Origin of the sequence: Agaribacterium sp. ZY112 (assembly GCF_041346925.1) — a bacterium.
Classification (GTDB): domain Bacteria; phylum Pseudomonadota; class Gammaproteobacteria; order Pseudomonadales; family Cellvibrionaceae; genus Agaribacterium.
The window spans coordinates 4171716-4228563 of the sequence record NZ_CP166840.1 but is presented as its reverse complement, the minus strand read 5'-3'; the positions used below and the strand labels follow the sequence as shown (position 1 = coordinate 4228563).

The following is a 56848-nucleotide window of genomic DNA, read 5'->3' as shown; positions in this document are numbered from 1 at the left end:
ATTCGTACTTTTCGCTCTCAAGTAGGAAGTCTTACTGAACTTGAACTTGAAAAAGCACTGAAAAATTTACGTTCCGGTCAAGATGCTGAGCAAGTGCTTGAACGCTTTGCTGCAAGCTTGAGTAATAAGTTTATGCACGGCCCCAGTGCCGTAATGAAAAAAGCAGCAGGTGATGAAGATCTCGCTTTTTTACGCCATATTAAAAAATTATTTTCTTTAGTTGATGTCGACGACTGACATCTGAGTACTCAATATTATGAAACAGAGCATATTAGATAAGCTTTCTTTGTTAGCTGAGCGCTATCAAGAAGTTGGCCACCTTCTCGGTGATGCCGATGTGATTGCGGATCAAAACCGTTTTCGCGAGCTAGGCAAAGAATACGCGGAGCTTGAGCCGGTGGTACAAGCTTTTGAAGCTTATCAGCAGCTATTAGACAACATCGAAGAGGCAAAGCTACTTGCTGCCGACGATGATGCCGATATGCGAGCAATGGCGCAGGAAGAATTAAAAGAAAGTGAAGCGCAGTTAGAGCCTATTGAATTAAATCTGCAAAAATTATTACTACCTAAGGACCCAAGCGATGATAAGAACGTGTTTCTTGAAATACGTGCGGGGACCGGAGGTGATGAGGCTGCGATTTTCTCTGGTGATTTATTTCGCATGTACAGTCGTTACGCTGAGTCACGTGGTTGGCGTATAGAGTTAATTAGTGAAAGCCTAGGTGATCATGGTGGTTATAAAGAAATTATTACCCGTGTTGTAGGGCAGGGCGCTTATTCTCAGCTTAAATTTGAAAGTGGCGCTCATAGAGTGCAGCGTGTTCCGGAAACGGAAAGCCAAGGCCGCATTCACACTTCGGCGTGTACCGTTGCCATTATGCCTGAGGCAGATGAGCTTGATGCCATTGAAATTAATAAGGCAGATTTAAAAGTGGATACCTTCCGCGCTTCCGGAGCAGGTGGTCAGCACGTTAACAAAACCGATTCCGCAATTCGTTTAACCCACATCCCAACAGGCGTGGTTGTTGAGTGTCAGGATGAGCGTTCACAGCATAAAAACCGTGCAAAAGCGATGGCTTTATTAGCCTCTCGCTTAACTCAGGCTCAAGAGGAAAGAGCTGCAGCCTCTCATAGTGATCAGCGTAAATCTTTGGTTGGTAGTGGCGATCGCTCTGAGCGTATTCGCACCTACAACTACCCTCAAGGTCGAGTAACAGATCACCGTATTAACCTTACTTTATATAAGCTGGCAGAAATTATGGAAGGCCGCTTGGGTGAGGTTATTCAACCCTTGGTGAATGAGCATCAGGCCGATCAGCTTGCAGCTTTAAGTGAGTAACATGATCAGTATTGCTTGCTGTCTTAAACGCGCAGCTGAACTAACAGAAAGTGATACGGCGCGTTTGGATGTCGAGTTATTATTGGCCAAGTGCTTAAATAAAAATCGCAGTTATTTATTTACATGGCCCGAACGAGAATTGGATGAACAGCAAACACAAGCATTCTCTAGCTTATTTGAGCGTCGCCTTAACGGGGAACCAATTGCCTATATATTGGGCCAACAGGACTTTTGGTCTTTAGATTTAAAGGTTAGCCCTGCGACTTTAATTCCTAGACCTGAAACCGAGTTGTTGGTTGAGTTAGCCCTAGATCGAGGCTTTAATGATGCGCGTATATTAGATTTGGGAACGGGTACAGGAGCAGTGGCTTTAGCCTTGGCTAGTGAGTTCACTGCAGCTCATGTTGAGGCGGTTGATTATAGTGCGGATGCCGTCGCTCTTGCCGCAGAAAATGCGAAAGCCTTGGGTTTGGAGCGTGTATTGGTATCGCAGAGCGACTGGTACAGCAATGTGAGTGGTTGTTTTGATCTGATCGTGTCTAACCCTCCTTATATAGATGCAGGGGATAGGCATTTATCACAAGGCGATGTTCGTTTTGAGCCCTTAAGTGCTTTGGTGAGTGAGAACTCTGGCCTCGCCGATTTAGAAAAAATTATTTCGGGAGCGCCTACGTTTTTATTTGAATCAGCCTGGTTGCTGGTAGAGCACGGCTGGCAGCAAGCCGAATTCGTTCGCTTGCTGTTTTTAAAATATGGCTTTAAGCAGGTTGCTAGCCATAGAGATTTGGCTGGGCATGAGCGAATTACACTTGGCCAATTTATCTGATTGTTTCTTGCTTATCTAAATCTTGATAATTAGTAGCCATCAACTTTATCTATTTTAAATTCATTAATATATTCATTGAGTTTATGGCCGCTACTAGTTAGTGCTTGGGTAGCTTCTACCGTGGTATTGGCTCGTGTTGCCGCCATCTCTGAGTCATCTCGAACGGCTACTATTCTTTCGCTGATTTCGTTGGACACTGAAGCCTGTTCTTCTGCCGCTGTAGCGATTTGAACCGCCATTTGAGTGATTTTATCCAGCTCCTCTTTCATGATTTCTACAGTCGCAGCGCTGTCGACCACCACGCTTACGGCTTTGCTGCCTTCTTCTTGCAAGCTTTGCATGTTCGATGTTGCTGCTTGGGCGCCTTGTTGTAAGCTTTCAATTTGAGCGCGAATTTGCTCAGTGCTTTCTTGTGTTTGCTTGGCAAGACTGCGAACTTCATCAGCAACAACGGCAAAGCCTCGGCCTTGTTCGCCTGCGCGTGCAGCTTCAATGGCCGCGTTTAATGCCAGTAGATTGGTTTGCTCGGCGATACCTTGAATTACATTCAGTATGTTGCTGATCAGGGTGCTTTCTTCATGCAATTTATTAACGACGTCACTTGTCGAACCTAGCTCTTGGGTTAGGCGCTCCATCATCGAGCGGCTTAATGATGCGTTATCCGCATTTTTAACCGAAATGTCTCCTGCATTTTGTACTGCTTTTGAGGTGTTTTTAGTCATCTCGTTTATTTGTTCGATGGTTGTGGTCATTTCTGTAACCGCAACGCTTATGCTGTCTGTTGCGCCAAGTTGATTGTCACTCAGAGCGAGGCTTTGATTCATCGAGTCGGCCACATCTGAGCTGATGTCGTTCATAACTTGGGCCTGTGTTTGTACCCCTTGCAAAGTGCTGTTGAAACTGGAAACAAGTTGGTTAAATGTTTGACTTAACTCAGCTAGCTCATCTTTACCATTCTCATCTAAGTGAGTGCGCATATCCTTATCTTTGGCCAGTTGTTTCATTGAATAAACAAGCCTTTTTAATGGCTTGTTTATGCTGTAGCCGATAAAGTAGGACATCGTGGCGATTAAGCCAAAGACCCCTAGTGTGAGTAGCAGGGTGCTGATTAAACTGGTGGATGCGGCTCCCAATTCTTTGTCTTTTTCTGCCATAAGCTCATCTAGTACTTCTTCAATGGTTCCTTGGTAAGCGCTAAAAACCTCTTTTGTAAGGTAAGACCAGTCTAGGCCTTTTAAGTCTATACGCTGGTTGATTAAACGATCACCGCTTGCACGGACTTCCGTGATGAACTTTTCAGCTTTTTGAAAGTTGTTATTGTTATTTAATCTCTGCTCATAGATGTTCCTGGCTTTGGGGCTAGCAAAGGCGTTAAATAAATCTAAAAACTCTCTTTCTTTAGTTTGTACTCGGAATATTTGTGCGTATACATAAGGTTCCAGTCCTTTTTCATTGTAAGCAGCAGCAAAGATAAAACTATTTGCTGCTGCTGATTCGGCGCTGGCAACAACAAGGTTATAAAACGCATTAGACATTAGGCCAAGTGTTTTATTTTCTGAGGCGATAATAACTACTTCGCTTAGGGAAACGACGAGTAATCTAATCAGTCGGCGCATTTCGTATATGGTGTGAACATCGTAGCCAAAGGCAGCTTTATTGGATGTGTCAACATGGCTTTTTTTGTCTGCGGCGGCACGGACATGGTGATACTTTGAAAGTACGTTTTGTAATACCTCGATACGATTGTTGAGAGAGGGGAATAAGGCTAGGCGGGTTTGATTTTTTTCTATGAATGTTAGGTATTGCTCGATATATCTGTCACTTGTATTTCGAAGCGACATCATCTTGGCGCGTGCTGCTGAAGCTTTCTCTTCTGAGCTGTCGATATAGAGACGGGTGTATAAGGACTCTTCAATGGAAGCATTGATAAGCGGTGATGCATTTTTTACATAAAGTAGTACCGTGTCTAAGGCTTCCATGCTCTTTTTCTGCTGCCAGGCGTCACTCATTCGTTCAAAAGAGAAGAGGAAGATCGCGGCCAGTGGTACGAGTGTCAGAATTAAGATTCGGGTGCGGATTTTTATTTGATTCAAAACCTGCATAAGTCTTTGCTCTCTTGTGTGTATGCGCCTTGCTTCATATGTCGGTTCGACAGCCCTTGTACCGCCTTGTTTTGTGGTGGTATAGGCTTCGCCCCCCCGTTAATAGTGGTGTTTTTTTTAGTCTAGTTGCAAAGCGGGCTTCGCGCCATTGAGAGGGCGGCGCTGCATTTAAGCGGGTTTGATCTGCGGTTTAGAGGACGCGAGGGCGCCCTCTGGAGGGTATTGAGTTATTGTAGAGGGAGTTAGAGTTTTTCACCTTCTTCATTGAGCTCCGTGATGGGGTAGCCAAGCTGTTGAAGCTTAGTGAATACGCTTTCTTTATCACCTACAACGACAATTATCATATTGTTGATGCGCAAATGCTTTTGAGCCAGTTCGTCGATACGCTCTTTGCTGATATTGTTGATAATTTGTTTTTGTGTATCGACATAGGTGCTATCGAGCCCATAGCGTTGCATAGTTGCTAGAAAGCCCGACTTTTGTCTATTGCTTTCATATTTTAACGCGTCACCTTGGGCAACTGAGCTTTTCATAAAGCGCATTTCGTCATCATGAATGCCTTGCTCGCGCATCAGCTCAAGTTCTTTCATTATTTCACTGATAGCAAGTGTGGTGCCGTCTTGCTTTACTGAAGTTGATACAGTAAAGCGCCCGGGTAATTCGCTGGCTTGGAACCAGCTGCGAGCACCATAGGTAATGGCTTTATCTTCGCGTAAGTTTAGGTTGATGCGGCTGTTAAAGGCACCCCCAAGTGGGAAGTTCATTAAGTAGCGTTCAAAGTATTCACCTGTTGGGTCATAGAGCAAATCACTTAAATAACCAATTCGTATTTCACTTTGAGCTGCGCCTGTTTTATTCACAAAAAACAACTGGGTGTGGTCATAGCTTGGTGTTTTGGGCAGGGTGGGCTTGGATGGTTCTTTGCCCTGCCAGTTGAATAAAAAGTCTAGTTTTTTAAGTGCGCTTTGTTGATCGATATCACCGACAATGACAAGTTCTGCATCTTTAGGGCTAAAGTGTTGTTGGTAGAACTGACGGCTGTCATCAACTGTAATATTGGGTAGGGTATTGACTAGGTCGGTTTCAGGAGCCCCTGAAAAATGGCTTGGGCCGAATATTTGTCGACGATATACCAGTTCGGCAATGCCGCTTGCTTGAGTGGTTGTTGCTTTAGCACTTTCAATTTGTTGTTGTTGCAGGCGAGCAAAATCTTCTTCTAGAAAGGCCGGTTTAAAGAGTTTTTCTTTTAATAGCTCTAGAGTGCGGTCTAAGTTTTTACTGAGGCTGCTTACATAAATATTAAAGCGCTGGCTGCTGGGCTGAAAGTGAATAGAGCTGCCAATAAGCGCAAGCTCATCGGCAATGGCTTTCTCGCTGTAATTCTCAGTGCTGGTATTTAGCATAAAAGTGCTGATACCGGCCAAGCCGCGTTGCTCCATGTTGAGGCTGTCGAGGATAAAGCCGCCGCGTAAACTTAGCTGAATATTGATCAGTGGAAGGTCGTGGCTTTCGCTACCGATAATATGAATGCCGTTGTCACTTTTGGTGCGCCAGTTCTTAGGTACGCTTACTAATTTGGCGGGGCCAGCTTGGGGTTGAATACTGCGATCAAAATTATCTTTTGCTTTTTTGTAGCTTAAGCCGCTGTAGTCAGTGTGCGGATATGGGTTGTTACCCGAGCTAGGAATTTGGTAGTTGTCAGCTTGCGCCGGTAAGCCATCCGGGCTTGCTAATATACTTAGGATCAGAGCCGGTTGGTCTTTTATGTACTTGCGATAGACTCGCATAATATCGTCTTTGCTTAAGCTGAGATGGGCTTCAAGCTCCGTGTTGAAGTAGGCTGGATCGTTGGCAAAGGTATTGTAATAAGCGAGTTGGCTGACCTTGCCAGATACCGTCTCAAGGCCGTGTACAAATGAGCTTTCATAAGCTGCTTTGTATTTAGCCAGGTCATTATCACTTGGGCCGTTTTGCTCGAAGTTATCGAGGGCGGTGCGTAGCTCTTGTTCGAATTCACTTAGGTTTGCTCCTGGAAAGGGCAGTACAAACATAAAGAACTGGCCGGCGAGCTCACTGCTCATTTGCGAGGCTGACGCCTCTAGGGCTTTTCGGCTAGCAATCAAGTTCTGATATAAATAGCTGCTTTTACCGCCGCCAAGAATCGATGCTAGGCATTGCAGGGCGGCGGCATCCGGATGAAACTTCTCAACGGTCGGGAAGCTCATGGTGACAGCCGGAAAGCGGATTTTGTCGTCGTAATAGCTGAGGTAGCGGTCTTGTTCAAGGCTAAAGCCCATTGCTTCTGCGTCTTTAACTTCAGGTCCTTTGGCTATGCCGCCAAAATATTTTTCTACTAAGGCCATAACCTCGTCTGAGTTTACATCTCCGCCGATAGTGAGGGTTGCGTTATTTGGGCCATACCAGCGCAAGAAAAAGTTGCGCAAGTCTTCGGCAGTGACGCGGTCTAGGTCTTCAATATCGCCTATTGTGAGCCAGCTATAAGGGTGGCCATAGGGGTAAAGTCCTTTATTGATAAGCTCAAAGGCTCGGCCATAGGCGCGATTGTCGTAGTTTTGTTGTTTTTCGTTCTTAACCGTTGAGCGTTGAACTTCGAATTTCTCTTGGGTGATGCCCTCAAGAAAAAAGCCCATGCGGTCAGCTTCTAACCAAAGCATGGTCTCTAGATAGTTAGAGGGCACGGTTTCAAAGTAGTTGGTTCGGTCTTGGTTGGTGGTGCCATTCATCGTGCCGCCAGCTTCGGTGACGATTTTGAAGTGCTCTTCATCGGCAACATTTTCTGAGCCTTGGAACATCATGTGCTCAAAAAGGTGAGCAAATCCGCTTTTCCCAAGCTCTTCCCGTGCGGAGCCAACATGATAAGTGACATCAACATGCACGAGCGGATCACTGTGGTCTTCGTGAATAAGAACTGTCAGGCCATTAGCGAGCACATGGCGCTCGTAGGGGATCTGCAGTTCTTCTTGCGCTTGTTGTGAGGTTTGTTTGGCTTCTTGGCTGCAAGCACTTAAAAATAAAGCTGTCAGGCTTAGAATAAAAAGCGTAGGGCTCAGGGCTTTCATCGTTATATCGTCCGTAGTTGATGAAGGGCTAGAATGGGGTGCAACCCTAGCAAAGCTTGAGCTATTTGTCTGTTTTGCCTCTACTGGCTTGGCTTCTTTATGTTTTTTTTATGCTTTAGCGGTTTTTATTCAGGCTCTGACTATACTGGAGGAAGTACTATATACGGAGCTTGAGTTAAAACGAATGAGCATGCCGCTGCTGATCTGCGATGACTCCAACATGGCGAGGAAACAGGTTGCTAAGTCTCTACCCGAACACTGGGAGGCGGAGGTGACCTTTGCCTGCAATGGTGTGGAGGGTTTAAAGGCTATTCGTGAGGGTAAGGGGGAGATCGTATTTCTCGATCTGACCATGCCTGAAATGGACGGCTATCACGTGCTGGAGTCGGTGCGTGAGGAAAATCTTAAGGCTATGATCATCGTGATTTCTGGGGATATTCAACCCGAAGCTCAAGATCGAGTGAAAAAGCTTGGAGCTTTAGCGTTCATAAAAAAACCCATTAATAAAGATAAGCTTGCAGCGACTTTGCAAGAATATGGTTTGTATTAATTTGCCGTTTAGGTGTACTGGTGTGATCAATATGCGCGAAGCACTTAAAAGGGTATGCTAGGCCGTTATCTTTTAAGTAGTTCAGTGCATGTCTTACCCTAGTTTATTCGCTCAGCGCCTGGCTTCAGGTTCTGGTATTGTCGATCTGATGGCTGATCTCGGCGAGGCGCTAAATGTAAATCCGTCGATGTTATTTCTTGGTGGCGGTAATCCTGCCCGTATTCCTGAGTTTGAGGCTTTGATGGCGCAAGAGCTCAAACAGTTGGCCGGTGATGAAGAGGCTGTGCACCGCTTGTTAGGTGTATATCAAAGCCCTCAGGGTTCAGAGGCCTTAATTTCCGAGCTCAGTGCTTTTTTTCAAGGCTTGGCATGGCCGGTGACGGAGCAGAATATTTGTTTGAGTTCGGGCTCGCAGTCTGCTTTTTTTATGTTATTCAACTTGCTTGCAGGACCGGAGGCGCATGCCGAGGGTAAAAAAATCCTGCTACCTATGCTGCCCGAGTACTTGGGCTACGCTCAACAGGGCTTAGCTGAGCATATGTTTGAGGCGTGTGCGCCGCTTATAGAAGAGCAGCCTGGGCAGCGCTTCAGTTATCATTGTGATTTTGAGGCAGTTGAGTCTCGTTTGGCTGTAGGTGATATTGCTGCTTTGTGTGTCTCTCGCCCTACCAATCCTAGTGGTAATGTTCACTCTGTCCAGACGATGGAGTGCTTAGGTAGGCTTGCAGATAAGTACCAAATCCCATTAATTGTTGACGCCGCTTATGGCGACCCTTTTCCAGGGGTGGTTTATGATGCAGAGCCTATCGCGTGGAAGCCTAATCGTATTTTTGTTTTAAGTTTGAGTAAATTGGGGCTGCCCGGCGTGCGTACAGGTATTGTTGTTGCTGATACGTCGCTGATTGAAAAATTGAGCGCGATCAATACCGTATTAAGCTTAGCTAATGGTAATCTCGGCCCAGCTTTATTCGAATCACTGTTAAAGGCCAAAAAATTAAAACCTTTGTGTAGCGATTTAATACAACCTTTCTATGAGCGTAAGCGTAACTATATGCAAGCGCTTATCGATACTCATTTACAGTCGCTACCGTATCGCTTACATCAGGCGCAGGGTGCTTTTTTTCTTTGGTTGTGGTTAAAAGATTTACCGCTTACTTCGTTTGAGCTTTATGAGCGTTTAAAAAAGCGCTCTTTGTTGGTTATGGATGGCAGTCACTTTTTCTTCGGTTCGCAAGTGCTGGGTTCCCATCAACATGAATGTTTAAGGTTATCTTATTGTGCTGAGGATGCTGTGCTTGAGCAGGCGGTTATTCTATTGGCTGATGAACTTAAGCAGCTCTATGCTGTTTAAGGCTAGGAAAGTGTATAAATCTAAGGAGTGCTCATGGCGCTAAGTGGCAGTGAAATACTTAATAATCCTCGTTTAAATAAAGGCACAGCGTTTACTCCCACAGAGCGAGGCGCGCTTGGTTTAACGGGATTGTTACCGCCTTTTGTTTCCACTCTTGAGCAGCAAGTTCAGCGTGCGTTAGCGAATGTGCGTCGTCAGAGTAGTGATATTGATAGGTATATTTATTTAAGTTCTTTGCAAAAGCGAAATGAGCGTTTATTTTTTCGTTTGTTGATTGATCATATTCAAGAACTCATGCCTTTGGTTTATACCCCAACCGTAGGTCAGGCTTGTGAAGAATTTGCCGCTAACTTTAGAGATACAGCCGGTTTTTATGTGTCGATAGAAGATAAAGGCAGTGTTTCTTCTGTGCTTTCGCATTGGCCAGAAAAAGATGTTCGTCTCATTGTTGTCACCGATGGTGAGCGCATATTGGGTTTGGGAGACCAGGGTGCCAACGGTATGGGCATTCCTATTGGTAAGCTAGCCTTGTATTGCGCTTGTGCGGGGGTGGATCCAGCCCATTGTTTACCCATTATGTTGGACGTAGGCACGGAGAATGAGGTGTATGTGAATGACCCTTTGTATTTGGGCTTGCGTCAGCAGCGTGCCCGAGGCCAAGAATACGATGAGTTTATGGATGAGTTTATTGAGTCTGTTAAGCAGCGCTTCCCTAAAGCTTTATTGCAGTTTGAAGATTTTGCTACGGATAATGCCGTAGCCTTGTTGGAGCGTTATCGCGAACGCTTACTTTGCTTTAATGATGATATTCAGGGTACGGCGGGGGTCGCGGTTGCGGGTCTGATAGCATCTACAAGGTTAACGGGTAAAAAATTAAGCGAACAGAAATTCTTGTTTTTAGGCGCGGGTTCAGCCTCAACAGGTATCGGCGCTTTGTTGGTCAAAGTTCTGGAGCATGAAGGCTTGAGTGAGCAGGAGGCTTTGGATCGGTTATTCTATGTTAATCGCAGTGGTCTTGTTGTTGAAGAACCGGGGCAGGTCTTTGGGGCGCATCTTGCGCCGTTTGTTAAATCGATGCCAGCGATGAGCTTTGGGCAGGCTGTTGATACTATTAAACCTGATGTGCTTATTGGTGCAAGTGGAACGCCTAAAGTATTTACTCAGGATATTATTGAGTTTATGGCGCAGCATAACGAGCACCCAGTTATTTTTGCATTATCGAACCCGACATCTAAGGCTGAGTGTAGTGCTGAAGATGCCTATTTGTGGAGTGGTGGTCGTGCTATTTTTGCCAGTGGTAGCCCATTTGGCCCAGTGCATGTTAACGGAGAGATTAAAGTTCCGGGGCAGGGCAATAATGCTTATATCTTCCCAGGTTTAGGTTTGGGGGCTTTGCATGGAGGTTTAACGCGCATAGATGATGAACTGCTTATTTGTGCTGCTCAGACCTTGGCAAATACAGTAACGGATAAAGAGTTGGCTCAGGGTTGCTTGTACCCGCCTTTACATAATATTCGTAGTGTTAGTGTCGCTATTGCTAGCGCTGTCGCTCAAAAAGCGGAAGAGTTGGGGGATGTGCGCAGGCCTTTGGTGGGGGATTTTGGTGAGCGTTTGCGGGCCTCCCTATACGATCCGCGCTACTAACTGCTCTATCGCCTTTGAAGGTGTTTGTGCCGTATAGACTAAGTGCGGTGCAAATACTGGAAATTCCTGCCTGCCTTTGTTTAGATGCGTTTTTTAATAAAGCGGCCCTCAGATGTCCTTTTCTACTAGCCAATACACAATTGACTTAAATGCGGTTGCAGCCAATTGGTGCAAGTTGAGCTCCTACGCAGGTTCCGCTGAATGTGCTGCGGTGGTTAAAGCCGACGCTTATGGGCTAGGGCTTGAGGCGGTAGCGCAAAAGTTATACCTGCAAGGATGTCGGCATTTTTTTGTTGCCAATATCCTTGAGGCTGAGCAGTTAGCCCTGATTCTACCTGCCGGCTCTGTGCGAATTTATATTTTGACGGGCATCCGCAGTGGAGAGGAGCTGCGCTGCCAGCAGGCTGGCTTGATTCCTGTATTGAACTCTTTGGCCATGCTGAGGCGCTGGCTGGCTTCCTGCGGCCCTACACCTAAGCCTGCTGCATTGAAGGTGGACACTGGCATGGGGCGGCTGGGTTTGGGGGTGCAAGAGTTGGCCGAATTAGTGGCAGAGCCGGGCTTGTTGAAAGCTGCTGGTATTGAGTGGGTTATAAGCCACCTTGCATGTGCTGATGAGCCAGAGCATCCGCAGAATGCACTTCAACTCAAGCGTTTTAATGATATTCGTCAGCAGCTATTAAGCCTCGCCCCCTCTCTGAAGTTTAGTCTTGCTAACTCCGCAGGGGCGCTGCTTGGCTCTGCCTACCATTTTGATTTAATCCGCCCCGGTATTGCTCTATATGGGTCTAATGCTTTTATCGACAGTGACTTACATTTTTCTCCTGTATTGGAGCTTCGCTTGAAGGTATTGCAGTTGCGTCGTATCGAGGAGGCTTGTTACTTGGGCTATGGGGCTAGCTATCAGGCCAGTCCTGGTCAGCTTGTTGCTGTGACTCAAGGAGGTTATGCGGATGGATTATTTCGCTCTCTAGAGTCCGCTGCGCAAGCATGGGTGGGCAACAAACCTTCTGCATTGCTGGGGCGTGTTTCGATGGATAGTTGCTTATTTGATGTCACTAACTGTGCAGAGGCGTTTACCTGCGCTGAACATGAATGGCCTGCTTTAATGTTGGTGGGAGAGCAACAAAGTATAGATGATCTGGCTAAGGCCGCTGGAACCATAGCGTATGAATTACTTACCTCCTTGGGGGAGCGCTTTGCGCGCAAGTACTTAGATGATGAGGAGATAGTTTAGTGGCCGTTTTAAGTGATGGCGTTTGGCGTTTATTACAGCTGCTGGCCGATGCGCAATGGCACAGCGGAGAGGAATTGGGGGATGAGCTTGGTATTAGTCGAGCTGCCATAAGTAAGCGTTTAAAGCAGCTGGAAGAACTAAACCTACCGATAGAGTCTGTGGCAGGTCGTGGCTACCGTCTACTTTCTCCTTTGGATTTACTTTCAAGTGAGGGGGTAAGCGCTTGCTTATCTGAAGAGCCTTTTTTAAAAGGTTTACAGCTTATATTGCACCGACGAATTCCCTCAACCAATGCTGAGCTTATGCGTCTTCAGCGGCAGCGTTCAATTCATGGGTTGGTTTGTGTTGCCGAGCAGCAAAATGCTGGGCGAGGTCGTCGTGGTCGTGTATGGCATAGCCCCTTTGCCCAAAATTTATACCTATCTGTTGGTTGGCACTTTCAGGGGGGGATTGCTGCTCTTGAGGGGTTGAGTCTAGCAGTTGGTGTTGTCTTGTGTGACGCCTTGGTAGAGCTGGGTGTTGAGTCTGCTCAGTTGAAGTGGCCAAACGATGTGCTTGCTTTGGGCAAGAAGCTGGGTGGGGTGCTCATTGAGCTCGCCGGCGATATGGATTCAGAGTGTGTGGTGGTGCTTGGTGTCGGTTTGAATGTGTTAATGAGTGAGGCCGAGGCTATTGATCAGCCATGGCTTGCTTTGCAAGAGTTGGGTTATAGAGGAAGTCGAAATCAATTATTGGCGATAGTTCTCAAGCACCTTTTTCGTTTGCTTGATAGTTATGAGCGGGATGGCTTTGTGGCTTATCGGCAGCGCTGGAATCAATTAGATGCTTTTGCTGGCAGCGTAGTCACCTTAACTTCGCCCTCTAAGGCATATTCGGGGATTATGCGTGGAGTTGATGGCGATGGTGCCGTTCTTATTGAGCAGGATGAAGGTTTGCAGAGGTATATTGGTGGTGAGCTGAGCCTAAGGGTTAGCGAGTGATCTTGGATCTTGATCAGGGTAATACGGCACTTAAGTGGCGAATCACAGATAAAGGGCGGTGCTTGAAAGAGGGTGTTGGTCAACTTGATCTGCTTGCGCGTGATATTGCAGGAATGAGTTTTTCTGCGGTCTATTTGGCTAATGTAGCCGGTATTGAGCGTGAGGCTGAATTAAGGACGCTTTTAGCTGGTTCGCTGTCGGCAATTTATTCTGATGGTGTGTGTGTTGCCAAGGTGGTTGATGGTTTGCACGGCCTTGAGCTTGCTTATGCTGATGTGTCGAGCTTGGGGGTTGATCGCTGGTTGATAATGCTGGCTCTATGGCGAGAGCTGGCCTCAGCATTCACAGTGGTTTCTTGTGGTACAGCAGTTACTGTTGATCGTGTTAATGCTCTCGGGCGGCACGAGGGTGGCATGATCGCGCCGGGTTGGTCTTTGCTTGAGCGTGCAGTAAGCGATGGCATGGCTAATATTGATGTTGGTGTAAACCTTGCCGAGAAGAAACAGGTTTGGGGTGTTAGTACCAGTGAGTGTGTTGGTCTTGGTGTTACTTGCATGTACCAATCTTTTATTACGAGCATTATGTCGGGTTTTAAATCGGATGAATCCGCTATCATCATGTGTGGCGGTGGTGTTGATAGTGTTAAGCACTTGTTGCCAGCGTCAGGGCAATTGCGTTCCAACTTGGTATTAGATGGTTTGGCTCTGCTTCGGCTGGGAGCTGATTGATTGTTGGGTGGCGGGGCTTGTGACTGTAATAGTTGTGGTTTTGGTTCGGCGGTTGTGGCAGGTGGCTTCAGCTTGGGTTAAGGATAAGCTTTATGAGATATATTTTTATAAGCCTTCTATTGGTCAATATTGCGTTGGCTGTATGGGGTTTTAGTGGGGTTGCTGAGACAAAAGTCTCTCCGTCTAGTCCGGGTGTATTAGCGCCAGTACTTAAAACAATGTCGCAGGAAATAGTGCCGCGTAGTGATGCGCCGGACCCGGCTGAGGCATCGCCTGAAATGTGTGAGCTGGTAGGCCCTTTTGATCAGGGAGGGGAGGCAGAAGCCTTTGTTGAGCGCTTGCAGTCGGTTGAAATCGAGGCGGTCATAAAGCAGATAGAGCTTCCTGCTGGGCAGAGTTATTGGGTGCATCTACCACCAGAAGATAGTGAGACGACAGCGTATCGAAAATTGGCAGCTTTACAGGGGCAGGGGATCGAGAGTTACGTTATTGCTCAAGGTGAGTTGAAAAATGCAGTTTCATTGGGGGTGTTTACCTATCCCGAGTTGGCGGATAAGCGAGTCGATACCGCAAAAGCGATGGGTCTTGATGCTCAAGTTACTATTGTTGAAAGAACCCAGATTGAGACATGGGTGTCCATTCGTCCTGAATTCGTTGAAAAAATGAGCGATTTGACATGGTCTCGCATGCTTGAGGGCATGGGGGAGCAAGAAAGAAGACAAAATTTCTGTTTACCTGTTGCATCCTGAAAAATGTTTCTCTAGAATCCGCGTCCTCATTTGAGCAAAGGCCCGAATGAACAGAGAGCTGATGTAGCTCAGTTGGTAGAGCAGCTGACTTGTAATCAGCAGGTCGTAGGTTCGACTCCTATCATCAGCTCCATTTATTTGCAGTAATCGATCAGTCGTTTATTGCCTTGTTTGTGAAGCAAGTAAAATTTCGCAGGGGTTCCCGAGTGGCCAAAGGGATCAGACTGTAAATCTGACGCGCAAGCTTCGGTGGTTCGAATCCACCCCCCTGCACCATATTCAAATTGCCTTAGGGTGATTTAGGACGGTCGGTGTAAGTCGATCTGCTCTTTGTGAGCATGGTGGGATCCTGCGGTCGCACCGCCCGAAAGGGTTTGATAAGCGGGCGTAGTTTAGTGGTAGAACCTCAGCCTTCCAAGCTGATGATGCGGGTTCGATTCCCGCCGCCCGCTCCAGGTCTTGACTCGGCTACGGGTCAGTAGTTTGGCTCTTGTAGCTCAGTTGGTAGAGCACACCCTTGGTAAGGGTGAGGTCAGCGGTTCAAATCCGCTCAAGAGCTCCATTTTTATAGCCATCAGGGGTGTCTCTGGTGGTGTTTTTGTATGTATAGGTCCCAATTGAGGAGACGTTAGCGATGGCTAAGGAAACTTTTGAACGTACGAAACCCCACGTTAACGTGGGTACTATTGGTCACGTTGACCACGGTAAAACAACTCTAACTGCTGCGCTTACTCGTGTTTGTGCTGAAGTTTGGGGTGGTGAAGCGATTGACTTTGCTGGTATCGATAATGCTCCTGAAGAGCGCGAGCGTGGTATCACCATCGCAACTTCGCATGTTGAGTACGATAGCCCGACTCGTCACTACGCCCACGTAGATTGCCCAGGTCACGCCGACTACGTTAAAAACATGATTACTGGTGCTGCTCAGATGGACGGCGCTATCCTTGTTTGTGGTGCGACTGATGGTCCTATGCCTCAGACTCGTGAGCATATCTTGCTTTCACGTCAGGTTGGTGTTCCTTACATCGTAGTATTCCTTAACAAGGCTGACCTTCTTGCTGAAGACTGTGGCGGCGTTGATTCTGAAGAATACGCTGAGATGCTTGAGTTGGTAGACATGGAAATCCGTGATCTTCTATCTACTTATGAGTTCCCTGGTGATGACACGCCTATCATTGCAGGTTCTGCATTGATGGCTCTTAACGGTGAAGATGACAATGAGTTGGGTACTTCTGCTGTTAAGAAGTTGGTTGAGACTCTTGATGAGTACATCCCAGAGCCTGAGCGTGCAATTGATCAGCCTTTCCTAATGCCAATTGAAGACGTATTCTCGATCTCTGGTCGTGGTACTGTTGTTACCGGTCGTGTTGAGCGCGGTATCATCAATGTTGGTAACGAAATTGAAATTATCGGCATCAAAGAAACAACCACTACTACTTGTACTGGTGTTGAGATGTTCCGTAAGTTGCTTGACGAAGGTCGTGCAGGTGAGAACGTTGGTGTTCTTCTTCGTGGTACTAAGCGTGATGAAGTTGAGCGTGGTCAGGTTCTTGCGATCCCTGGTTCAATCACTCCTCACACCAAGTTCGAAGGCGAAGTTTACGTGTTGTCTAAAGATGAGGGTGGTCGTCACACTCCATTCTTCAAAGGCTACCGTCCTCAGTTCTACTTCCGTACTACTGACGTAACTGGTGCTTGTGAGCTTCCAGAAGGTGTTGAAATGGTAATGCCTGGTGACAACATTCAAATGTCTGTTACCTTGATCTGTCCAATCGCGATGGAAGAAGGTTTACGCTTCGCTATCCGTGAGGGTGGTCGTACTGTTGGTGCGGGCGTTGTTGCTAAAATTATTGAATAATATTAGCTCTTGATTCAAAGGGCTGGCTGTCCGCCAGCTTTTTTGTCTACCGGGTTGATCACCCGGTTTGATACAGGCCAGTAGTTCAATTGGTAGAGCGTCGGTCTCCAAAACCGAAAGTTGGGGGTTCGAGTCCCTCCTGGCCTGCCATTATTTCGCATTACAGTCTTCGGGCTGTTTTGTTCGTTTGTGAGTACGTCGTTCATGAGTACTAAAGTCGAAGAAAAACAATACCGCCTTGACCCGTTGAAGTGGTTGGTAGCTGTCGCCCTTGTAATTGGTGGTGCGGTTGCATTCTCATATTTTGAGGAGCAGTATGCCCTGCTAATACGTGTTGTAGCGGTAAGTGCCGTTATTGTATTTGCAGCTTTTGTTGCGGCAAATACAGCAAAGGGTGCTGCATTTTGGTCTTTATTAAAGGCCGCTCAAGTTGAGGTTCGGAAGGTTGTATGGCCTTCGCGTCAAGAAGTGACGCAGACTACATTGATTGTGCTTGTGGTTGTGTTGATTGCGGCGCTAATCCTATGGGGGCTTGATACCATCATAGGTTGGTTAGCTTCGTTAGTAATTGCTTAGGTAAAAGTTCATGGCGAAAAACTGGTACGTCGTACATGCCTACTCTGGCTATGAGAAAAAAGTAGCCGCTGCTCTACTAGAGCGTATTGAGTTGCACGGCATGCAGGATATCTTTGGTGATGTGCTTGTTCCCACTGAAGAGGTGGTTGAGATTCGCGGTGGCCAAAAGCGTAAGTCGGAGCGCAAGTTTTTCCCGGGTTATGTTCTAGTGCAGATGGAGTTGAATGACGACAGCTGGCACTTGGTAAAAGAAACTCCTCGCGTAATGGGTTTTATTGGTGGTAAAGCGGATAAGCCTGCGCCAATTACCCAGAAAGAAGCAGATTTAATTCTGCAGCGTATGGATGACAGTGCAGATAAGCCCAAGCCTAAGACTCTGTTTGAGCCAGGTGAGATGGTTCGTGTTACTGATGGTCCATTCAATGACTTTAATGGTGTTGTTGAAGAAGTAAATTATGAGAAGAATCGCCTGCAAGTGGCTGTTCTGATCTTTGGCCGATCAACTCCGGTGGAATTGGAGTTTGGTCAGGTTGAAAAAGTTTAACCGAGCTTAATCGGTTTTTGATAATCGGGGAGCCTTTGATTTATCAGCCCTCCAGCTGTTAATAGGCAGTTAACCCAAACTAGGAGGCCACATGGCTAAGAAAGTTGAATCATATATCAAGCTGCAAATTGCAGCTGGTAAAGCAAATCCAAGTCCACCGGTAGGTCCTGCTCTAGGTCAGCACGGTGTGAACATCATGGAATTCTGTAAGGCGTTTAACGCTGCTACTCAGAGTCAAGAGCCTGGCGCTCCTGTTCCTGTAGTGATCTCTGTTTACAGTGATCGCAGCTTCACCTTTACAATGAAAACTCCTCCTGCTTCTTACTTGCTGAAAAAAGCAGCTGGTATTAAGAGTGGTAGTGGTCGTCCAAATACTGAGAAGGTGGGCAAAGTTAGCCGTGCTCAGTTAGAAGAAATTGCAACAGCTAAAGATCCAGATCTTACTGCTGCAGATATGGATGCTGCTGTGCGTACCATTGCTGGTTCTGCACGTGCCATGGGTCTTGAGACTGAGGGTGTAATCTAAGATGGCTAAATTAAGCAAACGTCAAAAGTTGATTGCTGAGAAAGTTGAGTTGGGTAAGCAGTACTCAATCGATGAAGCAGTTGCTCTATTAAAAGAATTCTCAACTGTTAAGTTTAGCGAGACAGTTGATGCAGCGATTAATCTAGGTATTGATCCTCGTAAATCTGATCAAGCTGTTCGGGGGGCTTCTAGCTTACCTCACGGTACAGGTAAAGAAGTTCGTGTTGCCGTATTTACCTCTGGTGCTAACGCTGATGCTGCTAAAGAAGCTGGTGCTGATCTGGTTGGCATGGAAGATCTTGCAGCACAAGTTAAAGCTGGTGAGATGAACTTTGATGTTGTTATCGCTGACCCTGCTGCAATGCGTGTTGTTGGTACTTTAGGTCAGGTGCTTGGTCCTCGTGGTCTTATGCCCAATCCTAAAACTGGTACTGTAACTCCTAATGTTGCCGCTGCAGTTAAAAATGCTAAAGCTGGTCAGGTTCGTTTCCGTGCTGACAAAGGTGGTGTTATCCACGGCGGTATTGGCAAGATCAGTTTCGACGTTAACGCGATTAAGGAAAACCTTGAAGCGCTTATCGTCGACTTGAAGAAGGCGAAGCCTGCTTCAGCAAAAGGTATTTACCTTAAGAAGATCAGCTTGAGCACCACTATGGGCCCAGGCTTAGCAATCGACATCGCTTCAATCGAAGCGTAATCGACGGCATCAGAGGAGGCTTCTAGCTGAGCCTCGCGTCACACGACGTGACGCCATTCGTGAAACGAATGCGAGCATCAAAAATCAAGGAGTCCCACGCGACCCCGTTAAGATTTTTTATGCGACTAAAAGCTAAAGCCAGAAGCTTTAGCTTTTTAAAAAAAGAACTTTGTGGTCTGTGTGAATTAAGTTGTATCACGTAGGCCGTTAAAGACCGTAGGCGTTCTGAGAAATGTTTTCCCGTCTTTATGAGATGGGTTTTCAAAGAGCTTAAATCACCAGCCTACGCAAACGGTGTGACCCAATCCAGATTTTTGATGGACTGATCACCGCTTAACTGGCTAGTCAAGCAATGGTGCTTGATTAGCTTAACCTTCAAATCCAGGAGATTTATTAAAATGGCTATTGGACTTGAAGATAAGAAAGCGATTGTTGCTGACGTTAATGAAACAGCCGCCAATGCTTTGTCATTGGTAGTAGCTGATGCTCGTGGTGTTACCGCGGGCGCCATGGATAGCTTGCGTAAGCAAGCCCGTGAGAACGGTGTTCGTCTTCGTGTTGTTCGCAACACTTTGGCGAAACGCGCAATGCAAGGTACTGAATTTGAGTGTGTTGAAGATGCACTTGTTGGTCCAAGCATTTTTGGTTTCTCAATGGAAGATCCAGGTGCAGCTGCGCGTCTTTTCAAAGACTTCGCAAAAGAGCAAGAAAAGTTCGAAGTAAAGGCCCTTTCCGTTGGTGGAAAAGCGTTGGAAGCAAGTCAATTAGACGCGCTAGCATCGTTGCCTACACTTGAGCAAGCTCTTGGTCAGCTAGCTTCTGTCATGATTGCACCAGTTACCAAACTGGTTCGTACCTTCAACGAAGTGCCTACTAAGGTTACTCGTGTTGTTGCTGCGGTTCGCGATCAGAAACAAGACGCTGCATAACCCGCTTTTTTTATTTTTAAATAGTTTTAACCGGAGATTAATATAATGGCTCTGTCAAAAGATGACATTTTGAATGCAATTGCTGAAATGAGCGTAATGGAAGTTGTTGAGCTTGTTGAAGCAATGGAAGAGAAGTTCGGCGTATCTGCCGCTGCTGCTGTTGCTGTTGCTGGTCCTGCTGCTGGCGGCGACGCTCCAGCTGCTGCTGAGCAAACTGAGTTTGACGTAGTTTTGACTGCTGTTGGCGATAAGAAAGTTAACGTAATTAAAGCTGTACGTGAACTTACTGGTCTTGGCTTGAAAGAAGCTAAAGGTCTTGTAGATGGCGTTCCATCTGCAATTAAAGAAGCGGCTTCTAAAGACGACGCTGAAGAAGCTAAAGCTAAGCTAGAAGAAGCAGGTGCTTCTGTAGAGCTTAAGTAATTGCTTCTTAAGGCTTAACTCGCCTTAAAGCGAGGGCTGGTGGATCTTTGGTCTGCCGGCCCTTTCGTGCTTGTGGGAAAGTGATCTATATTGACTTCCTATTAGCAACGGTTTTAGCTCTAAACCCATCATTATTGGTTAGAGCAAGACCAGCCAAGTTGGAATGGCTGGTTGCCCCGCTCAGGGGATCAGCAGTACAGGCTGTTGATGTGAAATGGGGCCGCCGCAAAGCAGTCAGAGCAACTGCTTTGGGCAACTATCCTTAAACAAGCTGAGGAATACCACGCGAATGGCTTACTCGTACACAGAAAAAAAGCGTATCCGTAAGGATTTTGGCAAGCTGCCACATGTCATGGACATCCCGCACTTGCTGTCGATTCAGTTGGACTCTTACCGACAATTCGCACAGGCTGCAAAGCCGGCGGGCGAAAGAAAAGACATCGGTCTGCAAGCCGCCTTCAAATCAGTATTCCCAATAGCTTCGTATTCGGGCAGTGCTGCTCTTGAATACGTAAGCTACAACCTCGGCAAGCCCGTGTTTGACGAGAAAGAGTGTATGTTGCGTGGTGCAACGTTTGCTGTACCTCTTCGCGTGAAAGTTCGCTTGATTATTTACGATAAAGAATCGTCGACTAAAGCGATCAAAGATATTAAAGAGCAAGAAGTTTACATGGGCGAGATTCCGCTCATGACTGATCATGGTACCTTCATTATTAATGGTACTGAGCGCGTTATTGTAAGCCAGTTACATCGCTCTCCAGGTGTATTCTTTGAGCACGACAAAGGTAAGACTCATAGTTCTGGTAAGTTACTTTATAGTGCGCGTGTCATTCCTTACCGTGGTTCTTGGTTGGACTTTGAGTTCGACCCTAAAGATCTTGTTTACGTTCGTATCGATCGTCGCCGCAAGCTTCCAGCGACAATTTTATTGCGCTCGCTTGGTTATACCAATGAGCAGATTCTTGATATGTTCTTCGAGACCAGCAGCTTTGAGTTAAACGGTGATGAGATCAAGCTTGAGCTTGAACCTTCACGTTTACGAGGTGAAATTGCGAGCTTCGATATCAAAGATGGCGAAGGCAATATCGTTGTTGAAGAAGGTCGTCGAGTGACGGCTCGTCACATTGGCAAGTTAGAGAAGGCCGGCGTGAATCAGTTGGTCGTACCTGCTGATTATGTACTGGGCTTAGCGCTTGCTAAAGATGTTGTTGATACCAACACCGGCGAAGTATTGCTTGAGTGTAATACTGAGATTACGGAAGAGGTTCTCGAAACCCTTAAAGAGGGTGGTGTTGCAGCGATTGAGACTCTCTATACCAACGATCTCGATTGTGGTTCATTTATTTCTGATACCTTGCGTATAGATCCAAGTCGCACTGAGCTAGAAGCTCTGGTAGAAATCTACCGCATGATGCGCCCTGGTGAGCCGCCTACGAAAGAAAGTGCCGAAGCTCTATTTGAGAACTTGTTCTTCAGTTATGAGCGTTATGACTTAAGTGCTGTTGGTCGTATGAAGTTCAACCGTCGTTTAGGTCGTGACGAAGAGACCGGCGAAGGCATCCTTTCTAAAGAAGATATTGTTGATGTTCTTAAGACATTGATCTCTATTCGTAACGGTCAAGGCACCGTGGATGATATTGATCACCTTGGTAACCGTCGTGTTCGTTCGGTTGGTGAGATGGCTGAGAACCAATTCCGTGTTGGTCTGGTTCGTGTTGAGCGTGCTGTTAAGGAGCGCTTGAGTATGGCTGAATCTGAGGGCTTGATGCCTCAGGATTTGATCAACGCAAAACCTGTAGCAGCTGCTGTCAAAGAGTTCTTTGGCTCGTCGCAGTTGTCGCAGTTTATGGATCAGAACAACCCGCTTTCAGAAGTAACTCACAAACGTCGAGTTTCTGCCTTAGGCCCCGGTGGTCTAACGCGTGAGCGTGCGGGTTTTGAGGTTCGAGATGTACACGCGACTCACTACGGTCGTGTATGTCCTATTGAAACACCGGAAGGTCCAAACATTGGTTTGATCAACTCACTAGCGACTTATGCTCGCACGAACAACTACGGTTTCCTTGAGAGCCCTGTTCGTAAAGTGGTTGATGGTAAGGCAACCGATGAAATCGAATACTTAAGTGCCATTAACGAAGCTCACTTCGTTATCGCTCAGGCTTCAGCAACACTTGATGACAACAACATGTTGACTGATGAGCTAGTTAGCTCTCGTCACATGGGTGAATTCACCCTCAAGACGCCATCCGATGTTGAATACATGGACGTGAGCCCTCGTCAGGTTGTATCGGTTGCAGCGTCTTTGATTCCTTTCCTTGAGCACGATGATGCTAACCGTGCATTGATGGGATCGAACATGCAGCGTCAAGCTGTTCCTACTCTTAAGGCTCAGAAGCCGTTGGTAGGTACTGGTATTGAGCGTCGAGTCGCTTCTGACTCCGGTGTGTGTGAAGTTGCACGTCGTGGCGGTACTGTCGAGCGTGTTGATGCTGGTCGTATCGTTATTAAGGTACACGATGCAGAGATTGAGGCCGGCGAAGCTGGTGTTGATATCTACAACTTGACTAAGTACACCCGTTCTAACCAGAACACCTGTATTAATCAGAAGCCTCTAGTGCGTATGGGCGACACAGTTGCTCGTGGCGATATTCTAGCTGACGGTCCTTCTATTGATTTGGGTGAATTGGCTCTGGGTCAGAATATGCGTATCGCATTTATGACTTGGAATGGTTACAACTTTGAGGATTCGATCCTTGTAAGTGAAAAAGTTGTTCAGGAAGATCGTTTTACTTCTATCCACATTCAAGAGCTTACTTGTATTGCTCGTGATACTAAGTTGGGTAGCGAAGAAATCACTGCTGATATTCCTAACGTAGGTGAGGGTGCGCTTTCTAAACTTGATGAGAGCGGTATCGTTTACGTTGGTGCGGAAGTCATTGCTGGCGATATCCTCGTTGGTAAAGTAACGCCTAAAGGTGAAACTCAGCTAACGCCAGAAGAAAAGCTTCTACGTGCCATCTTTGGTGAGAAAGCGTCTGACGTTAAAGATACCTCATTGCGTGTGCCTTCAAGTGTTAAAGGTACCGTTATTGATGTTCAGGTCTTTACTCGCGATGGTTTAGAAAAAGATCAGCGCTCTAAAGAAATTGAAGAGATGATGCTGGGCGAGGTTCGTAAAGACCTCAATGAAGAGTACCGCATCATCCAAGAGGCTACTTTTGAGCGTCTTAAGCGTGCTCTAGTAGGGCAAAAAGCGTCTAACAACGCCGGCGTAACTAAAGGTTCTGAGGTTACGGCTGAGCAATTGGATGCGCTTGAGTTTACTGAGTGGTTCAAGATTCGCATGGATGATGACGCTCTAAACGATCAGCTTGATCGTGCTGAAGAGCATCTTGAAGAGTCGCGTAAAGAACTTGATGCACGTCTTGAAGATAAGCGTGGCAAGTTAGAAAGTGGTGATGATTTAGCTCCTGGTGTGCTTAAGATTGTTAAGGTCTATCTTGCTATTAAGCGTCGCATTCAGCCAGGTGATAAAATGGCGGGTCGTCACGGTAACAAGGGTGTAATTTCTACCATTGTTCCTGTTGAAGATATGCCTTGTGATGAAAATGGTCGTCCTATTGATATCGTCTTGAATCCGCTTGGTGTTCCTTCTCGAATGAACGTAGGTCAGGTTCTTGAGATGCACTTGGGTCTTGCGGCTAGAACACTGGGTGAAAAAGTTGATGCTATGGTCAAACAGCAGCGCCAAGTGGCCGAGCTGCGTGAGTTCCTAGGCAAGATTTACAATCACAGTGATGAAGTGAAGCAAGAGCAACTTGATAGCTTTAGTGACGCTGAAATTTTAGAGTTGTGTAAGAATCTAGCAGGTGGTGTGCCAATGGCTACACCAGTATTTGATGGCGCCAAAGAAAGCGAAATCAAAGAGCTGCTTAAGTTGGCTGATTTGCCTGAAAGTGGTCAGATGACGCTGTTTGATGGCCGTACCGGTGATCCGTTCATGCGTCCTACAACTGTAGGCTATATGTACATGCTGAAGTTGAATCACCTTGTTGATGACAAGATGCACGCCCGTTCTACCGGTTCGTACTCGCTTGTTACTCAGCAGCCTCTGGGTGGTAAAGCTCAGTTCGGTGGTCAGCGATTTGGTGAGATGGAAGTTTGGGCTCTTGAAGCATACGGTGCAGCATATACCTTGCAGGAGATGCTCACGGTTAAGTCGGATGACGTTGCTGGTCGTACTAAGATGTACAAAAACGTTGTTGATGGCGATCACCGCATGGAGCCAGGTATGCCGGAATCCTTTAACGTACTTGTTAAAGAAATCCGCTCACTTGGTATTAATATCGAGCTCGAATAATCCATTTGTATTTGACTTAAGGTGGGCTGCAGCTTTTTAGCAGCCCGATAATCAGCGTTAAGCTAGAGGACTTACCTTGAAAGACTTACTGAATCTAATTAAAAACCAGGGTCAAACGATGGAATTCGACGGAATTCGCATCGGCCTGGCTTCACCAGAAATGATCCGCTCTTGGTCTTTTGGTGAAGTAAAAAAGCCTGAAACTATTAACTACCGTACCTTCAAGCCTGAGCGTGACGGCCTGTTTTGCGCCAAGATTTTTGGTCCTGTAAAAGACTATGAATGTTTGTGTGGCAAATACAAGCGCATGAAGCATCGCGGTATTATTTGTGAAAAATGTGGCGTTGAAGTTACTTTAACAAAAGTTCGTCGTGACCGTATGGGCCACATCGAGCTTGCCAGCCCTGTTGCTCACATTTGGTTTTTGAAGTCACTGCCTAGCCGTATTGGTTTGTTGCTAGATATGACTTTACGCTCAATTGAGCGTGTCTTATATTTTGAAAGCTACGTGGTTACCGAGCCGGGTATGACTACCCTAGAGCGCGGTCAGTTACTGACAGATGAGCAGTACTACGAAGCGATGGAAGAGTTTGGCGACGAGTTTGAAGCCAAGATGGGTGCTGAGGCAATTAAAGCACTTATTATGGATATTCACTTAGAGAGTGAAGTTCAGCGCCTGCGTGAAGAGATTCCACAAACTAACTCAGAAACTAAAATCAAGAAATTGAGTAAGCGTTTGAAGTTGCTTGAAGCCTTTTTCTTGAGTGGCAATAAGCCTGAGTGGATGGTACTTGAAGTGCTTCCTGTGCTTCCGCCTGATCTTCGTCCATTGGTTCCACTAGATGGTGGTCGTTTTGCGACTTCGGATCTAAATGATCTTTACCGTCGTGTGATTAACCGTAATAACCGTTTGAAGCGTCTTCTTGACCTTAATGCGCCTGATATCATCGTGCGCAATGAAAAGCGTATGTTGCAAGAGTCGGTTGATGCCTTGCTTGATAACGGCCGCCGCGGTCGTGCAATTACTGGTTCTAACAAGCGCCCTTTAAAATCACTTGCCGATATGATCAAGGGTAAGCAAGGTCGTTTCCGTCAAAACCTACTTGGTAAGCGTGTTGACTACTCGGGTCGTACTGTAATTGTATCTGGTCCTGAATTGCGCCTACATCAGTGTGGTCTTCCTAAGAAGATGGCATTAGAGCTATTTAAACCCTTTATCTTTTCTAAGTTAGAGCATCGAGGCTTGGCGACTACGATTAAAGCCGCTAAGAAAATGGTCGAGCGTGAAGAGGCCATCGTATGGGATATCCTCGATGAGGTGATTCGTGAGCATCCTGTATTGCTTAACCGTGCACCAACTCTTCACCGTTTGGGTATTCAGGCGTTTGAGCCGGTTTTGATTGAAGGTAAAGCGCTACAGCTTCACCCACTCGTTTGTGCGGCGTATAACGCTGACTTCGATGGTGACCAAATGGCTGTTCACGTACCGTTGACACTGGAAGCTCAGTTGGAAGCGCGTGCATTGATGATGTCGACTAACAACATCTTATCCCCTGCATCGGGTGAACCAATTATTGTGCCGTCACAGGACGTTGTACTTGGTTTGTACTGGATGAGCCGTGATCGTATTAATGATCTTGGTGAAGGCATGATGTTTTCTGATGCAAACGAAGTAAGCCGTGCTTACTACGGTGGTCAGGTTGGTCTGCAAGCTAAAATTAAATGTCGTATCACCGAATACAGTATTCGTGAAGATGGCGAAAAAGACGAAATCACCCGTGTTGTAGATACAACAGTAGGTCGTGTTCTTTTCTGGGAAATTGTACCGGCTGGTATCCCTTTTGACATGGTTAACAAGGACCTTGTTAAGAAGGCGGTCTCAGGTCTAATTAACTTCTGTTATCGTCAAGTTGGCCTTAAAGAAACGGTTATCTTTGCTGACCAATTGATGTACATGGGTTACGCCTTCTCAACTAAGTCAGGCTCATCGATTGGTGTTAATGACTTTGAGATTCCAGCTGAAAAAACCCAGATTATCGACAGTGCTGAAGGTGAAGTTAAAGAGATCGAAAGTCAGTTTGCTTCAGGTCTTGTAACTCAGGGTGAGAAATACAACAAGGTTATCGATATTTGGTCGCGTGCCAATGACCTTGTCACCAAGTCAATGATGGAAGGTATTTCTAAAGAAGCCGTTATACAAAAAGACGGTACTGAGGGTGAGCAAGCGTCATTCAACTCGGTATTTATGTACGCTGATTCTGGTGCTCGTGGTTCACAAGCTCAGATTCGTCAGCTGGCTGGTATGCGTGGTCTAATGGCTCGTCCAGACGGCTCAATTATTGAAACGCCAATCGTTGCAAATTTCCGTGAAGGTTTGAACGTACTTCAGTACTTCATCTCGACTCACGGTGCTCGTAAAGGTTTGGCGGATACCGCACTTAAAACAGCGAATTCGGGTTATCTAACTCGACGTCTTGTTGATGTTGCTCAGGATTTGGTTGTTACCTCTGTTGATTGTGGCACTGATGCAGGTATGACCATGACGCCTGTGATCGAGGGTGGTGACATCATTGAAACCTTGGGTGATCGTATCCTTGGTCGTGTTGTTGCACGTGACATCGTTAAAAACGATTCTGATGAAATTCTTATTCCAGCGGGCACTCTTATCGATGAAGCATGGGTTGAGCGCTTCGAAGAGATGGCGGTTGATGAGGTTGTCGTACGCTCTCCTGTAACTTGTGAAGCAAAATACGGTATTTGTTCTCAGTGTTACGGCCGTGATTTGGCTCGTGGTCACCGTGTTAACCAAGGTGAAGCTGTGGGTGTTATTGCTGCTCAATCAATTGGTGAGCCGGGTACACAGCTTACTATGCGTACCTTCCACATTGGTGGTGCGGCATCACGAGCGTCTGCGGCAGATAGCGTAGAAGTGCGTCAAGACGGTAAAGTTCGTTTGCACAACATCAAAACGGTGACTCGTGCAGATGGTTGCCTAGTAGCGGTTAGCCGTTCTGGTGAATTGAGTGTTGCTGATAGTGCAGGTCGTGAGCGTGAGCGTTATAAGCTTCCTTATGGTGCTGTAATTTCAGTACAAGACGGTCAAGAAGTGACTGGTGGCTCTATTGTTGCTAAGTGGGATCCACATACGCATCCAATCGTAACGGAAGTGGATGGTCGAGTAGCCTTAAGTGGTGCTGAAGATGGCTTGTCTGTGCGTAAGCAAACGGATGACTTAACTGGTTTAAGCTCGCTTGAAGTTATGGATACTGGTGAGCGTCCCGCGGCAGGTAAAGATTTGAAACCAGCTGTGACCTTGGTAGATGCAAACGGTAATGAGGTGACCTTGGGTAATACCAAGCAGCCTGCTCACTACTTATTGCCACCTAAGGCAATCTTAATGTTGAGCGATGGTGACGACATTAAAATTGGTGACGTAATTGCGCGTATTCCTCAGGAAGGTTCTAAGACACGAGACATCACAGGTGGTCTACCACGCGTAGCTGACTTGTTTGAAGCTCGTAAGCCTAAAGAGCCAAGTATTCTTGCTGAAGTCTCGGGTATCGTAAGTTTTGGTAAGGAAACAAAAGGTAAGCGTCGTTTGGTTATCACTCCTGCTGATGGTCAGCCTTTGGCAGATGGTAGCACTCATTACGAAGTGCTGATTCCTAAACATCGTCAGTTGACTGTGTTTGAGGGTGAGACGGTAACTAAGGGTGAGGTAGTATCTGAGGGGCCTAGTAATCCTCATGATATCTTGCGCTTGAAAGGTGTCGAGGCGCTTACTAACTACATTGTTAATGAAATCCAAGATGTTTACCGTCTACAGGGTGTAAAAATTAACGATAAGCACATTGAAGTTATTGTTCGTCAGATGCTACGTAAAGCTGAAATCACCTCTATGGGTGACAGTGAGTTTGTTAAAGGTGAGCAGGTTGAGTACGCCAAGGTTCTTGGTGCTAACGAAAAGCTGCGTGTTGACGGCAATGCCCCAGCCACTTTTGATCGTCAATTACTTGGTATTACCAAGGCGTCATTGGCGACAGAGAGCTTTATCTCTGCGGCATCATTCCAGGAGACCACTCGCGTATTAACCGAGGCTGCGGTAACTGGGCGTATTGATAACTTACGTGGCCTGAAAGAGAACGTAGTTGTTGGTCGTTTGATCCCAGCAGGTACCGGTTTGGCTTATCATAATGAGCGTCGTGCGAAAGCAGAGGCTCAGGTTCCTTCGACTGACACCGTTAGTGCAGAAGAAATCGAACACGCTCTAACTGCTGCACTTAAATCTAGCAGTTAAGCGAAACCAACTAATAGACCTTGGTGAACTAGCGTCTATTAGTTGACTCGTTTGGGTGGCATCTATACAATGCGCCACCCGTTTCCTACGGCTTTTGCGTCTTCACGCTAAGTTTAAAGAAAACGTAATCTTGAAACCTGCCTTGTGAAAGGCAAATTGGAGTAATCATTTAATGGCAACGATCAATCAGTTGGTCCGTAAGCCGCGCAAACGTGTTGTGAAGAAGAGCACCGTTCCTGCGTTGGAGGCTTGCCCTCAGCGTCGTGGTGTTTGTACTCGCGTTTACACTACTACCCCTAAAAAGCCTAACTCGGCTTTGCGTAAGGTATGTCGTGTGCGTTTGACCAGTGGTTTTGAAGTCACTTCCTATATCGGTGGTGAAGGTCACAACCTACAAGAGCACAGTGTTGTTCTTATTCGCGGTGGACGTGTGAAGGATTTGCCTGGTGTGCGTTACCACACTGTGCGCGGTTCATTAGACACCTCTGGTGTTGCAGACCGTCGTCAGCGTCGTTCTAAGTACGGTGCCAAGCGTCCTAAGTAAAAATTATTTTCAGTAAGGCTGAGCAAGCTTGGCTGGGGTCTTAGGCTCCTGATCAAGACGTCTCAGAGTAACCTGAATAGAGAGAGCAGATATGCCTAGAAGAAGAGTTGTCGCGAAACGCGAAATTCTGCCAGATCCGAAGTTTAACAACGTGACTCTGGCGAAATTTATGAACCACGTAATGATTAGTGGTAAGAAATCTGTAGCAGAGCGCATTGTATATGGTGCACTTGATTTAGTTGCGCAGAAGCAAGATAAAGAAGCGCTTGAAGTGTTTGCAGAGGCTTTGGAAAATATTGCTCCATTGGTTGAGGTTAAATCTCGCCGTGTGGGTGGTGCAACTTACCAAGTTCCTGTTGAGGTTCGTCCTTCACGTCGTGAAGCGCTAGCCATGCGTTGGTTGGTTGAATACGCTCGCGGTCGTGGTGAGAAATCAATGGCCCAGCGTCTGGCTGGTGAGCTTGTTGATGCAGCGCAAAGCAAAGGCGGCGCTGTTAAGAAAAGAGAAGATGTGCATCGTATGGCAGAAGCCAACAAGGCCTTCTCTCACTTCCGTTTCTAATACAGTTTACTGTGTTGGTACTAAAAGGCAGCCACTGGCTGCCTTTTAGCGTTTTAAGGAGCGGCTTTTATTTTCAAAACACGTGTTCTTGAGTTCTAAAAAAGGCTGAGGATAAGTGTTCTGAAAGTGAATGTTCTGAGTGTCAGCGCTCGTGCAAATTTATTTAATAGGGTGTTGTTAAATTGCCTTATTGAACTAACTCTGTGATCAAGGATTATTAACGTGGCTCGCAAGACCCCAATCTCTCGCTATCGCAATATTGGCATTTGTGCTCACGTAGATGCTGGTAAAACCACAACTACCGAGCGTGTGCTGTTCTATACCGGCTTATCTCACAAGATTGGTGAGGTGCATGACGGGGCGGCAACTATGGATTGGATGGAGCAGGAGCAGGAGCGGGGTATTACGATTACATCGGCTGCGACAACCTGTTTTTGGTCGGGTATGCAGCAGCAGTTTGATCAGCACCGTATTAATATCATCGATACCCCTGGGCATGTTGATTTTACCATTGAGGTAGAGCGCTCTTTACGTGTGCTTGATGGTGCGGTTGTTGTCTTGTGTGGTTCTTCCGGTGTTCAGCCGCAGACAGAAACTGTTTGGCGTCAGGCAAATAAGTATGAAGTGCCGCGCATGGTTTTTGTAAATAAAATGGATAGGGCGGGCGCTGATTTTATCAGTGTTATTGAGCAGTTGAAGGATAGGCTTGGGGCTAATCCTGTTGCTTTGCAAATGACTATTGGTGCTGAAGAAGAATTTAAGGGTGTGGTTGATCTGATTAAGCAAAAAGCTATTTTGTGGAATGAATCAGATCAGGGTATGACTTTTGAGTACGCAGACATTCCTGCTGATATGGCTGATGAGTGTGAGCTTATGTATGAGCAGGTGGTAGAGGCTGCTGCAGAAGCCAATGATGAGCTTATGGATAAGTACCTTGAAGAGGGTGAGCTTAGCGAGGAAGAGATAAAGGCTGGAATACGTGCGCGCACATTGGCGAGTGAAATTGTGCCGGTGCTGGGTGGCTCTGCGTTCAAGAATAAGGGTGTGCAGGCCGTGCTTGATGCTGTTGTTGAGTACTTGCCATCGCCTACTGAGGTTAAGGCTATCGAGGGGCATCTTGAGGGCTCGGAAGAGCTTGCTACTCGCGAAGCCGATGATAAAGCCCCGTTCTCTGCTTTGGCCTTTAAGATTGCAACTGATCCTTTTGTGGGGACCTTAACTTTCTTCCGTGTTTATTCGGGTAAGCTTGAGACGGGTACGGCGGTGTATAACTCGGTGAAAGGCAAGAAGGAGCGTGTTGGTCGTATGGTGCAAATGCATGCGAACAGCCGAGAAGAGATTAAAGAGGTGTTGGCAGGTGATATTGCTGCTGCAATCGGTCTTAAAGATGTCACGACAGGTGATACGCTTTGTGCTGAAAACGGCAAGATTGTGCTTGAGCGAATGGAGTTTCCGGAGCCTGTTATTTCCGTGGCGGTGGAGCCAAGAACAACTGCAGATCAGGAAAAAATGAGTGTTGCGTTAGGTAAGCTTGCGCAAGAAGATCCGTCTTTCAAGGTGAAGACCGATGAAGAGACTGGTCAGTGCATCATTTCGGGTATGGGGGAGCTTCACCTTGATATCCTTGTCGATCGCATGCGTCGTGAGTTTAGTGTTGAGGCGAATATTGGTAAGCCTCAGGTGGCTTATCGCGAGCGAATCACGGCTGTCAGTGAGATTGAAGGCAAGTTTATTCGTCAGAGTGGTGGTAAAGGGCAGTATGGTCATGTATGCATTAAGTTTGAGCCGGCAGAGGATCAGAATGCAGAAGGGCTTGAGTTTGTAAATGAAATTGTCGGTGGTTCTGTGCCTAAAGAGTTTATCCCCGCTGTAGAAAAGGGGATTGAGGGGCAGATGGATAATGGGGTGTTGGCAGGCTTTCCATTGTTGGGGTTAAAGGCAACTTTATACGATGGAAGCTTTCATGATGTTGACTCTAACGAGATGGCCTTTAAAATTGCCGCCTCGATGGCAACTAAAAAGCTTGCTGATGAGGGTAGTGCCGTTTTGCTTGAGCCGATGATGAAGGTTGAGGTGGTAACGCCGGAAGAAAATATGGGTGATGTCGTGGGTGACTTAAATCGTCGTCGCGGCCTCATTCAGGGTATGGACGAAAACCCTAGTGGTCGTGTCGTCAATGCTGAAGTACCGCTTGCTGAGATGTTTGGTTACGCAACTGACTTGCGTTCCGCTACTCAGGGGCGTGCAACCTTTACGATGGAGTTTGAGCGTTATGCTGAGGCTCCGGCAAAAGTCGCAAATGATATTATTAGCCGTCACGGCGGTTAAGACTTTGTAATCCCAGCCTAACAAACGTGGGGCTGTTTTTTTTGAGGAAGCTATAATGGCTAAAGAAACTTTTGAACGTACGAAACCCCACGTTAACGTGGGTACTATTGGTCACGTTGACCACGGTAAAACAACTCTAACTGCTGCGCTTACTCGTGTTTGTGCTGAAGTTTGGGGTGGTGAAGCGATTGACTTTGCTGGTATCGATAATGCTCCTGAAGAGCGCGAGCGTGGTATCACCATCGCAACTTCGCATGTTGAGTACGATAGCCCGACTCGTCACTACGCCCACGTAGATTGCCCAGGTCACGCCGACTACGTTAAAAACATGATTACTGGTGCTGCTCAGATGGATGGCGCTATCCTTGTTTGTGGTGCGACTGATGGTCCTATGCCTCAGACTCGTGAGCACATCTTGCTTTCACGTCAGGTTGGTGTTCCTTACATCGTAGTATTCCTTAACAAGGCTGACCTTCTTGCTGAAGACTGTGGCGGCGTTGATTCTGAAGAATACGCTGAGATGCTTGAGTTGGTAGACATGGAAATCCGTGATCTTCTATCTACTTATGAGTTCCCTGGTGATGACACGCCTATCATTGCAGGTTCTGCATTGATGGCTCTTAACGGTGAAGATGACAATGAGTTGGGTACTTCTGCTGTTAAGAAGTTGGTTGAGACTCTTGATGAGTACATCCCAGAGCCTGAGCGTGCAATTGATCAGCCTTTCCTAATGCCAATTGAAGACGTATTCTCGATCTCTGGTCGTGGTACTGTTGTTACCGGTCGTGTTGAGCGCGGTATCATCAATGTTGGTAACGAAATTGAAATTATCGGCATCAAAGAAACAACCACTACTACTTGTACTGGTGTTGAGATGTTCCGTAAGTTGCTTGACGAAGGTCGTGCAGGTGAGAACGTTGGTGTTCTTCTTCGTGGTACTAAGCGTGATGAAGTTGAGCGTGGTCAGGTTCTTGCGATCCCTGGTTCAATCACTCCTCACACCAAGTTCGAAGGCGAAGTTTACGTGTTGTCTAAAGATGAGGGTGGTCGTCACACTCCATTCTTCAAAGGCTACCGTCCTCAGTTCTACTTCCGTACTACTGATGTAACTGGTGCTTGTGAACTTCCAGAAGGTGTTGAAATGGTAATGCCTGGTGACAACATTCAAATGTCTGTTACCTTGATCTGTCCAATCGCGATGGAAGAAGGTTTACGCTTCGCTATCCGTGAGGGTGGTCGTACTGTTGGTGCGGGCGTTGTTGCTAAGATTCTTGACTAATCTCGGCATCTGATGCGTAAAAAGGCCGCTTAAAGCGGCCTTTTTTGTACCTGTCGTCGAGCTTGTTGGGTTCGATTGTTTGGTCTGTTTTCATGTTGTGCTAATTGTGTACGAATTAAGCTTGACAGGCTTATGTTTGATCAATAGAATGCGCCCCTCATTTCGCCCTGCCTGTATTTGTTTTTTGTGCAGAGGTGATTGTTCTTTAAAGAATTTTGGAGTTTAGCTTAGATGCAAAATCAGCGTATCAGGATCCGTCTGAAAGCTTTTGATCACAAATTGATTGACGCTTCCACTCAGGAAATTGTAGATACTGCCAAGCGTACTGGTGCACAGGTTCGTGGTCCTATTCCACTGCCTACACGTAAAGAGCGTTATACAGTGTTGGTTTCGCCTCATGTAAACAAAGATGCGCGCGATCAGTATGAGATTCGCACGTACAAGCGCTTGCTAGACATCGTAGAGCCTACTGAGAAAACTGTAGATGCTCTTATGAAGTTGGATCTAGCAGCTGGTGTAGAGGTTCAGATTAGTCTGGGTTAAATTCCGTGGTGTAACGCTCTGAGATGGGCGGCCATAGCGGGTCCCGGATTGATGGGGGAAAGCCCCGTACACGAAGAGGTTAAAAAATGGCTATCGGTTTAGTCGGCCGCAAAAGCGGTATGACACGTATTTTTACTGACGAAGGTCAGTCTATCCCTGTAACGGTTATTGAAGTTGAAGCTAACCGTGTGACACAAGTAAAAACAGTTGATGTTGATGGCTATGATGCTATCCAAGTTACTGTTGGCGAGCGTCGTGCTTCTCGCGTAGTTAAAGCGGCTGCAGGCCACTTTGCTAAAGCTGAGACCGAAGCTGGTCGTGGTCTATGGGAATTTCGAAATGAAGCAGGTGAGTCTTTTGAGTCAGGTTCTGCGCTAACTGTTGAGCGCTTTGAGTCTGGTCAGAAGGTTGATGTAACTGGTACTTCTAAAGGTGCTGGTTTCGCGGGTGGTGTTAAGCGTTGGAATTTCCATATGCAAGACGCAACTCACGGTAACTCACTTTCTCATCGTGCCCCTGGTTCGATTGGTCAATGTCAAACGCCTGGTCGCGTTTTTAAAGGCAAGAAGATGGCTGGTCACATGGGTGCAGAGCGCACAACTGTTCAAAATCTTGAGGTTGTTCGCGTAGATGCTGAGCGCGGCTTGTTGTTGGTTAAAGGTGCGGTACCTGGTGCACCTGGTGGCGACGTTATCGTTCGTCCAGCCGTTAAGTTGAAAAACGCCTAGTCGGGCTCAAGTAAAGATTTCGTGTTCTAGGAGTTAACCATGGAACTCAATATAGCTACACCGCAGGGTCAAAACGGTACAGTTACTGTATCTGATGAAGCCTTCGGTAAAGAGTTTAATCAAGACCTGGTGCATCAAGCAGTTGTTGCTTATGCGGCAGGCGCGCGTCAGGGTAGCAAGGCTCAAAAGTCTCGCTCAGACGTAAGTGGTGGTGGTAAAAAGCCATGGCGTCAAAAAGGTACTGGTCGTGCTCGTGCTGGTACTATTCGCAGTCCATTGTGGCGTAGTGGTGGTGTTACATTTGCTGCTGCACCTCGTGACTTTAGTCAGAAGCTAAATAAGAAAATGTATCGCGCAGCATTGCGCAGTATTTTTTCTGAGCTTGCTCGTCAAGAGCGTTTGGTTGTTGTGGAAGAGTTCGCTCTTGAAGAAGCAAAAACCAAGGTTCTTGTGCAGAAGCTTGCTGATTACGATCTTAGCGATGTGTTGATTGTTGCAGAAGAAGTACAAGAAAACTTGTATCTAGCTGCTCGCAACCTTCACAAAGTTGATGTTCGTGATATTCAGGGTGTTGATCCAGTTAGCTTGATCGGTTTTGACAAGGTGTTGGTGACTGTTGCTGCCCTTAAGAAACTTGAGGAGGCTTTGGTATGAGTCAGGCACGTCTGTTTAAGATAATTCTTGCGCCGGTTGTTTCTGAGAAAACAACTCGAGTTGCTGAGCTAGCCAATCAGGTTGTGTTCAAAGTAGCTAAAGACGCAAACAAACAAGAAGTTCGCGCAGCTGTAGAGCTTATGTTTGACGTAAAAGTTGAACAGGTTCGTGTGTTGAACGTTAAAGGTAAAACCAAGCGTACGCGTTTTGGTTTGGGTCGTCGCAGCGACTGGAAAAAAGCATATGTCAGCTTGGCCGAAGGTCAAGAGATTGACTTTGCAGTGGCTGAGTAAGGAGAGCAAAAGTGGCAATTGTAAAACGTAAACCTACGTCTCCTGGTCGTCGTGCTGTTGTATCTGTAGTTCATACAGATTTGCATAAAGGCGCACCTTATGGTCCTTTGCTCGACAGCGCTCCTAAGAGTGGCGGTCGTAACAACTTGGGTCGTATCACTACCCGTCATCGTGGTGGTGGTCACAAGCAGCGTTACCGTATTGTTGACTTTAAGCGCAATAAAGATGGTATCCCTGCAAAAGTAGAGCGTATTGAGTACGATCCTAATCGTACGGCGCACATCGCTTTGATTTGTTACCTTGATGGTGAGCGTCGTTATATTATCGCTCCAAAAGGTCTTAAAGCTGGTGATACCGTAATTAGCGGTAACGCAGCTGATATCAAAGTAGGCAACACCTTGCCTTTGCGCAATATGCCTGTTGGTAGCACGATTCACTGTGTAGAGCTTAAGCCTGGTAAAGGTGCTCAAATTGCACGTTCGGCAGGTACTTCTGTACAGCTAGTGGCTCGTGAAGGTCGTCATGCAACCCTGCGTCTTCGCAGTGGTGAAATGCGTCGAGTTTTATCTGACTGTCGTGCGACACTTGGTGAAGTAAGCAACAGTGAGCACAGTCTTCGCTCTTTGGGTAAGGCAGGTGCAACTCGCTGGCGTGGTATTCGTCCTACCGTTCGCGGTGTTGCGATGAACCCGGTAGATCACCCACATGGTGGTGGTGAAGGCCGTACTTCTGGTGGTCGTCATCCAGTGTCTCCTTGGGGTACACCGGCTAAGGGTTATAAGACTCGTAAGAACAAGCGTACAGATAGCATGATCGTACGCCGTCGAAATAAAAAGTAAGCGTCTTACGCTAAAGGTTAAGAGGGTATTCTAGTGCCACGTTCGCTGAAAAAAGGTCCGTTTATTGATCACCACTTGCTAGCTAAAGTGGAAACGGCAGCTGAAAAAAATGATCGCCGTCCGATTAAGACTTGGTCTCGTCGTTCCATGATTCTTCCAAACATGGTTGGCTTGACTCTTTCTGTACACAACGGCCGTCAGCATGTGCCTGTGCTTGTCTCTGAAGAGATGGTCGGACACAAACTGGGCGAGTTTGCCCCAACCCGCACTTATCGCGGTCACGTGGCTGATAAAAAAGCCAAGCGTTAATAGATAATTCGGAGTAGAACGATGGAAGTAGCAGCAGTATTACGCGGCGCTCGATTGTCGGCTCAAAAGGCACGCCTGGTTGCAGACCAAATTCGCGGCAAGTCCGTTGAAGAAGCGCTGGATATTCTTTCTTTCAGCACTAAAAAAGGCGCGCACCTAGTTAAGAAAGTTTTGGAGTCTGCAATTGCAAACGCCGAGCATAACGATGGTGCAGATGTTGATGAGCTGAAAGTTTCAACCATTTTTGTTGATGAGGGCTTCACTATGAAGCGCATCAAACCACGTGCAAAAGGGCGCGCAGATCGAATTTTGAAGCGCACTTGTCACATTACTGTGAAAGTAGCGGAATAAGAGAGAGCGGACTATGGGTCAGAAAGTACATCCTACAGGTATTCGTCTTGGTATTGTTAAGCGTCACCGTTCTACTTGGTACGCCGGCAAGAAAGAATACGCGGACAAGCTCAATACAGATTTAAAAGTACGTAAATTTGTAGAAGAGAAGCTCGCTCACGCTTCAGTAAGCCGAATCGATATCGAGCGTCCTGCGAACACTGCTCGTGTGACTATTCACACTGCACGTCCAGGTATTGTTATTGGTAAGAAAGGTGAAGATGTTGAGAAGTTGCGCGCTGAAATCTCTAAAGAGATGGGCGTACCTGTTCACATCAATATTGAAGAAATTCGTAAGCCTGATCTCGACGCTGCTCTTGTAGCGCAGAGTGTTGCTCAGCAGCTTGAACGTCGTGTTATGTTCCGTCGCGCTATGAAGCGCGCAGTACAAAACGCAATGCGTCAAGGCGCTGAAGGTGTGAAGGTACAAGTTGGTGGTCGTTTAGGTGGTGCTGAGATTGCACGCTCTGAATGGTACCGTGAAGGTCGTGTACCTCTTCATACTTTACGTGCTGATATTGACTACGCAACAGCAGAAGGTCTTACTACTTACGGCATTATCGGCGTAAAAGTATGGATCTTTAAAGGCGAAGTTATCGGTGGCGTAGAAGAGCAAGAAGCTTCCAAGCCGCAAAAGAAAAAATCTAAAAAGTAAACCTGTCTAGTTATCTAGCAGGCGAAACAAGATTTAAGAATTGAGAAAGGGTTAGCCAACAATGTTGCAGCCAAAACGTACAAAATTCAGAAAACAACAGACGGGTCGTAACCGCGGTTTAGCGCTACGTGGCTCGAAAGTTAGTTTTGGTGAATTCGGACTAAAAGCCGTCGCACGCGGTCGTATTACTGCTCGTCAAATCGAAGCCGCTCGTCGTGCTATGACTCGTCACGTTAAACGTGGCGGTAAAATCTGGATCCGTGTGTTTCCTGATAAGCCAATCACAGAGAAGCCTCTTGAGGTTCGTCAGGGTAAAGGTAAGGGTAATGTTGAATACTGGGTTTGCCAGATTCAGCCAGGCCGTGTCCTTTATGAAATGGAAGGTGTCACAGAAGAGCTTGCTCGTGAAGCATTTGCTCTTGCTGCTGCAAAACTTCCTTTTAAGACCACTTTTGTTAAACGGACGGTAATGTAATGAGTACTAAAAATTACAGCGAATTGACCGTTGAAGAGCTTAAAGCTGAGTTGTTATCGCAGTTGGATGCACAGTTTAAATTGCGCATGCAAAAGTCGACTGGCCAGTTGAATCAAACTCATCTGGTTAAGCAAACACGTCGTGATATTGCTCGAGTTAAAACAGCACTTCGTCAAAAGGCAGGTAACTAATAATGACTGAAGCTAAGAAATTGGTCCGTACGCTTAAAGGCCTGGTCGTTAGCGATAAAATGGATAAGTCCATTGTCGTTAAAGTCGAGCGCAAAGTTAAGCACCCTGTTTACGGCAAGTACGTTCTTAAATCGTCGAAGCTTAAAGCTCACGATGAGAACAACGATTGTAAAACAGGCGATACCGTAACTATTGCTGAAACCCGTCCTTTGTCTAAGTCAAAGTCATGGGCTCTGCAGTCAGTCGACGAACGCGCTAAAGAAATTTAACGCCGCGGCGTAACATTTGGAGAATAAGTAGTGATTCAAACAGAAAGCTATTTGGATGTTGCTGACAACAGCGGTGCACGTCGTGTTATGTGTATCAAAGTGCTGGGTGGTTCGCATCGTCGTTACGCCCGCATCGGCGACATTATCAAGGTGACCGTTAAGGAAGCAATTCCTCGTGGTCGCGTTAAGAAAGGTCAAGTAATGAATGCAGTTGTGGTGCGTACCAAAAAAGGTATTCGTCGCCAGGACGGTTCATTGATTAAGTTCGATCAGAATGCAGCTGTTCTTTTGAACACACAAGACGCACCGGTCGGTACTCGTATCTTTGGCCCTGTAACCCGCGAACTTCGCTCAGAGAAGTTCATGAAGATTATTTCTCTGGCACCAGAGGTGCTATAAGCATCCGCCGGTCAAGAGGAAAGAGTTTATGAAAAAATTAAAAAAGAATGACGAAGTTATCGTTACCACCGGTCGTGATAAAGGCAAGCGTGGCAAGATTAACCGTGTACTAGATGATGGTCGTTTGATCGTTAGCGGTATTCAAATGGTTAAGAAGCATACCAAGCCGAATCCACAACTAGGTGTTCAAGGTGGCATCGTAGAAAAAGAAGCGCCAATTGACCCTTCTAATGTAGCGATCTTTAACTCAGCAACTCAAAAAGCTGACAAAGTAGCTATCAAAGTAGAAGGCGAAAAGAAGATTCGCGTATTTAAATCAAATGGCGAAGCGGTAGACGGCTAAGACCGATCGTTTCGTGTTCGATAATTAAGCAGAGTAAAAGTCATGGCCCGCTTAAAAGAGTTTTACAACAACGAAGTTAAAGCCAAGCTTAAAGAAGAGCTGAAGCTAGACAACGTTATGGAAGTGCCTAAGATCACCAAAATCACCATCAACATGGGTGTAGGTGAAGCACTTACCGATAAAAAAGTTTTAGAGAATGCACAAGCTGACCTGGAAAAGATTGCCGGTCAAAAACCTATCGTAACCAAAGCGCGTAAATCTATCGCGGGCTTTAAGGTTCGTGAAGAATGGCCCATCGGCACAAAAGTTACTCTGCGTAGCGAAAAAATGTACGAATTCTTGGATCGCTTGATTAACATCTCGATTCCTCGTATTCGCGACTTCCGTGGTATTAGCCCTAAGCAATTCGACGGTCGTGGTAACTTTTCAATGGGTGTGACTGAGCAAATCATCTTCCCAGAGATTGATTACGATAAAGTCGATAAACTGCGCGGTTTGGACATTTGTATTACTACAAGTGCTCGCACTAACGACGAAGGTCGTGCGCTGTTGAAAGCATTTAACTTCCCATTCAAAGGCTAGGGTAGAAAGAATATGGCTAAGAAATCGATGATCGCTCGCGAAGTTAAGCGCACCAAAGCGGTTGAAAAATTCGGAGCGAAACGCGAAGCGTTAAAAGCAATCATTGCTAACCCTCAGTCTTCTGAAGATGAAGTTTGGGAAGCAGTTATTAAATTGCAAAAATTACCTCGCGACTCAAGCGCCGCTCGTCGTCAGCGTCGTTGTCGTGTAACTGGTCGCCCTCACGCGGTATACCGTAAATTCGGCCTCTGCCGTAACAAGTTGCGTGAAGCAGCTATGCGTGGCGATGTACCTGGTCTGGTTAAAGCCAGCTGGTAATTGGGTAGAGTAATAGGAGTAATCACATGAGTATGCAAGATACCGTTGCAGATATGTTGACTCGCATCCGCAATGCCCAAGCAGTTGGCAAAGCGAACGTAGTCATCCCTTCTTCAACTTTAAAAGTAGAAATCGCACGAGTTCTTCTTGAAGAAGGTTACATCAGCGGCTACGACGTAGCTGGTGAAGTTAAAAAAGATTTAACTGTTGAATTGAAGTACTTTGAAGGCAAGCCTGTAATCGCCGAACTTCAGCGCAGCAGCCGTCCTGGTCTACGTAACTACGTAAGCAATAAAGATTTGCCAAGCGTACGTGCGGGGCTAGGTGTAGCGATCGTAACCACCTCTAAAGGTGTTATGACTGATCGCGCTGCACGTAGTGCAGGAATTGGTGGCGAAGTTCTTTGCACCGTATTCTAATTAATAGTTAAAAGATTTAGGAAACAGCAATGTCACGTATAGCTAACGCCCCGGTTGAACTGCCTTCAGCAGTTAAAATCGACCTTAAAGGGCAAGACTTACAGGTTTCCGGCAAGAACGGTAAATTGAGCCTGGTTGTTCACGATAAAGTAACTGTTCAGCAAGAAGAAAATGTGCTGAAGTTCGCTGCATCGGAAAACAGCAAAGAAGCTAAAGCGCTCGCCGGTACCATGCGCGCACTCGTTAACAATATGGTTAGCGGTGTCGATAAAGGTTTTGAAAAGAAACTGATCCTGAACGGCGTAGGTTACCGTGCTAAGGCATCAGGTAAGACTATCAACTTGGCGTTGGGCTTGTCTCACCCAGTTGACTATAGCTTGCCAGAAGGTGTTACGGCAGAAACCCCAAGCCAAACCGAAATCGTATTGAAAAGTGCTGACAAGCAACTTCTTGGTCAGGCAGCCGCTGAAATTCGCGCCTTCCGTCCACCTGAGCCTTATAAAGGTAAAGGTATTCGTTATGGTGACGAGCATGTTCGCCGTAAAGAAGCTAAGAAGAAGTAGGGTCTGACAGGTAAACGATTATGAACGACAAAAAAGCATCAAGACTCCGTCGCGCACGTCGCTCGCGCGCGAAAATTCGTGAGTTAAAAATTGCACGTTTGTGTGTAAATCGCACTCCACGCCACATCTACGCTCAGATCATTGACGGTGAAGGTGCTAAGGTTCTGGCCAGTGCATCAACAGTTGAGAAAGATCTTAAAGCAGGCGCTACCGGTAATGCCGAAGCTGCCACTAAAGTAGGTGCTCTGATTGCTGAGCGCGCCAAGGCTGCCGGTATTGAAAAAGTTGCGTTTGATCGCAGCGGCTTCAAATATCACGGTCGTATCAAAGCGTTGGCTGATGCAGCGCGTGAAGCTGGTTTAGATTTCTAAGGGTAACGTTATGTCACAACAAAATAACCGTGATGACGCCAATGCAGAAGGCATGCGCGAGAAGCTGGTTCAAGTTAACCGCGTTGCCAAAACTGTAAAAGGTGGTCGTATTTTCGGCTTTACCGCACTAACTGTTGTTGGTGATGGTGAAGGTCGTGTTGGCTTCGGTCGTGGTAAGGCTCGTGAAGTGCCTATCGCCATCCAGAAGGCAATGGAAAACGCTCGTCGTAACATGATTCAAGTTGAGTTGAATGGCGATACCATTCAATACCCAACTAAAGGTCGCCACGGCGCCTCACACGTTTACATGCAGCCTGCATCGCAGGGTACTGGTGTAATTGCTGGTGGTGCTATGCGTGCTGTGCTAGAAATGGCTGGCGTACAAAACGTATTAGGCAAATGTTACGGTTCTACTAACCCCGTTAACGTAGTGCGTGCAACTTTTGAAGCATTGCGCTCAATGGCTTCTCCTGATCAGGTAGCAGCTAAACGCGGTAAGTCAGTAGAAGATATTCGATAAGTCATGCTCCGGCCTTCGGGTCGGGCAACTGGTGAGCACCATGGCAAAGAAAACTCTAAAAGTTACTCAAATTAAAAGCACTGCGGGTCGTCTTAAAGCGCACATCGCATGTGTAAAAGGTCTTGGTCTACGTCGCATTCGTCACACTGTTGAAGTAGAAGATACTCCTTCAGTACGCGGCATGATCAACAAAGCACATTACTTGCTACAGGTTGAGGGTGAATAAGATGCGTCTGAATACTTTAAGTCCTGCACCTGGTCGTGTAAAAGAAGCAAAACGCGCTGGTCGCGGTATGGGTAGTGGTCTTGGTAAGACTGCTGGTCGCGGTCACAAAGGTCAAAAGTCTCGTTCAGGCGGCAGTGTTCGTCCTGGTTTCGAGGGTGGTCAAATGCCTTTGCAGAAACGTTTGCCTAAATATGGTTTTACTAGCCGTATTGCACTTGTTACTGCTGAGATTCGCACTTCTGAGCTCAATAGTGTTGAAGCTGAAGTGGTAGATCTAGAAACGTTAAAAGCAGCTGGTTTAATTAATGCTGGTATTAAGCGCGTCAAGGTTTTCCTCTCTGGTGACGTAACTAAAGCCGTTACTTTGAAAGGCTTATCCGTTACTAAAGGCGCCCAGGCTGCAATTGAAGCCGCTGGTGGTAAGATCGAAGAGTAATTTTGCTCTTGTGGTAAGACACAGCTAAGAGAGAATAAGAATGGCAACGCAGGGTAGTTTACCTCTAGCGAATCAAAAAGGATTAGGCGAGCTCTGGGCTCGCCTTAAGTTTTTATTGCTCGCTATTTTAATTTATCGCGTCGGAACCCACATTCCAGTTCCTGGAATTGATCCCGAGCAAGTCGCTAATTTATTCGAACAAAACTCAGGCACTATCTTAGGCATGGTAAACATGTTCTCAGGTGGTGCTTTTGAGCGTATGAGTATTTTAGCCTTGGGGATTATGCCTTATATCTCTGCATCAATTATTATGCAGATGATGACGGCAGTGACTCCTTCGTTAGAAGCTTTAAAGAAAGAAGGCGAAGCAGGTCGTCGTAAAATTAGCCAATATACTCGCTGGTTAACTGTCGCACTTGCACTAGTGCAAGCTGTTGTGACTGTTGCTGGTATGGCTGGTAGCGGCTATGCATACTCTGGTTTGCATCCAATGAGCTTTCATATCATTGCGGTCACATCACTAGTGACTGGTGCAGTATTTATGATGTGGTTGGGTGAGCAGATTACAGAACGTGGTATTGGTAACGGTATCTCTATGCTGATCTTTGCAGGTATTGTTGCTGGTTTACCTAGTGCAATTGGCCAGGCTTTTGAAAGTACGCGTCAGGGTGACCTTCATCCATTAATGTTACTGCTTCTTGGCTTTGCTGCTACTGGTATTGTTTGGTTCGTAGTTAGAATGGAGCGTGGTCAACGCCGCATTACTATTCAGTACGCGCGTAAGCAAGTTGGCCGTCAGGGACATGTTGCGCAAAATACCAGTCACTTACCGCTTAAGGTCAATATGGCGGGTGTGATTCCGGTAATCTTTGCTTCAAGTATTTTGCTTTTCCCAGCTTCAATTGCTCAGTGGAGTGGTTCAGCTAGTGAAGGTAAGACTGGTGAAATCTTACAGGATTTGGCTTTGATGATTGGTCCTGGCCAGCCTTTGAATTACGTAATCTTTGCTGTGTTGATTATTGCTTTCTGCTTTATCTATACCGCAATGATTTACAACCCTAAAGAAGTTGCTGATAACTTGAAAAAGGGTGGTGCGTATATTCCGGGTATTCGCCCTGGAGAGCAAAGTGCTCGTTATATCGACAACATTCTTACTCGTTTGACTGTTGTGGGTTCACTGTATATTGCTGCGGTTGCATTGCTTCCTCAGATTCTTATTTACAGCGCTGATATTCCGGTCTTGCTTGGTGGTACCTCATTACTGATTGTTGTTGTAGTTGTGATGGATTTTATGGCTCAAGTACAGAGTCATTTAATGAGTCATCAATACGATTCAGTATTGAAAAAGGCCAACTTACAAAGTTACGGTCGCCGCTAGATTTAACTAATAAACGGTCAAGAGCTATATCTTTTTATGATGTAGCTCTTGACTTTTTTTCTGCTGTGGATAGAATCCACGGCCTTTCATATAGAGGTAAGACGATGAAAGTTCGTGCATCTGTTAAAAAAACATGCCGTAACTGCAAAATCGTACGCCGCAAAGGTACTGTTCGTGTAATCTGCAGTGCTGAGCCGCGTCATAAGCAGCGTCAAGGCTAAGTATGTACTTGGGCGAGGGGTAAGTCTCTGGCCTTTCAATCCGCTAGGTTTGATAAACTCACGGTATTAACTGTCGTCCGACTTGTCGGGCTAATCAAGCGCAGTCTCCAATAGGGTAAGAACCTGAACGACTGCCGTTAATGCTGAAATATATCTAAAATTGGAGTGCTTTAAATGGCTCGTATCGCTGGTGTCAATATTCCTGACAACAAGCATGCTGTCATCTCCCTGACCTATGTATATGGGGTCGGTCGCACCTCTGCTAAGCAGATTTGTGCAGCCGTTGGCATTGAAGAATCTACAAAGATCGGTTCTCTCGACGAAGCTAAAATGGACGAAATTCGTAACGAAGTCGCCAAGCTTACTGTTGAAGGTGACCTGCGTCGTGAAGTGTCTATGAACATCAAGCGTTTGATGGACCTAGGCTGTTTCCGTGGCTTGCGCCACCGTCGTAACCTACCTCTTCGCGGTCAACGTACCAAGACCAATGCGCGTACGCGTAAAGGTCCTCGTAAGCCGATTAAGAAGTAAGAGATTGCCACCCAAATATAGGGGAATGATGAATTATGGCTAAGCCAAGCGGAAAGACCGCGAAGAAAAAAGTCAAAAAGACGGTAGTTGACGGCGTTGCGCACATTCACGCTTCGTTCAACAATACTATCGTTACGATTACCGATCGTCAGGGCAATGCCTTGAGCTGGGCCACTGCAGGTGGTTCTGGTTTCCGTGGTTCTCGTAAATCAACTCCGTTTGCTGCACAGGTTGCTGCTGAGCGTGCTGGTCAAGCCGCTCAAGAATACGGATTGAAAAACCTCGATGTTGAAGTTAAGGGTCCTGGCCCTGGTCGTGAATCAGCTGTTCGCGCACTAAATAACATCGGCTACAAAATCACCAATATCACGGATACGACTCCAGTGCCTCATAACGGCTGTCGTCCTCCGAAGAAACGTCGTGTATAAGGGGGTTTAGTAATGGCTCGTTATCTTGGACCTACTTGTAAATTAGCTCGTCGTGAAGGAACAGATTTGTTCCTGAAGAGCGGCGTTCGTGCTCTTGAGAGCAAGTGTAAAGCAGAAACAATTCCTGGTGTGCACGGTGCACGTCGTGGACGTCTTTCTGATTACGGTGTTCAGCTTCGTGAGAAGCAGAAAGTTCGTCGTCTTTACGGTGTACTTGAGAAGCAATTCCGTAACTACTATAAAGAAGCTGCTCGAATCAAAGGTGCGACAGGTGAAAACTTGCTTCAGCTTTTAGAGCGTCGTCTTGATAATGTGGTTTACCGCATGGGTTTTGGTGCTACTCGCGCCGAATCTCGTCAGTTGGTATCTCACAAAGCAATTCTCGTTAATGGCCAGACTGTTAATGTTGCATCCTACCGTGTGCAGGAAGGTGATGTTGTAGCTGTTCGCGAAAAAGCTAAAAACCAGTTGCGCATTCAAAACGCGCTTAACGTTTCTGCTCAGCGTGCTGAAGTAGAGTGGGTTGATGTAAGTGCTGAGAAAAAAGAAGGCGTATTTAAGCGCGTTCCAGATCGTGAAGATCTTCCAGCTCACATCAACGAAAACTTGATTGTTGAGCTGTACTCAAAATAATCGCGTTTGACGTTAATCTAGACGAAACCTAAACGGATAAACACTGAAAGGGTGGTATATGCAGAGTGCTGTAAACGAACTTTTGACACCTCGCAACATTGATGTCACTGAGTTGGCGCCTACGCACGCTAAGGTGGTTCTTGAACCTCTAGAGCGTGGCTTTGGTCATACATTGGGTAATGCGCTTCGTCGTATCCTGCTTTCTTCAATGCCTGGTTGTGCCATTGTTGAATGTGAGATCGATGGCGTACAGCACGAATACAGTGCGATCGAAGGTGTGCAAGAAGATGTCGTAGAAATCTTGCTCAACCTCAAAAACGTAGCTGTCATCATGCATGGCAAAGACCAAGTAGTTCTTAATCTGAGCAAAAAAGGCCCAGGTCCAGTTACTGCTGGTGATATTCAACTTGAGCACGATGTCGAGATTGTTAATCCAGACCTAGTTTTGGCTCACATTAACAACGACAGCGAGTTAAACATGCGTTTGACTGTTGCCCGTGGCCGTGGCTACGAGCCTGCAGATGCTCGTCGTCAAGATGAAGAGGAAACTCGTTCAATCGGGCGCCTGCAGTTGGATGCTTCTTATAGCCCTGTTCGCCGTGTGGCTTACAAGGTTGAGAGTGCTCGTGTTGAGCAACGTACTGACCTTGATAAGTTGGTGTTGGACTTAGAGACCAACGGGACTCTTGATCCTGAAGATGCAATTCGTCGTGCAGCGACCATTTTGCAGCAGCAATTGGCCGTATTTGTCGACCTTGAAGGTGAAAAAGCCGCTGAGCCGGAAGAGAAAGAAGAGCAGATTGATCCAATCCTCTTGCGTCCGGTTGATGATCTTGAGCTTACTGTTCGTTCAGCGAACTGTTTAAAAGCCGAGAATATCTACTACATCGGTGATCTGATTCAGCGTACTGAAGTTGAGCTGTTAAAAACGCCTAATCTTGGTAAGAAGTCTCTTACTGAAATTAAGGATGTGCTTGCTTCACGTGGTCTGTCTTTGGGTATGCGTCTTGAGAACTGGCCACCAGCCAGTCTTAAAAACGACTAATTACCTTCGGGTAGTTAGTTAAAGAATTGAATTCGCGCTTGCGCGTTAAATAAGTGTAAAGGTTGTAGCTATGCGTCATCGTCACAGTGGCCGTCAACTCAACAGAAACAGCTCTCACCGCAAGGCCATGTTTAAAAACATGGTAGCGTCTCTTGTTGAGCACGAAATCATCAAAACTACTTTGCCTAAGGCAAAGGAACTGCGTCGTTTTGCCGAGCCGTTGATTACATTGTCTAAGGTAGACAGTGTCGCCAACCGCCGTTTGGCTTTCGATCGCACTCGCAATAAAGCGACCGTTGGTAAACTATTCAGCGAAATCGGCCCTCGTTATGAAGGTCGTCCTGGTGGTTACTTGCGTATCATGAAGTGCGGCTATCGTACTGGCGACAAGGCTCCTATGGCCTATGTTGAGCTAGTTGATCGCCCTGCTCCTATTGCGGATGAAGAAGTGGTTGAAGCTGAAGATTAATTTCTGAATGCTTCTGCGAAAAAACCGAGCTTTGGCTCGGTTTTTTTTTGCCTAAAGAAACTGAGCAGTATCAAGCTGTCGTAGGCTGGTCTATTTTGGCGCTCGCAACCTAGGCGAATCCTGCTAATATGGTTGAGCTATAGCTGTCAGTACGAGTAGCGTATGCATAGTCGCACTGACCAAGGAAGTTAACTTTAAGCAAAGGGGGCTTAGGCCGCTTAAATGAGTGATTTGGATAGGTTGTTGTATTGGCGTGGCGTTGCGGCTGATTTCTATAATTATCGCGGAGAGCTGACTCAAGTCCCGCTAGAAAATCGTTTGCAGTTACTCGCTGCTATGGGGGTAGAAACCAATAACCCAGAAGCGATTGCTCAAGAAGCCTATGAGTTAGACATTAAGCCTTGGCTAAGTTGGCTACCAAAGCTTGAGGTGGTCGATGCACAAAGTGCCTTTGCAGATTTAAACTTCCAACCGGAAGAGCTCTCTCAAGAAATCACTTGGAGCCTTGATCGCAAAGGTGCATCAGTCTCCGCATCTGTCTTTATTCCAGAGCAATTAGAAGAGGTCGGCGATTATTTACACGGCGGCAAGCGCTACAGTCGCCGGCGTTTAGCTCTAGGTCAATTAGAACCAGATTATTATCAACTTAGTCTTAAGTCTAACTCGAAAAAAACGACTTGTACTATAGCTGCAGTACCGGCGACAGCGTGGTTACCTGAATGGTCGAAAAATGAAGGCGCGAACCCTTGGGGTTTATTATTGCAGCTTTATACCCTGCGCTCTAAAACCAATTGGGGCATTGGCGACTTCAGCGATTTATTACAGTTGATTGAGCACTCGGCTAAAGCCGGTGTTGACGTTATTGGTCTCAACCCTTTCCATGCACTGCAAGTGAATCTCAAACACGATTACAGCCCCTACAATCCTTCAGATCGTCGTTTTTTAAATGCCCTCTATATTGATGTAACAGCTGTTGATGGTTTTAACGAGAGCTTTGTCGATCAGGCTGACATCAGTCTCTTGCGTGATGCCGCAGTTGTTGATTTTGAAGCGCAGCGTGCTTTGAAATACAGTGCATTGTGGCAGTGTTTTAATGCTTCTCTAAGCTCGGGTGATTTGACCGGCCTCGTTGATTATGTACAAGAGGCAGATGAAAGTTTATTTGATTTTGTAAATTATCAGCTTGCTAATAATTGGGCTCCTGAAGAGCAGGAGCGTCGTAGTGGCGAGCGCTCGTCTTTACTAAGCTGGCTAGGCGATACAGAGCGCCCTAGCGAATTAATGCTATTTGCTTTTTATACCTACATTCAATGGCATGCCGATACTCAATTTGAGTTATGCCAGCAAGTGGCCAATAAACAAGGGATGAAGCTTGGTCTAGTCAGGGACCTAGCCGTGGGAGCTAACGGAGGTGGAGCGGAAGTTCAGACTAGTGGGCGTTTGTTTTGCCACGATGCGTCCGTTGGGGCACCGCCCGACCCACTTGCTCTTTCTGGTCAAAATTGGGGCTTGCCGCCAATGGACCCCGCTGAATTACGCCATACTGGATTTGCCCATTTTATTAATTTGTTGCGCAGTAATATGACTCATTGTGGTGCCTTACGCATAGATCATGCGATGAGTTTATATCGACTCTGGTGGTGTCCTCCAGGTGCTACAGCCGATAAGGGTGCCTATGTTTATTACCCATTCCGGGAGCTTCTAGGTTTATTGTGCTTAGAAAGTTATTTGCATAAATGTGTCGTTATTGCTGAAGATTTAGGCATTGTGCCAGAGGAATTTAGCCGCGAGATGCAGCGCTGTGGTCTTTATAGCAATAAAGTTTTTTATTTTGAGAAATACAGTGACACGCAATTTAAACATCCACGTGATTACACTAGGCATGCCTTAGCCATGCTTAATAACCATGATGTGCCAACCATTGTCAGCTGGTGGAATGGAAGTGATTTGATTTTGCGTGACAGCCTCAATTTGCTTGGGGATAACAACACACTTGAGGCGGCACAAAGCTTGCGTCAAGCAGAGCGTAAGCACCTATTGGAATTGCTAGAGGGCGACGCGTATTTACCCGAAGGCTGGCAACTTGAAGATATCAATAGACAGGCGGATGAGACTTTAGTTGATGCCTTATTGTTGTTCGCTAGTCAGGCTGCTTCACAGTTTTTTATGCTTCAGCTTGAAGACCTGATGATGATGGATGCTCCCGTTAATGTGCCTGGTACCTACCTTGAGCACGATAATTGGAGTCGTAAACTACTAGTCGATTTAGAAGATGTTTTTGCGACTGAACGTTTACAAAAATTATTCGCTGAAATTAGCGAGAAACGGAATAGTTTGTAAAAGGGCACAAGATTCATGGCAGCACAGCTTAGTAATGAAGTGATTCAATCAGTAATTGATTCACGCAGTAACGACGTTTTTTCTGTTTTAGGAATGCATGAGCTAGAGGACGGCGGTTATTGTGTTCGCGCTTACGTTCCGGGTATTAAAAACATAGAACTCTGGACCTACGATGGCCTAGAAATGCTAGCGCCTATGGAGTGCCTACATGCAAACGGTTTGTACGAAGGTGTTCTACCCGGTAAAAACCCTGATAAATATTTGTTGAAGATTTATGGTGACTGGGGTGAGCAATTAATAGAAGACTGTTATCGCTTTGCTTCTCTTATTGATGAGCAAGACACCTATCTATTTGCTGAAGGTAATAATGAAAAAGCCTATGAGTTTTTAGGCGCGCATTTAATGACTGTTGATGGTGTTGATGGATGTCGATTTGCTGTCTGGGCTCCAAATGCATCGCGAGTCTCTGTTGTAGGCGATTTTAATATGTGGGATGGTCGCCGCCACGTGATGCGTAAATTAGTGCCTTCTGGTATTTGGGAAATCTTTATTCCCGAAATTACTGAAGGGGAAAAGTACAAGTTTGAATTAAAAGACAGTCACGGTAATTTACTTCCTCATAAGGCTGACCCTTACGGCTTCGCTGCCGAGCAGCCTCCTCAGCAAGCTTCCGTTGTAGTCGATCAGAATGCCTACGAATGGGGTGATGCACAGTGGCAAGATCAGCGAGGTTGGCGCACTAAAATAGACAGTGCTATTTCGGTATATGAAGTACACCTAGGCTCATGGAAGCGTGTGCCAGAAGAAGGTAATCGTTATCTTAGTTATCGTGAATTAGCCGCTCAACTTATTCCTTATGTCAAAGCCATGGGTTTTACCCACATCCAGTTAATGCCTGTTAGTGAATACCCGTTTGATGGAAGCTGGGGCTATCAACCCGTTGGTTTGTTTGCTGCAACCAGTCGTTACGGAAGTATCGATGACTTTAAGTATTTTGTAGATCAGTGCCATCAAAGTGAATTGGCTGTGTTGATTGATTGGGTGCCAGGCCACTTCCCAACGGACGCTCATGGCCTTGGTCGTTTTGATGGTACGCCTTTGTATGAGCACGCAGATCATCGTCAGGGGTTTCATCCTGATTGGAATACCTATATTTATAATTACGGTCGCAGTGAAGTCTCAGGTTTCTTAATGAGCAACGCTTTATTCTGGCTTGATAAATACCATATTGATGGCCTGCGGGTGGATGCAGTCGCGTCGATGCTCTATCTCGATTACAGTCGAGAAGATGGTGAGTGGGTTGCTAATCGTTTTGGCGGTAGAGAGAATTTAGAAGCGATTGATTTCTTAAAAAACACTAATGAGCGCGTGTATAAGAATTTCCCCGATACCATGATGGTTGCTGAAGAAAGTACGGCGTGGCCGGGTGTGAGTAAACCTATTTATGCCGGTGGTTTAGGCTTTGGTTTTAAATGGAATATGGGCTGGATGAATGACAGCCTTGAGTACATGAGCAAGGAACCTATTCACCGTAAATTCCATCATCACAACATGACCTTCTCTTTACTTTATGCTTTTAGTGAAAATTTTGTATTACCTCTAAGTCATGATGAGGTTGTGCACGGTAAGGGTTCTATTTTAGATAGGATGCCCGGTGACGGTTGGCAGAAGTTCGCTAATTTACGTGCCTATTACGCTTTTATGTGGACGCATCCAGGAAAAAAACTCATGTTTATGGGCTGTGAGTTTGGTCAGGGCCCAGAGTGGGATCATGACGGCAGCTTGTGTTGGCATCAACTTGATTTAAAAGAGCATCAAGGTGTTCAGAATTTAATTCGTGATTTAAACCACTTATATGTCGCTTCACCAGCTCTTTATGACAACGACTGTGAGCCAGAAGGTTTTGAGTGGGTTGAAGCTGATGATAGGCACAACAGTGTGTTTGCCTTTTTAAGAAAATCAATCAAAGGCAATGGTTCGCAAGTGGTAATTACCAATATGACGCCCGTGCCACGTGAAGATTATCGTGTGGGTGTGGATCTTGCGGGTAATTATCGTGAAAAATTAAATACCGATGCCGATATTTACGGTGGCTCTAATATGGGCAATGCTGGTGTGGTAGAAAGTATTGAGCAAAGCTGGCAGGGGCGCGAGAGAAGTATTGTTGTCACTGTTCCTCCTCTGGCTACGGTTATATTTGAGTACGAGGCTGACTAATGAGTGATTATGGCTGCCTACCGGGTAAAGCATGGCCCTTGGGGGCCACGCCGGATGAAGAGGGGGTTAACTTTTCTTTATTCAGTGAGCACGCTAAGGGTGTAGAGCTTTGTTTGTTTGATGATATTGGTCAGCAGCAAATACAAAGTATTCAGCTTAGTAAAGGTGAAAACCACTGCTGGCACGTTTATGTGCAAGGCCTAAAAGCGGGGGTTAAATATGGCTACCGAGTAGATGGGCCTTATTTACCTGAGCAAGGCCTGCGTTTTAATCGCAATAAATTGCTAATTGATCCTTATGCTAAAGAGCTTGATAGGGATTTTTGTTGGGATAAGAACCTCTTTCCTTACGATAGTAAAAGCCCACAAAAAGATTTAAGTATCAGCGACAGTGACAGCTCTGCGATGATGCCTAAAGGCATTGTTTGTGAGTTAAGTAGCGTAGACGAGATCGCTGCAATTGAAGCTGCCAAGCCTAAAATACCGTGGTCTGATACGGTTATTTATGAATGCCATGTTCGCGGCTTTAGCCAGTTAAACCTTGATGTGCCTGCGAATATTCGTGGAAGCTTTGCCGGTTTAGCCCACCCCGAAAGTATTAATTATCTTAAATCTTTAGGTGTGACCGCCGTTGAGTTGTTGCCGGTCCACAGTTTTATCGATGAAGAGTTTTTAGTTCAGCAGGGTTTGAGTAATTACTGGGGTTATAACACCTTAAATTTTTTCTGTGTTCACCGAGACTACCTAAGTAGCGGTAAGCGTGAAGAATTTAAACTTATGGTTAAAGCTTTGCACGAAGCTGGGCTCGAAGTCATCATGGATGTGGTCTATAACCACACTGCCGAATCGAATCAATTTGGGCCCTTGCTCAGCTTTAGAGGCATTGATAATCGCAGTTATTATCGCTTAGAGAGTGGTAATGAACGCTATTATGTTAACGATACAGGTTGCGGCAATACGGTAAGGGTTGAGCACCCTCGAGTAATGCAATTGGTGCTCGATAGCCTTAGGTATTGGGCAATTGAAATGGGGGTAGATGGTTTTCGCTTTGATTTGGCAAGTATTCTTGGGCGAAATGAAAGTGGCTTTAGTCAATCAGCGGCATTTTTCCAAGCGGTTTCTCAAGATCCTCAGCTCTCAGATACGAAGTTTATAGCAGAGCCTTGGGATATCGGTCCGGGTGGTTATCAGCTTGGCGCTTTCCCTTCACAATGGTCAGAGTGGAATGACAAATATCGCGATATTTGCCGGCGCTTTTGGCTTAACGAACCGGGAGTTCTGCCCGAGTTTGCTAAGCGCATACATGGTTCTTCAGATCTGTTTGAGTACGCAGCACGAGGCCCTCGCGCAAGTTTGAACTTTATTTGCAGTCACGATGGTTTTTCCTTGCGTGATCTTGTTAGCTATCGAGAGCGTAATAATTTAGCAAATAAAGAAAATAACCGTGATGGTCATCACGCTAACTTCAGTGATAACTACGGTGTTGAAGGTCCAAGTGACGACGCCCAAATTGAGTGCGTGCGTCGGCGTCAACAGCGCAACTTTATTGCAACGCTTATGTTTAGCCAAGGCACACCCATGCTACTTGGTGGTGATGAGCTTGGCCGCAGTCAAGGTGGTAATAACAACGCCTACTGCCAAGATAACGAAATAAATTGGTTTGCTTGGCCAGAGCTCGATGATAAAGCCAAAACATTAAAAGCATTTACCGCGCGTTGTATCGCTTTGAGATCGGAGCTGCAGTTACTTCGCTCTGAAAAATATCTGCATAAGCCTAAAGATATGTCGGTTGAAGGTCAGTGCTCGCATTGGGTTAATTGCTTTGGTAATGCGATGGCGCATGACGATTGGCACCAAGGCCACAATCAAATCGGCTGGATGCTAGAAAGCAGCCTTGATGGTAAGCGTAATATACTTTTGTTGGCTTTTAATGCTCACAGTGAGGCTCTAGATTTCAGGCTACCCGAAGCTGACGGTGTTGAGCAGTGGCAGTGTTTGCTCGATACCCAAAATGAAAATGGCGATGCAAAACAAGATTATTTATCTGTAGGGCAGGCTAGCCCTATGGCGGCACGATCCGTGCAATTACTTAAGGCAGTATTTGTTTAGCGAGAACTCTAGGAGTGAGCACAGCTATGACAGTGAAAGCAGTAAGTCGAGAAAAAGAGAGCAAACCTAGTAAAGAGGTTAATGTGGATGCTCAAATAGCTAGTGGGGCAGATAGTGAGGTGCTTGATGGAATACGGCGTCACCTGCTTTACAGTTTGGGCCGATTCGATGATCGCAGTACCGCGCATGAGTGGGGTAAGGCCTTAGAGCTTACAGTCCGTGATCAGTTAATGAAAAATTGGCAAAAAACACGTTTAGCCGAACGCTCTTATGAAAACAAGCGTGGTTTTTATTTGTCGCTTGAGTTTTTACTTGGGCGCAGCATGAATAATGCAATTTTAAATATGGGCTTAGAAGGGCCGACTGCGGAGGCATTAAAACAGCTGGGCCTGAATTATGAAGAACTCGAAGAGGAAGAGCGTGATGCTGGCCTCGGTAATGGTGGTCTAGGCCGTTTAGCGGCTTGTTTTATGGATAGCTGTGCCAATCTAGGATTACCCGTGCGCGGTTATGGAATTCGCTATGAATACGGTATGTTCCACCAAAGTATTCGAGAAGGACGTCAAGTAGAAAACCCTGACCACTGGTTGATGGCAGGTAATCCCTGGGAGATCGAGCAGCCAGATCGAACATGTAAAGTTAAATTCTATGGTCGTTCAGAGCATTACAGTAATGATGCTGGGCGCATGTGTGTCCGCTGGGTCGATACGCATGATGTCTTAGCCGTGCCTTTTGATATGCCTATTCCTGGTTATAAAAATGGTGTGGTGAATACACTACGCTTATGGAAGGCATCTGCGACAGATGAATTTAATTTAAAAGATTTTAACGATGGTGATTATGCTGATGCCGTTGCTCAGAAAAACCTTGCTGAGCAAATTACCATGGTGCTTTACCCTAATGATGCCAGTGAAAATGGCAAAGAGTTACGTTTAAGGCAGCAGTACTTTTTAGCATCAGCTAGCTTGCAGGATGTCATTCAAGACTGGACCTTAAAGTTTGGTCCTAATTTTGACCGCTTTGCTGAGTTTCACTGTTTTCAATTAAACGATACCCATCCTACTTTGGCTGTTGCTGAACTTATGCGCTTATTAGTCGATGAGCAGGGTTTAAATTGGGAAAAGGCTTGGTCGATCACTACAAGTACCATGGCTTATACCAATCACACCTTGTTACCAGAAGCGTTAGAGCGTTGGTCTGTGCGTTTATTAGGTGAGTTACTGCCTCGTCTGCTTGATATCATTTATGAGATTAATGCGCGTTTTCTTGTTGAAGTTGCACATTGCTGGCCTGGCGATGTTGAGCGTCAGCGACGAATGTCCATTATTGAAGAAGGCCATGAACCACATGTGCGTATGGCGTATCTAGGTATTGTTGGTAGTTTCTCGGTTAATGGTGTTGCGGCTTTACATTCTGATTTATTAACTCGTGGTTTGTTTAAAGATTTTTACGCCTTGTGGCCTAATAAGTTTAATAATAAAACTAACGGAGTGACTCCGCGCCGCTGGTTGGCTCATTGTAATCCTGATTTAAAATCCTTAATTGATGAGAAAATTGGCACTGAGTGGATCTGTGAATTAGAGCAATTGTCGCAATTAAAAAGCTATGTAAGTGATAGCGCTTTTCAGAAAAAATGGGCTGCAGTAAAGCATTATAATAAGCAGCGCCTCTCTCAATTGGTTCAAGATAAATGTGGCGTTGAGTTTGACCCAAATTTTATTTTCGATGTTCAGGTTAAGCGTATTCATGAATACAAACGTCAGTTACTAAACGTTCTACACGTTATACACCTGTACGATAAGATTACCCGGGGTGAGGCCGATCAGGTTGTACCTCGCTGTGTGCTTATTGGTGGTAAAGCCGCTCCAGGTTATTTTCTTGCTAAATTATTGATTAAGTTAATTAACAATGTTGCAGAAGTAATCAACAGTGATGAACGTGTTAGTGAGCGCCTGCGCTTGGCTTTTTTACCCAACTACAATGTCAGTGCAATGGAAGTCATTTGCCCTGCTGCTGATCTCAGTGAGCAGATTAGTACCGCCGGTAAGGAAGCTTCAGGTACGGGCAATATGAAGTTTATGATGAATGGCGCTTTAACCATTGGTACTTACGATGGCGCGAATATTGAGATCCTTGATGCTGTTGGTGAAGAGCATTTCTTCTTGTTTGGCTTAAAAGAAGATGAAATTGTTCAGCATCGAATATCACACAAACCTGAACATATTGTTGAGTCAGACCCTGATCTTGCTCGCGTGATGGGCTTGTTGCAATGTGGGCACTTTAGTATGTTCGAAGAGGGTATATTTCAGCCCTTAATTGACTCCGTACTTAATCCACATGATCCGTGGATGGTTGCCGCTGATTTTAGATCGTATGTCGATGCTCAAAACCGAGCAGCATCGGCTTATAAAAATAAAGAGCTGTGGACCCAGAGCAGCATATTAAA

Annotated in this window: 57 protein-coding genes and 5 tRNA genes (2 of these 62 only partly in view); 60 read left to right on the top strand and 2 right to left on the bottom strand. The window is 46.1% G+C overall.

Annotation, left to right across the window (positions count from 1 at the left end; translation table 11 throughout):
* The 3 genes in view from hemA to prmC are tightly spaced (at most 19 nt apart) and all read left to right on the top strand, a layout consistent with a single transcriptional unit that may run on beyond the window.
* Positions 1-237: the 3' end of a glutamyl-tRNA reductase gene (hemA, locus tag AB1S55_RS18430; protein WP_370979658.1), read on the top strand. The gene continues 1023 nt to the left of window position 1, outside the view; the window shows 237 of its 1260 coding nt (coding positions 1024-1260); its start codon lies beyond the left edge, outside the window; the stop codon is at positions 235-237.
* Positions 238-256: 19 nt separating this feature from the next.
* Positions 257-1339, top strand: coding sequence for a peptide chain release factor 1 (gene prfA, locus AB1S55_RS18425; RefSeq protein ID WP_370979657.1), 1083 nt, complete (start codon positions 257-259; stop codon positions 1337-1339).
* Position 1340: 1 nt separating this feature from the next.
* A complete protein-coding gene (prmC, locus tag AB1S55_RS18420; protein WP_370979656.1) occupies positions 1341-2165 on the top strand; it encodes a peptide chain release factor N(5)-glutamine methyltransferase in 825 nt (274 codons plus the stop codon).
* A gap of 29 nt (positions 2166-2194) precedes the next feature.
* On the opposite strand, the gene AB1S55_RS18415 is transcribed toward prmC, so the two are convergent.
* Complete coding sequence (locus tag AB1S55_RS18415; RefSeq protein WP_370979655.1) at positions 2195-4267, bottom strand: methyl-accepting chemotaxis protein; 2073 nt, start codon at positions 4265-4267, stop codon at positions 2195-2197.
* A 242-nt stretch (positions 4268-4509) separates the two neighbouring features.
* Positions 4510-7347: a M16 family metallopeptidase gene (locus tag AB1S55_RS18410; protein ID WP_370979654.1), complete on the bottom strand. Its 2838-nt coding sequence runs from the start codon at positions 7345-7347 to the stop codon at positions 4510-4512.
* A 184-nt stretch (positions 7348-7531) separates the two neighbouring features.
* On the opposite strand from AB1S55_RS18410, the gene AB1S55_RS18405 reads away from it, so the two are divergent.
* The 57 genes from AB1S55_RS18405 to AB1S55_RS18125 all read left to right on the top strand — a co-directional run.
* Positions 7532-7897, top strand: coding sequence for a response regulator (locus tag AB1S55_RS18405; protein WP_370979653.1), 366 nt, complete (start codon positions 7532-7534; stop codon positions 7895-7897).
* Positions 7898-7985: 88 nt separating this feature from the next.
* Entirely contained in the window at positions 7986-9248 is a 1263-nt protein-coding gene (locus AB1S55_RS18400) for a valine--pyruvate transaminase (protein WP_370979652.1), read from the top strand.
* 33 nt (positions 9249-9281) lie between these two features.
* Positions 9282-10892, top strand: coding sequence for an NAD-dependent malic enzyme (locus AB1S55_RS18395; protein ID WP_370979651.1), 1611 nt, complete (start codon positions 9282-9284; stop codon positions 10890-10892).
* Positions 10893-11004: 112 nt separating this feature from the next.
* Positions 11005-12129, top strand: a complete 1125-nt coding sequence (gene alr / locus AB1S55_RS18390) for an alanine racemase (protein ID WP_370979650.1) — start codon at positions 11005-11007, stop codon at positions 12127-12129.
* The gene (gene birA / locus AB1S55_RS18385) at positions 12129-13109 is read left to right on the top strand and encodes a bifunctional biotin--[acetyl-CoA-carboxylase] ligase/biotin operon repressor BirA (protein ID WP_370979649.1); all 981 of its coding nucleotides are present in this window, start codon (positions 12129-12131) and stop codon (positions 13107-13109) included. The genes alr and birA overlap by 1 nt, the downstream gene beginning before the upstream one ends.
* A complete protein-coding gene (locus tag AB1S55_RS18380; protein ID WP_370979648.1) occupies positions 13106-13837 on the top strand; it encodes a type III pantothenate kinase in 732 nt (243 codons plus the stop codon). The genes birA and AB1S55_RS18380 overlap by 4 nt, the downstream gene beginning before the upstream one ends.
* Positions 13838-13929: 92 nt before the next feature.
* Positions 13930-14586: an SPOR domain-containing protein gene (locus AB1S55_RS18375; protein WP_370979647.1), complete on the top strand. Its 657-nt coding sequence runs from the start codon at positions 13930-13932 to the stop codon at positions 14584-14586.
* A 57-nt stretch (positions 14587-14643) separates the two neighbouring features.
* Positions 14644-14719: transfer RNA gene (locus tag AB1S55_RS18370), tRNA-Thr, on the top strand.
* Between the two features lie 59 nt (positions 14720-14778).
* Positions 14779-14862, top strand: a tRNA-Tyr gene (locus AB1S55_RS18365).
* Between the two features lie 105 nt (positions 14863-14967).
* A tRNA-Gly gene (locus tag AB1S55_RS18360) sits at positions 14968-15041 on the top strand.
* A gap of 31 nt (positions 15042-15072) precedes the next feature.
* Positions 15073-15148: transfer RNA gene (locus AB1S55_RS18355), tRNA-Thr, on the top strand.
* Positions 15149-15220: 72 nt separating this feature from the next.
* A complete protein-coding gene (gene tuf / locus AB1S55_RS18350) occupies positions 15221-16444 on the top strand; it encodes an elongation factor Tu (RefSeq protein WP_370979646.1) in 1224 nt (407 codons plus the stop codon).
* A 74-nt stretch (positions 16445-16518) separates the two neighbouring features.
* Positions 16519-16594, top strand: a tRNA-Trp gene (locus tag AB1S55_RS18345).
* 54 nt (positions 16595-16648) lie between these two features.
* Positions 16649-17020, top strand: a complete 372-nt coding sequence (gene secE / locus AB1S55_RS18340; protein ID WP_370979645.1) for a preprotein translocase subunit SecE — start codon at positions 16649-16651, stop codon at positions 17018-17020.
* 10 nt (positions 17021-17030) lie between these two features.
* Positions 17031-17564, top strand: coding sequence for a transcription termination/antitermination protein NusG (gene nusG, locus AB1S55_RS18335; protein ID WP_370979644.1), 534 nt, complete (start codon positions 17031-17033; stop codon positions 17562-17564).
* Between the two features lie 91 nt (positions 17565-17655).
* The gene (gene rplK / locus AB1S55_RS18330) at positions 17656-18090 is read left to right on the top strand and encodes a 50S ribosomal protein L11 (RefSeq protein WP_370979643.1); all 435 of its coding nucleotides are present in this window, start codon (positions 17656-17658) and stop codon (positions 18088-18090) included.
* A gap of 1 nt (position 18091) precedes the next feature.
* Positions 18092-18787 (top strand): 50S ribosomal protein L1, encoded by a 696-nt coding sequence (gene rplA / locus AB1S55_RS18325; RefSeq protein ID WP_370979642.1) that lies wholly within the window; start codon positions 18092-18094, stop codon positions 18785-18787.
* 398 nt (positions 18788-19185) lie between these two features.
* Positions 19186-19716: a 50S ribosomal protein L10 gene (gene rplJ / locus AB1S55_RS18320; protein ID WP_370979641.1), complete on the top strand. Its 531-nt coding sequence runs from the start codon at positions 19186-19188 to the stop codon at positions 19714-19716.
* Positions 19717-19761: 45 nt separating this feature from the next.
* Positions 19762-20139 (top strand): 50S ribosomal protein L7/L12, encoded by a 378-nt coding sequence (gene rplL, locus AB1S55_RS18315; protein WP_370979640.1) that lies wholly within the window; start codon positions 19762-19764, stop codon positions 20137-20139.
* 289 nt (positions 20140-20428) lie between these two features.
* Positions 20429-24499: a DNA-directed RNA polymerase subunit beta gene (gene rpoB / locus AB1S55_RS18310; protein WP_370979639.1), complete on the top strand. Its 4071-nt coding sequence runs from the start codon at positions 20429-20431 to the stop codon at positions 24497-24499.
* 76 nt (positions 24500-24575) lie between these two features.
* A complete protein-coding gene (gene rpoC / locus AB1S55_RS18305) occupies positions 24576-28796 on the top strand; it encodes a DNA-directed RNA polymerase subunit beta' (protein ID WP_370979638.1) in 4221 nt (1406 codons plus the stop codon).
* A 172-nt stretch (positions 28797-28968) separates the two neighbouring features.
* Positions 28969-29340 carry a 30S ribosomal protein S12 gene (rpsL, locus tag AB1S55_RS18300; protein WP_370979637.1) on the top strand — a complete coding sequence of 124 codons (372 nt, stop codon included), beginning with the start codon at positions 28969-28971 and terminating at the stop codon, positions 29338-29340.
* Positions 29341-29431: 91 nt separating this feature from the next.
* Entirely contained in the window at positions 29432-29902 is a 471-nt protein-coding gene (gene rpsG, locus AB1S55_RS18295) for a 30S ribosomal protein S7 (RefSeq protein ID WP_370979636.1), read from the top strand.
* A gap of 222 nt (positions 29903-30124) precedes the next feature.
* Entirely contained in the window at positions 30125-32230 is a 2106-nt protein-coding gene (gene fusA, locus AB1S55_RS18290; protein WP_370979635.1) for an elongation factor G, read from the top strand.
* Positions 32231-32285: 55 nt separating this feature from the next.
* A complete protein-coding gene (gene tuf / locus AB1S55_RS18285; RefSeq protein ID WP_370979634.1) occupies positions 32286-33509 on the top strand; it encodes an elongation factor Tu in 1224 nt (407 codons plus the stop codon).
* 231 nt (positions 33510-33740) lie between these two features.
* Entirely contained in the window at positions 33741-34052 is a 312-nt protein-coding gene (rpsJ, locus tag AB1S55_RS18280) for a 30S ribosomal protein S10 (protein WP_370979633.1), read from the top strand.
* A gap of 86 nt (positions 34053-34138) precedes the next feature.
* Entirely contained in the window at positions 34139-34780 is a 642-nt protein-coding gene (rplC, locus tag AB1S55_RS18275) for a 50S ribosomal protein L3 (RefSeq protein ID WP_370979632.1), read from the top strand.
* A gap of 39 nt (positions 34781-34819) precedes the next feature.
* The gene (gene rplD, locus AB1S55_RS18270) at positions 34820-35434 is read left to right on the top strand and encodes a 50S ribosomal protein L4 (protein WP_370979631.1); all 615 of its coding nucleotides are present in this window, start codon (positions 34820-34822) and stop codon (positions 35432-35434) included.
* Positions 35431-35727, top strand: coding sequence for a 50S ribosomal protein L23 (gene rplW, locus AB1S55_RS18265; protein WP_370979630.1), 297 nt, complete (start codon positions 35431-35433; stop codon positions 35725-35727). Before rplD ends, rplW begins: the two co-directional genes overlap by 4 nt.
* A gap of 11 nt (positions 35728-35738) precedes the next feature.
* The gene (gene rplB, locus AB1S55_RS18260) at positions 35739-36566 is read left to right on the top strand and encodes a 50S ribosomal protein L2 (RefSeq protein WP_370979629.1); all 828 of its coding nucleotides are present in this window, start codon (positions 35739-35741) and stop codon (positions 36564-36566) included.
* A 33-nt stretch (positions 36567-36599) separates the two neighbouring features.
* Positions 36600-36875, top strand: a complete 276-nt coding sequence (gene rpsS / locus AB1S55_RS18255; protein ID WP_370979628.1) for a 30S ribosomal protein S19 — start codon at positions 36600-36602, stop codon at positions 36873-36875.
* Between the two features lie 21 nt (positions 36876-36896).
* Positions 36897-37226 (top strand): 50S ribosomal protein L22, encoded by a 330-nt coding sequence (gene rplV / locus AB1S55_RS18250; RefSeq protein WP_370979627.1) that lies wholly within the window; start codon positions 36897-36899, stop codon positions 37224-37226.
* A gap of 13 nt (positions 37227-37239) precedes the next feature.
* Complete coding sequence (rpsC, locus tag AB1S55_RS18245; protein WP_370979626.1) at positions 37240-37920, top strand: 30S ribosomal protein S3; 681 nt, start codon at positions 37240-37242, stop codon at positions 37918-37920.
* 61 nt (positions 37921-37981) lie between these two features.
* The gene (gene rplP, locus AB1S55_RS18240) at positions 37982-38395 is read left to right on the top strand and encodes a 50S ribosomal protein L16 (protein ID WP_370979625.1); all 414 of its coding nucleotides are present in this window, start codon (positions 37982-37984) and stop codon (positions 38393-38395) included.
* Complete coding sequence (gene rpmC, locus AB1S55_RS18235) at positions 38395-38586, top strand: 50S ribosomal protein L29 (protein ID WP_370979624.1); 192 nt, start codon at positions 38395-38397, stop codon at positions 38584-38586. Before rplP ends, rpmC begins: the two co-directional genes overlap by 1 nt.
* Before the next feature lie 2 nt (positions 38587-38588).
* Entirely contained in the window at positions 38589-38855 is a 267-nt protein-coding gene (gene rpsQ, locus AB1S55_RS18230; RefSeq protein WP_370979623.1) for a 30S ribosomal protein S17, read from the top strand.
* Positions 38856-38885: 30 nt separating this feature from the next.
* Positions 38886-39254 (top strand): 50S ribosomal protein L14, encoded by a 369-nt coding sequence (gene rplN, locus AB1S55_RS18225; RefSeq protein ID WP_370979622.1) that lies wholly within the window; start codon positions 38886-38888, stop codon positions 39252-39254.
* A 28-nt stretch (positions 39255-39282) separates the two neighbouring features.
* Positions 39283-39597: a 50S ribosomal protein L24 gene (rplX, locus tag AB1S55_RS18220; RefSeq protein WP_370979621.1), complete on the top strand. Its 315-nt coding sequence runs from the start codon at positions 39283-39285 to the stop codon at positions 39595-39597.
* 42 nt (positions 39598-39639) lie between these two features.
* Positions 39640-40179: a 50S ribosomal protein L5 gene (rplE, locus tag AB1S55_RS18215; protein WP_370979620.1), complete on the top strand. Its 540-nt coding sequence runs from the start codon at positions 39640-39642 to the stop codon at positions 40177-40179.
* 12 nt (positions 40180-40191) lie between these two features.
* Complete coding sequence (gene rpsN, locus AB1S55_RS18210; protein ID WP_370979619.1) at positions 40192-40497, top strand: 30S ribosomal protein S14; 306 nt, start codon at positions 40192-40194, stop codon at positions 40495-40497.
* 26 nt (positions 40498-40523) lie between these two features.
* Positions 40524-40916, top strand: a complete 393-nt coding sequence (gene rpsH / locus AB1S55_RS18205; RefSeq protein WP_370979618.1) for a 30S ribosomal protein S8 — start codon at positions 40524-40526, stop codon at positions 40914-40916.
* Between the two features lie 29 nt (positions 40917-40945).
* The gene (rplF, locus tag AB1S55_RS18200) at positions 40946-41479 is read left to right on the top strand and encodes a 50S ribosomal protein L6 (RefSeq protein WP_370979617.1); all 534 of its coding nucleotides are present in this window, start codon (positions 40946-40948) and stop codon (positions 41477-41479) included.
* Between the two features lie 20 nt (positions 41480-41499).
* Positions 41500-41850 carry a 50S ribosomal protein L18 gene (gene rplR, locus AB1S55_RS18195; RefSeq protein WP_370979616.1) on the top strand — a complete coding sequence of 117 codons (351 nt, stop codon included), beginning with the start codon at positions 41500-41502 and terminating at the stop codon, positions 41848-41850.
* 10 nt (positions 41851-41860) lie between these two features.
* Positions 41861-42370 (top strand): 30S ribosomal protein S5, encoded by a 510-nt coding sequence (gene rpsE, locus AB1S55_RS18190; protein ID WP_370979615.1) that lies wholly within the window; start codon positions 41861-41863, stop codon positions 42368-42370.
* Between the two features lie 40 nt (positions 42371-42410).
* Complete coding sequence (gene rpmD / locus AB1S55_RS18185) at positions 42411-42596, top strand: 50S ribosomal protein L30 (protein ID WP_370979614.1); 186 nt, start codon at positions 42411-42413, stop codon at positions 42594-42596.
* A 1-nt stretch (position 42597) separates the two neighbouring features.
* On the top strand, positions 42598-43032 hold the full coding sequence (gene rplO / locus AB1S55_RS18180; RefSeq protein WP_370979613.1) for a 50S ribosomal protein L15: 435 nt from the start codon (positions 42598-42600) through the stop codon (positions 43030-43032).
* 40 nt (positions 43033-43072) lie between these two features.
* Positions 43073-44410: a preprotein translocase subunit SecY gene (gene secY / locus AB1S55_RS18175; RefSeq protein ID WP_370979611.1), complete on the top strand. Its 1338-nt coding sequence runs from the start codon at positions 43073-43075 to the stop codon at positions 44408-44410.
* A 104-nt stretch (positions 44411-44514) separates the two neighbouring features.
* Positions 44515-44631, top strand: a complete 117-nt coding sequence (gene rpmJ, locus AB1S55_RS18170; RefSeq protein WP_370979610.1) for a 50S ribosomal protein L36 — start codon at positions 44515-44517, stop codon at positions 44629-44631.
* Positions 44632-44805: 174 nt separating this feature from the next.
* Positions 44806-45162, top strand: a complete 357-nt coding sequence (gene rpsM / locus AB1S55_RS18165; protein ID WP_370979609.1) for a 30S ribosomal protein S13 — start codon at positions 44806-44808, stop codon at positions 45160-45162.
* Positions 45163-45197: 35 nt separating this feature from the next.
* Positions 45198-45590: a 30S ribosomal protein S11 gene (gene rpsK / locus AB1S55_RS18160; protein ID WP_370979608.1), complete on the top strand. Its 393-nt coding sequence runs from the start codon at positions 45198-45200 to the stop codon at positions 45588-45590.
* A 12-nt stretch (positions 45591-45602) separates the two neighbouring features.
* Positions 45603-46223, top strand: a complete 621-nt coding sequence (gene rpsD, locus AB1S55_RS18155; RefSeq protein ID WP_370979607.1) for a 30S ribosomal protein S4 — start codon at positions 45603-45605, stop codon at positions 46221-46223.
* A 58-nt stretch (positions 46224-46281) separates the two neighbouring features.
* Positions 46282-47268, top strand: coding sequence for a DNA-directed RNA polymerase subunit alpha (gene rpoA, locus AB1S55_RS18150; RefSeq protein ID WP_370979606.1), 987 nt, complete (start codon positions 46282-46284; stop codon positions 47266-47268).
* A 70-nt stretch (positions 47269-47338) separates the two neighbouring features.
* On the top strand, positions 47339-47737 hold the full coding sequence (rplQ, locus tag AB1S55_RS18145) for a 50S ribosomal protein L17 (protein ID WP_370979605.1): 399 nt from the start codon (positions 47339-47341) through the stop codon (positions 47735-47737).
* 222 nt (positions 47738-47959) lie between these two features.
* Complete coding sequence (malQ, locus tag AB1S55_RS18140) at positions 47960-50077, top strand: 4-alpha-glucanotransferase (protein ID WP_370979604.1); 2118 nt, start codon at positions 47960-47962, stop codon at positions 50075-50077.
* A 15-nt stretch (positions 50078-50092) separates the two neighbouring features.
* Positions 50093-52294 carry a 1,4-alpha-glucan branching protein GlgB gene (gene glgB / locus AB1S55_RS18135; protein ID WP_370979603.1) on the top strand — a complete coding sequence of 734 codons (2202 nt, stop codon included), beginning with the start codon at positions 50093-50095 and terminating at the stop codon, positions 52292-52294.
* On the top strand, positions 52294-54402 hold the full coding sequence (glgX, locus tag AB1S55_RS18130) for a glycogen debranching protein GlgX (RefSeq protein ID WP_370979602.1): 2109 nt from the start codon (positions 52294-52296) through the stop codon (positions 54400-54402). The genes glgB and glgX overlap by 1 nt, the downstream gene beginning before the upstream one ends.
* 26 nt (positions 54403-54428) lie before the next feature.
* Positions 54429-56848, top strand: partial view of a glycogen/starch/alpha-glucan phosphorylase gene (locus tag AB1S55_RS18125; RefSeq protein WP_370979601.1) — the 5' portion only. It continues 76 nt past the right edge of the window; only the first 2420 of its 2496 coding nucleotides appear in the window; its start codon is at positions 54429-54431; its stop codon lies off the right edge, out of view.

Excerpts from the sequence above, each read along its gene's own strand:
- rpmC (WP_370979624.1), top strand. The coding sequence starts at position 38,395 with ATGAGTACTAAAAATTACAGCGAATTGACCGTTGAAGAGCTTAAAGCT.
- rplL (WP_370979640.1), top strand. The coding sequence starts at position 19,762 with ATGGCTCTGTCAAAAGATGACATTTTGAATGCAATTGCTGAAATGAGC.
- malQ (WP_370979604.1), top strand. The coding sequence starts at position 47,960 with ATGAGTGATTTGGATAGGTTGTTGTATTGGCGTGGCGTTGCGGCTGAT.
- glgB (WP_370979603.1), top strand. The coding sequence starts at position 50,093 with ATGGCAGCACAGCTTAGTAATGAAGTGATTCAATCAGTAATTGATTCA.
- tuf (WP_370979646.1), top strand. The coding sequence starts at position 15,221 with ATGGCTAAGGAAACTTTTGAACGTACGAAACCCCACGTTAACGTGGGT.
- AB1S55_RS18400 (WP_370979652.1), top strand. The coding sequence starts at position 7,986 with ATGTCTTACCCTAGTTTATTCGCTCAGCGCCTGGCTTCAGGTTCTGGT.
- rplW (WP_370979630.1), top strand. The coding sequence starts at position 35,431 with ATGAGTCAGGCACGTCTGTTTAAGATAATTCTTGCGCCGGTTGTTTCT.
- secY (WP_370979611.1), top strand. The coding sequence starts at position 43,073 with ATGGCAACGCAGGGTAGTTTACCTCTAGCGAATCAAAAAGGATTAGGC.
- tuf (WP_370979634.1), top strand. The coding sequence starts at position 32,286 with ATGGCTAAAGAAACTTTTGAACGTACGAAACCCCACGTTAACGTGGGT.
- rplC (WP_370979632.1), top strand. The coding sequence starts at position 34,139 with ATGGCTATCGGTTTAGTCGGCCGCAAAAGCGGTATGACACGTATTTTT.
- AB1S55_RS18405 (WP_370979653.1), top strand. The coding sequence starts at position 7,532 with ATGAGCATGCCGCTGCTGATCTGCGATGACTCCAACATGGCGAGGAAA.
- rplX (WP_370979621.1), top strand. The coding sequence starts at position 39,283 with ATGAAAAAATTAAAAAAGAATGACGAAGTTATCGTTACCACCGGTCGT.
- rpoA (WP_370979606.1), top strand. The coding sequence starts at position 46,282 with ATGCAGAGTGCTGTAAACGAACTTTTGACACCTCGCAACATTGATGTC.
- rplQ (WP_370979605.1), top strand. The coding sequence starts at position 47,339 with ATGCGTCATCGTCACAGTGGCCGTCAACTCAACAGAAACAGCTCTCAC.
- rplD (WP_370979631.1), top strand. The coding sequence starts at position 34,820 with ATGGAACTCAATATAGCTACACCGCAGGGTCAAAACGGTACAGTTACT.
- rpsL (WP_370979637.1), top strand. The coding sequence starts at position 28,969 with ATGGCAACGATCAATCAGTTGGTCCGTAAGCCGCGCAAACGTGTTGTG.
- AB1S55_RS18415 (WP_370979655.1), bottom strand. The coding sequence starts at position 4,267 with ATGCAGGTTTTGAATCAAATAAAAATCCGCACCCGAATCTTAATTCTG.
- rplP (WP_370979625.1), top strand. The coding sequence starts at position 37,982 with ATGTTGCAGCCAAAACGTACAAAATTCAGAAAACAACAGACGGGTCGT.
- rpsE (WP_370979615.1), top strand. The coding sequence starts at position 41,861 with ATGTCACAACAAAATAACCGTGATGACGCCAATGCAGAAGGCATGCGC.
- rplO (WP_370979613.1), top strand. The coding sequence starts at position 42,598 with ATGCGTCTGAATACTTTAAGTCCTGCACCTGGTCGTGTAAAAGAAGCA.
- rpsD (WP_370979607.1), top strand. The coding sequence starts at position 45,603 with ATGGCTCGTTATCTTGGACCTACTTGTAAATTAGCTCGTCGTGAAGGA.
- prfA (WP_370979657.1), top strand. The coding sequence starts at position 257 with ATGAAACAGAGCATATTAGATAAGCTTTCTTTGTTAGCTGAGCGCTAT.
- rpmD (WP_370979614.1), top strand. The coding sequence starts at position 42,411 with ATGGCAAAGAAAACTCTAAAAGTTACTCAAATTAAAAGCACTGCGGGT.
- rplE (WP_370979620.1), top strand. The coding sequence starts at position 39,640 with ATGGCCCGCTTAAAAGAGTTTTACAACAACGAAGTTAAAGCCAAGCTT.
- rpsN (WP_370979619.1), top strand. The coding sequence starts at position 40,192 with ATGGCTAAGAAATCGATGATCGCTCGCGAAGTTAAGCGCACCAAAGCG.
- rpoB (WP_370979639.1), top strand. The coding sequence starts at position 20,429 with ATGGCTTACTCGTACACAGAAAAAAAGCGTATCCGTAAGGATTTTGGC.
- rplA (WP_370979642.1), top strand. The coding sequence starts at position 18,092 with ATGGCTAAATTAAGCAAACGTCAAAAGTTGATTGCTGAGAAAGTTGAG.
- rplF (WP_370979617.1), top strand. The coding sequence starts at position 40,946 with ATGTCACGTATAGCTAACGCCCCGGTTGAACTGCCTTCAGCAGTTAAA.
- AB1S55_RS18375 (WP_370979647.1), top strand. The coding sequence starts at position 13,930 with ATGAGATATATTTTTATAAGCCTTCTATTGGTCAATATTGCGTTGGCT.
- rplJ (WP_370979641.1), top strand. The coding sequence starts at position 19,186 with ATGGCTATTGGACTTGAAGATAAGAAAGCGATTGTTGCTGACGTTAAT.
- rpsC (WP_370979626.1), top strand. The coding sequence starts at position 37,240 with ATGGGTCAGAAAGTACATCCTACAGGTATTCGTCTTGGTATTGTTAAG.
- rpmJ (WP_370979610.1), top strand. The coding sequence starts at position 44,515 with ATGAAAGTTCGTGCATCTGTTAAAAAAACATGCCGTAACTGCAAAATC.
- prmC (WP_370979656.1), top strand. The coding sequence starts at position 1,341 with ATGATCAGTATTGCTTGCTGTCTTAAACGCGCAGCTGAACTAACAGAA.
- AB1S55_RS18395 (WP_370979651.1), top strand. The coding sequence starts at position 9,282 with ATGGCGCTAAGTGGCAGTGAAATACTTAATAATCCTCGTTTAAATAAA.
- alr (WP_370979650.1), top strand. The coding sequence starts at position 11,005 with ATGTCCTTTTCTACTAGCCAATACACAATTGACTTAAATGCGGTTGCA.
- rpsH (WP_370979618.1), top strand. The coding sequence starts at position 40,524 with ATGAGTATGCAAGATACCGTTGCAGATATGTTGACTCGCATCCGCAAT.
- rpsJ (WP_370979633.1), top strand. The coding sequence starts at position 33,741 with ATGCAAAATCAGCGTATCAGGATCCGTCTGAAAGCTTTTGATCACAAA.
- rpsQ (WP_370979623.1), top strand. The coding sequence starts at position 38,589 with ATGACTGAAGCTAAGAAATTGGTCCGTACGCTTAAAGGCCTGGTCGTT.
- rplV (WP_370979627.1), top strand. The coding sequence starts at position 36,897 with ATGGAAGTAGCAGCAGTATTACGCGGCGCTCGATTGTCGGCTCAAAAG.
- rpsM (WP_370979609.1), top strand. The coding sequence starts at position 44,806 with ATGGCTCGTATCGCTGGTGTCAATATTCCTGACAACAAGCATGCTGTC.
- rplK (WP_370979643.1), top strand. The coding sequence starts at position 17,656 with ATGGCTAAGAAAGTTGAATCATATATCAAGCTGCAAATTGCAGCTGGT.
- rpsK (WP_370979608.1), top strand. The coding sequence starts at position 45,198 with ATGGCTAAGCCAAGCGGAAAGACCGCGAAGAAAAAAGTCAAAAAGACG.
- rplR (WP_370979616.1), top strand. The coding sequence starts at position 41,500 with ATGAACGACAAAAAAGCATCAAGACTCCGTCGCGCACGTCGCTCGCGC.
- nusG (WP_370979644.1), top strand. The coding sequence starts at position 17,031 with ATGGCGAAAAACTGGTACGTCGTACATGCCTACTCTGGCTATGAGAAA.
- AB1S55_RS18410 (WP_370979654.1), bottom strand. The coding sequence starts at position 7,347 with ATGAAAGCCCTGAGCCCTACGCTTTTTATTCTAAGCCTGACAGCTTTA.
- secE (WP_370979645.1), top strand. The coding sequence starts at position 16,649 with ATGAGTACTAAAGTCGAAGAAAAACAATACCGCCTTGACCCGTTGAAG.
- glgX (WP_370979602.1), top strand. The coding sequence starts at position 52,294 with ATGAGTGATTATGGCTGCCTACCGGGTAAAGCATGGCCCTTGGGGGCC.
- rpsG (WP_370979636.1), top strand. The coding sequence starts at position 29,432 with ATGCCTAGAAGAAGAGTTGTCGCGAAACGCGAAATTCTGCCAGATCCG.